The organism is Catenibacterium sp. CAG:290, from assembly GCF_000437715.1.
GTDB lineage: Bacteria > Bacillota_I > Bacilli_A > Erysipelotrichales > Coprobacillaceae > Catenibacterium > Catenibacterium mitsuoka_A.
Window position 1 is genome coordinate 4,136 of the sequence record NZ_FR898816.1, and the last position, 57,671, is coordinate 61,806.

The following is a 57,671-nucleotide window of genomic DNA, read 5'->3' on the forward strand; positions in this document are numbered from 1 at the left end:
TTTTAAAGAATATAAAAAAAAGACTGCTGACATAAGTCAACAGTCTAATGAACTAAAATTATTCAATGATTTCAGTTACGTTACCAGCACCTACAGTACGTCCACCTTCACGGATAGAGAACTTAGTACCGTTTTCGATAGCGATTGGGTGAATTAATTCTACAGTGAATTCTACGTTATCGCCTGGCATAACCATTTCAGTTCCTTCTGGTAATTCAATAACACCAGTGATATCAGTAGTTCTGAAATAGAACTGTGGTCTATAGTTACCGAAGAATGGAGTATGACGTCCACCTTCATCCTTAGTTAATACATAAACATGAGCGTTGAATTTCTTATGTGGATGTACTGAACCAGGTTTAGCTAATACCTGACCTCTTTCGATCTGGTCTCTGTTGATACCTCTTAAAAGAACACCAATGTTATCACCAGCTAGAGCGTAGTCAAGTAACTTTCTGAACATTTCGATACCTGTAGCAACAGTCTTCTGAGTTTCATGGATACCAATGATTTCAAGTTCATCGTTAAGGTTTAATTGACCACGTTCAACTCTACCAGTAGCAACTGTACCACGACCAGTGATTGTGAATACGTCTTCAACTGGCATTAAGAATGGCTTATCAGTTTCACGAGCTGGATCTGGGATATAAGAATCCATAGTGTCTAATAATTCATGGATTGCAGGAGTCCACTGTGGATCACCTTCAAGAGCCTTTAATGCAGAACCACGGATGATTGGAGTGTCATCTCCTGGATAGTCGTATTCAGATAATAAATCACGAACTTCCATTTCTACTAAGTCGATTAATTCTTCGTCATCAACCATATCGCACTTATTTAAGAATACGATGATGTATGGAACACCAACCTGACGAGATAATAAGATATGTTCTCTTGTCTGAGGCATAGGTCCATCAGTTGCAGCTACTACTAAGATAGCACCATCCATCTGAGCAGCACCAGTGATCATGTTCTTGATGTAGTCAGCATGGCCTGGACAGTCAACGTGTGCATAGTGACGATGAGCAGTTTCATATTCAACGTGTGCAGTGTTGATTGTGATACCACGTTCTTTTTCTTCTGGAGCAGCATCGATTGCAGCATAGTCCATAGCTTTAGCCTGACCTTCACTAGCTAATACAGTAGTGATAGCAGCTGTTAAAGTAGTTTTACCATGGTCAACGTGACCGATAGTACCAATATTTACGTGAGTTTTCTCACGGTTAAATTTTTCCTTAGCCATTTAAGGTTATCCTCCTATATAATTCTAAAATTTTACATAACTATTTTAATAGATTTTATTGAGAATTGCAATAAAAATCATAGTTATTCTTATTTTACGCCGTTCTTTTTAATGATTTCTTCCTTGATTGATTTAGGAACAGGTTCATAACGGTCGAACTGCATTGTATAGTTACCACGACCCTGTGTGAATGATCTTAAGTCTGTTGCATAACCGAACATTTCAGCTAGAGGTACAGAAGCTTCAACCATTACAGCATTTCCTCTTTCTTCCTGACCATCGATCATACCACGTCTAGATGAGATATCACCCATAACGCTTCCTAAGTATTCAGAAGGTGCAGTTACTTCTACCTTCATGATTGGTTCAAGGATTACTGGAGCACACTTCTTACCAGCAGCTTTTAATGCCATAGAAGCAGCTACTTTATATGCCATTTCTGATGAATCGACATCATGGTAAGAACCGTCGAATAATGTAGCCTTAACGTCAAGTACTGGGTAACCAGCGATCATACCAGTTTCTAAAGCGTCTTCAAGACCAACTTTTACAGAACCGATATATTCTCTTGGAACTGATCCACCAACAACAGCGTCAACGAATTCAAATCCTTTACCTTCATTAGGTTCGAACTTGATCCAAACGTGACCGTACTGACCACGACCACCAGACTGTTTAATGTATTTACCTTCACATTCAGCAGCCTGAGTAATAGTTTCTCTATAAGCAACCTGAGGAGCACCAACGTTTGCTTCTACATGGAATTCTCTCTTTAATCTGTCAACGATGACATCAAGGTGTAATTCACCCATACCAGCGATGATAGTATCACCAGTTTCAGGGTTTGTAGATGTTCTGAAAGTTGGGTCTTCTTCAGCTAATTTAACTAAAGCTTCACCAAGTTTGTTCTGGTCAGCTTTTGTCTTAGGTTCAATTGCTAATTCGATAACTGGTTCTGGGAATTCCATCTTTTCAAGGATAACGAAATCGTTTTCCGCACAAAGAGTATCACCAGTTGTAGTGTTCTTGAAACCTACTGCAGCAGCGATATCACCAGCATAAACTTCATCAATTTCTTTACGTGTATTAGCGTGCATTAATAAGATACGACCAAGTCTTTCTTTCTTATCTTTTGTTGAGTTCAATACATATGAACCAGCAGTTGCAGTACCAGAGTATACACGGAAGAAAGTTAACTTACCTACGAATGGGTCAGTCATAACTTTGAATGCTAAAGCTGAGAATGGTTCTTCATCAGATGCATGACGGTCAACTTCGTTACCATCAATGTCAACACCCTTGATTGCAGGGATGTCAGTTGGAGCTGGTAAGTAGTCAACAACAGCATCAAGCATTGGCTGAACACCCTTATCTTTGTAAGCAGAACCACAAAGAACTGGGAATAATTCAACAGCGATTGTACCCTTACGGATAGCAGCTTTAACATCTTCGATTGCAGGTTCTTCACCTTCAAGAATCTGCATCATTAAATCATCATCAAATGAAGCAGCAGCTTCTAATAAAGTCTGATGATATTCTTCAGCCTGATCAACATATTCAGCTGGGATTTCTTTTTCGATTACATCGATACCTTCAGCACCATCGAAATAGATAGCTTTCATCTTTAATAAGTCGATAACACCTTCGAATGTATCTTCAGCACCGATAGGTAACTGTAATGCAACAGCATTAGCACCTAATCTTGAATTTAATGAGTTAAGTGACATGATGAAATCAGCACCAGTAGCGTCCATCTTGTTTGAGAAAACAATTCTTGGTACGCCATAAGTAGTAGCCTGTCTCCAAACTGTTTCAGTCTGAGGTTCTACACCTGCTTTAGAGTCAAGTACTGTAACGGCACCATCAAGTACACGTAGTGAACGTTCAACTTCTACAGTGAAGTCTACGTGGCCTGGTGTATCGATGATGTTAATACGATATCCTTTCCAGTGAGCTGTAGTTGCAGCAGAAGTGATAGTGATACCACGTTCTTTTTCCTGAACCATCCAGTCCATCTGAGATCCACCATCATGAGTTTCACCGATTTTATGGATTTTACCTGTATAGTAAAGAACACGTTCAGTAGTAGTTGTTTTACCAGCATCGATGTGAGCCATGATACCGATATTACGTGTTTTTTCTAATGGAAATTCACGAGCCATAATTTTCTCCTTTCAAATACTTTTTCTTTTAATTTATGTAATAAAGATATTACCAACGGAAATGTGCGAAAGCTTTGTTAGCTTCTGCCATTTTATGAGTATCTTCTTTCTTCTTAACAGCAGCACCTGTACCGTTAGAAGCATCGATAATTTCGTTAGCTAAACGATCAACCATTGTATTTTCGTTTCTTAAACGAGAATAGTTAGTTAACCATCTTAAACCTAAAGTCATTCTTCTTTCAGGTGTTACTTCAACTGGTACCTGGTAGTTAGCACCACCAACACGTCTTACCTTTAATTCAAGTACAGGCATGATGTTGTTGATAGCTGCGTCGAATACTTCCATAGCTGGCTTTCCAGTCTTTTCTTCAACTTTTTTGAATGCTTCATATAAGATGTTCTGAGCAACACCTTTTTTACCATCTAACATGATGTTGTTAATAAGCTTAGTGATTGTTTTACTATTGTAAATTGGATCAGGTAAAACATCTCTTTTCGCAATACGTCCTTTTCTAGACATCGGCAAATTCTCCTCTCTCTATTTTATTAATTTAAAAATTTATTTCTTAGGCTTTTTAGCTCCGTATAATGAGCGGCTCTGCATACGATCTTTAACACCAGCACAGTCCATAGTACCACGGATAATATGGTAACGAACCCCTGGTAAGTCCTTAACACGACCACCACGAATTAATACAACAGAGTGTTCCTGAAGGTTATGACCGATACCAGGAATGTAAGCTGTAACTTCTAATCCATTTGATAATCTAACACGGGCATATTTACGTAATGCTGAGTTAGGCTTCTTTGGTGTCATTGTAGCAACACGGGTACAAACACCACGCTTCTGAGGTGAATTATCATTAGTTGGTCTTTTTGCTAATGAGTTGTAACCTCTATTTAAAGCTGGAGACTTACCCTTTTTAGTCTTTTCGCTACGTCCTTTTCTTACTAATTGGTTAATTGTAGGCATGATTTTCTCCTTTCTAATTCTAACACACAATTCCGGGTGTTTCACAAATTTGTTTTTATATATGTGCCCTCGTCGGACACCTTTGTCAGTATATGACAAATAAAAGTCCTAGTCAACAACTTTTTTTATTTTTTTTGTTAACTTTTTTTTATTTTTTTGTCAACCTCAATTGTAAAATGAAACTGGAATTAAGGAATTCTCAATTTTTTTGTATAAAAAAAGTCCATAGAAATCGTATTATATAGTTACCACACTTTATAAGGAGATTTCTATGAACAGCATTAATATATCACAAAAAGCAAAAAATAAACACCTTAATTTTTCTCATTACGAATTCATCATTAATTCGGGCAATTATTTAAGAGACCAGCCATCATCTTTATGATAGATCATCTGTTTAGTCATTCCACCATCTATACAGATATTCTCACCATTTATAAATGATGCCTTTGATGAACATAAAAACAATACCATAGATGAAATATCCCGAGGGTTACCTACTCTTCCTGCTGGCTGCTGATATGCATCAGGACCGGTGTATGTATTACCATGAGTATCAATCCATCCTGGTGAAATAGAATTGACTCTTACCTTTCCTCTTAAACTCATCATTAATGCGTGTGTAAGGGCTGCTATGCCACCTTTTGTGGCAGTATAGCTTTCCGTATTGGCTTGACTCATACGATCTCTAGAAGACGAAATATTGACGATTACAGCATCTTTATTGAAATGTTCTTTAAATAGCTTAGTTAAATAGAATGGAGCAGTGACTCCTACAGATAAAGCATATTGAAATTCCTCATAACTACATTCATCAATACCTTTCATTATAGGCAAAGCATTATTTATGAGATAATCAATATGTCCATACTTTTCAAGTACATAATGACTAAATGCTTCTAATGTTTCTTTGTCTGCAATATCACCAACATAATGATGACCCTCTGCTTTATCTATAACTTCTACTAAAGCCCCTTCTTTTCTAAAATCTTCTGCTATGGCTTGTCCTATACCGTGAGCCCCGCCAGTCACAACAACTACTTTGTCTTTAAACTGCATAATATTTCTCCTTATATATGAAAACACTATGGACATTTGTCCATAGTGTTTCTTATTAATTAAGCATCATGGTGAGCAGAAACAAATTCTTCTGCTTCATCAAACATTGTAGATTCAGGAGTGAAGTTTTCAGCTTCTTCTCTTGATTTTTCAAGTTCAGCCTGCTGAGCAGCTTCTTCTTCCTCTCTCTTAATTGTTTCGTCAGACTTTAAAGGTCCTCTTAAGCCAGTACCTGCTGGTAATAACTTACCGATAATAACGTTTTCTTTTAGACCCTTAAGTGGATCGACTTTACCTCTGATAGCAGCATCAGTAAGAATTCTTGTAGTTTCCTGGAATGATGCAGCTGATAACCAAGAATCAGTTTCTAATGAAGCTTTAGTAATACCAAGTAAGATTGGTCTACCTACAGCTGGATGTTTACCTTCCTTAAGAACCTGTCTGTTTAATTCAGTGAAGTTCTTAACTGAAACATGAGATCCTGGTAATGCTTCTGTATCTCCGCCTTCTACGATCTTCATTCTTCTCATCATCTGCTGAATGATGATTTCGATATGCTTATCAGAAATTTCGATACCCTGTAATCTATATACCTGCTGTACTTCTTTTAAGATGTAGTTTTCTACAGCTTCTGCAGAGGCAACAGATAATAATTCTTTTGGAGAGATAGAACCTTCAGTAATCTTATCACCTGGTTCAACAATATCTCCTTCTTTTACAGCTAACTTAGCACCAATTGGTGTTAAATAAGTCTTAGTTTCAAGATCATTTGCGACAGTTACTTCTGAGCGCTGGTTGTTATGGTCACCCTGAGTTGTAATTGATGAAACATGTCCATTGATTTCAGAAATAATAGACTTAGCCTTTGGAACACGTGCTTCAAACAATTCCTGGATACGAGGAAGACCCTGTGTGATATCGGCGTCACCAGCAACACCACCCATGTGGAATGTACGCATTGTAAGCTGAGTACCTGGTTCACCGATTGACTGTGCAGCCATAATACCGATTGTTTCACCAAGTAATACTTCCTGACCAGTTGCTAAGTTTAGACCATAGCACTTACGACAGATACCGTTCTTAGACTTACATCCGAAGATGTTTCTAATTTCAACAGTCTTGATACCAGCATCAGATACTGCTTTTGCTGATTTTTCAGTCATTAATTCATTTGCATGGACAATGATTTCACCAGTTGCTGGATCAACGATATCCTTTAATGAAGTACGACCAATAAGTCTATCTACTAATGGTACGATGACGTTACCATCAGCTGTATTAATTAATTCAGATACTTTGAATCCCTTATCAGTATGACAATCATCTTCTGTGATAATAACTTCCTGAGCTACATCGACAAGACGTCTTGTTAAATAACCTGAATCGGCAGTCTTTAAGGCTGTATCTGTAGAACCTTTACGAGCACCATGTGTAGAAATGAAGAATTCTGATGCAGTTAAACCTTCACGAAGGGCAGACTTGATAGGAAGTTCGATAGTTTCACCCTTAGGGTTACTCATCAATCCACGCATACCTACAAGCTGAGTGAAGTTAGAGATGTTACCACGGGCACCTGAATCTGACATGATGAAGATTGGGTTATCACGGTCAGATTCGAACTCTTCTTTAACGATACCAGTAACTTTTTCTTTAACGTCATTCCATAATTTGATTACTGCTGTATAACGTTCGTGTTCTGTTAACTTACCTTTGTTGTATAACTTCTTGATGACTTCAAGATGTTCATCAGCATCATCGAATAAGTGATACTTATCCTGAGGAATCTGAATATCGTAAGCTGATACTGTAATACCAGCGATAGTTGAATAATAGAATCCCTGATTCTTTAATCTATCAAGCATGACATGGATTTCATCAACTGGACAGATCTTGAAGTATTCATCGATGATTGCTCCAAGAGTCTTCTTAGTGAACTGCTTGATTAAAGGCTGATTCTTAATATGTTCCTTGATATCTGTACCATAAGGTAAGAAATATTTCATAGGAGTTGCTTTTAAGCTTGCCTTATCTGGATCATTTAAGTATGGGAATTCACCTTCAAAGATCTGGTTGAAGATGATCTTACCTACTGTAGTGACTAAGTACATGTTGTTCTGTTCTTCAGTGAATGTCTTATTCTTTAATGCTGAAGCACGGATTGCCATTCTTGTATGTAAGTTAACAGTCTTATTGTAATAAGCCATTAATACTTCATTTACATCAGCAAATACTGTACCTTCACCAATCTGATCAGCTTTTTCTGTTGTTAAGTAATAGTTACCAAGCACCATGTCCTGTGATGGAGTAACGATAGGTTTACCATCTTTTGGACCAAGGATATTTCTAGAACCAAGCATTAACTGTCTTGCTTCCTGAATTGCTTCTTCACCAAGAGGTGCATGGATGGCCATCTGGTCACCATCGAAGTCGGCATTGAATGCTGGACATGCTAATGGGTGAAGACGGATGGCACGACCTTCTACTAGCTTAGGTTCGAAACCCTGGATACCTAATCTATGTAATGTAGGGGCACGGTTTAATAATACTGGGTGATGTTTGATAACATCTTCAACGATTGGCCAGATCTTATCATCCATCTTATCAATCATACGTTCAGCAGCTTTGATATTAGTTGCTAATTCGTTTCTTACTAATCCAGAGATAACGAATGGCTTAAATAAGTTAACAGCCATTTCTCTTGGGATACCACACTGGTACATCTTTAATGTAGGTCCTACAGCGATAACTGAACGTCCAGAGTAGTCTACACGCTTACCAAGTAAGTTCTGTCTGAAACGTCCCTGTTTACCTTTAAGTGTATGTGAAAGAGATTTTAATGCTCTTCCTCCAGCACCTGTAATAGGCTTAGAACGTCTACCATTATCAATTAAAGCATCAACGGCTTCCTGAAGCATACGCTTTTCATTCTGTACGATGATACTAGGTGTACCTAATTCTAATAATTTCTTTAAACGGTTGTTACGAGTAATAACACGTCTATATAAGTCATTTAAGTCACTTGTCGCAAAACGACCACCGTCTAGCTGAAGCATTGGTCTTAAGTCAGGTGGAATAACTGGAAGAACATCCATGATCATCCATTCTGGCTGGTTATTAGAGCTTCTGAATGCATCAATTGCTTCAAGTCTCTTTAATAACTTCTGTCTCTTCTGACCCTGAGCTTCTTTTAACTGAGCTTCTACATCTTCAAGTTCAGCATCTAAGTCAACCTTCTGTAATAATACTTTGATTGCCTCAGCACCGATTTTAGCCTGGAACTGACCACCGAACTTTTCAACACAGTTACGGTAATCTCTTTCAGATAATACCTGCTTGTATTCAAGTGGTGTAGAACCTTTATCAGTAACAACATAAGATACGAAGTAGATGATTTCTTCTAACTGTTTAGGTGACATATCAAGGATGAGTCCCATACGAGATGGAACTCCCTTTAAATACCAGATATGTGCTACTGGAGTAGCTAATTCGATATGACCCATTCTTTCTCTTCTTACTGAAGAACGAGTGACTTCGACACCACAACGGTCGCAGACAACACCTTTATATCTTACTTTCTTATATTTACCACAAGCACATTCCCAGTCCTTAGTTGGACCAAAGATTCTTTCACAAAATAAACCATCTTTTTCAGGCTTCTGTGAACGATAGTTGATTGTTTCAGGTTTTTTGACTTCGCCATATGACCATTCACGAATCTTCTCAGGAGAGGCTAAACCGATCTGAATTGCTGAAAAATTATTATTCTCTGCCATTATTCTTCCTCCTCACCGCTTTTTCCAAATAATCCTTCGATAATATCTTCGACTGATTCTGGAGCTTCATCATCATCGAAGCTGTCTTCTACGATATCATCTTCACCTTCGGCAACGAATTCTTCGTGAGTGTCAACTTCTTCATCTTCTTTTTCTTCTTTATCATCATTTTCTTCATCTTCTTTTGGCTTCTTAGGCGCATCGAATGAACGAGGGAAACGACGATCTTCATCTTCGATATTACCTACATTGATTTCATTACCTTCATCATCTAATAGACGAATATCTAATGCCAATGCCTGTAATTCTTTCTTTAATACTCTGAATGATTCAGGTAATCCTGGTTCAGGTAACTTCTGTCCCTTAACAATTGCTTCATAAGTCTTAACACGTCCTACAACGTCATCTGACTTAACTGTTAAGATTTCACGTAATGTATATGCTGCACCATAAGCTTCAAGTGCCCATACTTCCATTTCCCCGAATCTCTGACCACCGTTCTGAGCTTTACCACCAAGTGGCTGCTGAGTAACAAGTGAATAAGGACCAACTGATCTTGCATGTAACTTATCATCAACCATGTGACATAACTTGATCATGTACATGATACCAACTGATACTTCGTTATCGAAATATTCACCAGTTTTACCAGAGATCACTCTCTGTTTACCATTTTCTGGCATACCAGCTTCCTTCATGATATTTTCTAAGTCCTTAGAATTGATACCATCAAAGGCTGGAGTAGCGAAATACTGACCACCTAACTGTCTAGCAGCATAACCTAAGTGTAATTCTAATACCTGACCGATATTCATACGAGATGGTACCCCTAATGGGTTAAGCATGATATCAAGTGGTGTACCGTCCTGTAAATGAGGCATATCTTCTGTTGGTAAGATCTTAGAGATGACACCCTTGTTACCGTGTCTACCTGACATCTTATCCCCTTCAGAAATCTTACGCTTCTGAACGATATATACTTTAATAACCTTGTTTACACCTGGCTGTAAATCATCTCTTTCAACTTCTTTATAAGCAAGAGAGTTTGCTGAACCATACTTGTTTTCATTCTTTCTTTCTTTACCTCTACGAGTGAATACTCTGATACGATGTACGATACCAGAACCACCATGAGGTACTCTTAATGAGTTATCTTTAACTTCTCTAGATTTTTCACCAAAGATAGCTAATAATAGTTTTTCTTCTGCAGATAATTCTGCCTGTCCCTTAGGAGTAACTTTACCAACTAAGATATCGCCTTCCTTAACTTCAGCACCAACACGGATAATACCGTTTTCGTCTAAGTTAGAACGAGCATCATCACCTACGTTAGGGATATCTCTAGTAATTTCTTCAGGACCAAGCTTTGTATCACGACATTCAATTGTATATTCCTGAATGTGGATAGAAGTATAGTAGTCTTCTTTTACAAGCTTTTCATTCATGATGACAGCATCTTCGTAGTTATAACCATTCCATGTCATGAAACCTACAAGAACGTTCTGTCCTAATGCTAATTCACCCTGTTCCATAGCTGGTCCATCAGCAAGAACCTGACCCTTAAGAACATGTTCACCAGCCATAACAATTGGACGATGGTTGATACATGTACCAGCGTTAGATACAGTGAACTTTAATAACTTATATGTCTTTTCGCCACTTTCACCTTCAACGATGATCTTCTTAGCGTCAACATATTTAACAGTTCCTTCTTCTTTCGCAACAACTGCAGCACCAGAGTCTCTTGCAGCCTGGAATTCCATACCTGTTCCTACATAAGGTGCATGTGGATTTAATAGAGGTACAGCCTGTCTCTGCATGTTACATCCCATAAGGGCACGAGTCGCATCATCGTTTTCCAAGAATGGGATACATGAAGACGCAACTGATACGATCTGTTTAGGTGAGATATCGATGAAGTCGATTTCTTCTGGCTTAGCCATGATGTTTTCACCTAAATGACGTGAAATAACCTGTTCATCAATGATACGGTCATTTTCATCAGTCTTAACTTTTGCCTGAGCAATAATATAATTCTTTTCTTCATCTGCTGTTAAATAACGAATATCATTTTCATCAATAACGCAGTTATTTACTTTACGATATGGAGTTTCAATAAATCCATATTCATTTACTTTTGCATAAGATGCAAGTGTAGAAATCAACCCGATGTTAGGACCTTCTGGTGTTTCGATTGGACAGATTCTACCATAGTGAGATGGATGGACGTCTCGTACTTCATAACCTGCACGGTCTCTTGATAAACCACCAGGACCTAAGGCAGAAAGACGTCTCTTGTTTGTTAATTCGGCAAGTGGGTTAATCTGGTCCATGAACTGAGATAACTGAGAACTTGCAAAGAATTCTTTGATTGCAGCAGTTAATGGACGAATGTTTGTTAATGACTGTGGAGTCATAGAATCATCTTCAGCTAAAGACATTCTTTCCTTAACTACTCTTTCCATACGTGATAAACCGATACGGAACTGGTTCTGAACTAATTCACCAACAGTTCTAACACGTCTGTTACCTAAATGGTCGATATCATCTAATAAACCAATACGGCTCATTAAAGACACTCTATCTTCAGGTGCTAAGTCCTGAGAATCATAGATATCAACAAGGTTAAGCATATAAGAATATGCAGCAATAAAGTCTGAAATAGTGACAAACTTACTATCTAATGAAAGATCAGTACCGATTACTCTCATCTTGATAGACTTAGATTCATCTGTATATACATCTAATACCTGAATAGTATGATTAGAATGCATATTTTCGTTAGTTTTAATTTCTCTTGTATGTGCACCTGCTTCAAATACTGGCTTTAAGATTTCTAATTTATCTTTAGTAATCTTAGTACCTTCTGTCATTACAACGTTACCATCAACGTCAACAACATCTTCAGCAAGAACACGATCAGCAATACGATCTAATAAGCTTAATTTCTTACGTAGCTTAAAACGACCTGCTTTTGCTAAATCATAACGTTTTGGATCGAAGAAACGCGCAAATAGTAATGAGTTAGCACCATCTAAAGTAGCTGGTTCACCTGGTCTCAATTTACTATAAATTTCCATCAACGCATCATCAGTGTTATGTGTTGGATCCTTTTCAAATGTATTGTAGAGGAACTGATGTTCTCCGAAAACTTCAATAATATCTTCATTTGAAGAAAGTCCTAGAGCACGTAAAAGAATAGTACCTGGAATCTTCTTCTGACGGTCAATACGAACATTTAAAACATCCTTGGCATCATTTTCAAATTCTAACCAAGTACCACGAGATGGGATGACCTGTCCATTGAAGACAGTCTTACCAATCTTGTCTGTTCCATTACCAAAATAAGCTCCTGGAGAACGAACTAACTGTGAAACGATAACACGTTCTGCACCATTAACAACAAATGTACCTGAATCTGTCATTAATGGGAAATCACCCATAAATACTTCACTTGTCTTGATTTCTCCAGTTTTCTTATTTACAAGACGTAAAGTAGCACGCAAAGGAGCTGCATAGATTGCATCTCTTTCTTTACTTTCATCTGCATCATATTTAGGCTCATCAAAACGACAGTCTACAAACTCCAATGATAATGTGTCGTTAAAATTTGTGATAGGATAAATATCCTCAAATACTTCTCTTATACCTTTTTCCTGAAACCACTTAAATGAATCTGTCTGAATTTCGACAAGGTTAGGTAGTTTCAAAGAACCACTAATACGAGAATAATTGCGTCGCTTAATGCGGCTTTCTGCAGTTCTTACATTCTTTTCCAAAATCCGTTCCACTCCTTTTTTAATCTCTATCTGCAAGCTAAAAAGGGTCAAAATGACCTGCTTTTATACATGAGTAGGCATTTTAGTATACTAGCACAAGGGTACTTTTGTGTCAACCCAAAAAGGGAAATTTATACAATTTCCCTATAGTTCATTATTTAATTGATTGAATTATGTAATAGCCTTTATTTCGCTTCAATACTTCCGCATTTCCAAAGACTTCTTCCATGCATTTCTTAGCACTTGGTGCACCCTGTTTCTTTTGTATGACAATCACAAGGCGTCCATTCTTATTTAAGTGTGAATAACTTTCTTTAAGAATAGTAGTCACAACACTCTTGCCAGCACGAATTGGAGGATTAGAGATGATCATATCAAATGTCTTCTCTACATTCTCATATGCATTACTTTCATATACATGCATATCTTCAAGATGATAATCTTCAATTGTGCGTTTAGCAAGTTCCATTGCGCGTCTATTGACGTCAACCATATCAAATGCGATATCTGGATAAACCATCTTTAAGCTGATACTCAAAGCACCATATCCACACCCAACATCCAATACTGATTTTACACCTTCTAGATTAACGGTGTCAAGTAGTGTTCTTGAACCGAAATCTACACTATCCTTAGAGAAAACACCACGATCACTATGAAACTCAATAGAATGTCCTTGATAATCGAAGTGAATAATCGTTGGTCTGCTTTCTATTTCATCATTTGTATAATAGTGTGACATTCTCATTCCTCATAAGAAAAAAGCCCTAAAATAGGGCTTTTATAATTGTGTTTGTATTAAATTACTTTAATTCAACAACAGCACCAGCAGCTTCTAAAGTTTCCTTTAACTTAGCACCTTCTTCAGCTGGTACGTCTTTCTTGATTTCAGATGGAACCTTGTCAACTAAGCCCTTAGCATCAACTAGTCCTAAACCAGTGATTTCTCTAACAGCCTTGATAACTTTAACCTTTGTAGGTCCAACTTCCTTAAGGATTACTGTTACGTTAGCAGCAGGTCCTTCTTCTTCAGCAGCAGCAGCAACTGCAACTGGAGCAGCAGCTGTAACGTCGAACTTTTCTTCGATTGCTTTTACTAATTCGTTTAATTCTAAGATTGTAGCTTCTTCTAAGTAAGCTAAGATTTCATCAGTTGTTAACTTTGCCATTTTAATATTCTCCTTTATTTCGATATTAAGCAGCTGCTTCTGCTTCAGCAGGAGCAGCTTCTTCTGCAGATCCGTCTGCTTCTTTGTCAGCTACAGCCTTAACAGCTCTAGCAACTTTTGATACTGGTGCCTTTAAGCAAGCCAATAACATTGATAACATACCTTCTTTGTTTGGTAACTTTGAAAGTTCCATAACTTCTTCTTTGCTCAATAATTTGCCTTCAACGATTGCAGTCTTGATTACAAGAGCTTCGTGATCCTTAGCAAATTTTGCTAGTACTCTAGCTGGAGCAACAGCGTCATCATGACCAAATGCAATAGCGTTTGGACCAGTTAAGAATTCATCTAATTCCTGTTTACCACAAGCTTCTGTAGCACGAAGAGCTAATTTGTTCTTATAAACTTTAAGTTCTACATTTTCAGCTCTTAAAGCACGACGAAGTTCAGTAACTTCATCAACAGTTAAGCCACGGTATTCAGCAACTACTACTGACTGAGCGTTAGATAACTTATCAGCGATTTCGTCGATGACTGCCTGTTTAGCGACTAATACTTTTTCGTTAGCCATTGTTACACCTCCATAAAAATTTTATTGCAACAATATACGCGTTATATAAAAACCCCTAGATTACCTAGGGGTTTGTCATTTTCATACATGACAATATCCCTCGGTAACAAATTGAGACTTGCGTCAGTTACTGTCTACGGTATATTGATTGCGGCATTAATAATTAAGCAGCAACTTTTACTGCTGGACCCATTGTAGATGAAACTACGCAGTTCTTAACGTAAGTTCCTTTAACTGCAGCAGGTCTGATTCTTAATAATAAAGCATGGATAGCTTCATAGTTTTCAACTAGCTTAGCGCTGTCGAAAGATACACGACCGATTGGAAGATGTACGTTACCATCTTTATCAGTTCTATAATTAACTTTACCGCCCTTAGATTCATTAACTGCTTTAGCAACATCCATAGTTACTGTACCAGTCTTAGGGTTTGGCATTAATCCCTTAGGACCTAAAACACGTCCTAATTTACCAAGCTTAGGCATCTGATCAGGAGTAGCGATCATAACATCGAACTCTAACCAACCTTTAGCGATTTCATCTAAGATTTCCTGGCCACCAACTACGTCAGCACCAGCGTTTTTAGCTTCTTCAGCCTTTGGACCTTCAGCGATAACACAAACTCTCTTTGTTTTACCAGTTCCGTTAGGAAGCACGATAGCTCCACGTAACTGCTGATCTGCATGTCTAGTATCAAGATTTAACTTGAATACAACATCAACACTTGCATCGAATTTAGCAGTAGTAGTCTTCTTAACTAATTCAATTGCTTCTTCGATTGAGTATAGCTTGCCAGCTTCAATCTGCTTAGCAGCTTCTACATATTTCTTTCCTTTTTTTGACATTTTCTTTCCTCCTTAAGTGGTCTTAACGGATAGACCTCCCACTGTAATGACGGAATTCAACTCCATCAGATTGCTAATTAATTAAGCGTCTAAGCCTTCTACTTTGACACCCATGTTACGTGCTGTTCCAGCAACGATTTTCATTGCTGCTTCTAAATCATTAGCGTTAAGGTCAGGCATTTTGTATTCTGCGATTTCCTTTAACTTGTCAGCACTTAGAGTAGCAACAGTCTGCTTTGAATCACTTGCAGCTTTCTTGATACCACAAGCCTTCTTGATCATTTCAGCAGCTGGAGCTGTCTTTAATACGAACTCAAAGCTCTTGTCTTCATAAACAGTCAAAACTACTGGTACAGTTTCACCATGACGATCTTTAGTCTGATCGTTGAATGCTGTACAGAATTTTGGCATCTGAATTCCTGCACCTGCTAGAGCTGGTCCTGGTTTAGCACCACCTGCTGGGAACTGGATCTTCATAATTCTTACTACTTTTTTACCATTATTTGCCACGGTACACACCTCCATTAAAATATTGTCCGTGCTGTGGTTCGTTTGGGCCGAAGCCCTCCCACGCATTTGACGCCATGCGTCGATTACCAATTATACATAATACAAAGCAAAAATCAATGCTTTTTTAATTTTTTTTGACTTTTTTTACTCAATTGATTTTAAAGACTCTACCATATTCACTTGATCAAGAATATGACGCATCGCAAGATTGATAATAATCGTAAAGCCCACTGTCATACCAAACGCAATTAAATAGATATAAAGCGGCATTGTACGAATAAATAACATATTATCCATTTCTACCGTTAATACAACAAATCGATGAAGGAAATAACCAAAGAACATACCAAGTGATGCCCCAATCAAAGATAGAATGATATTCTCTCTAAAGATATAGTCACAATATTCTTTACGGCGGAATCCTAATACCTTGATTGTTGCGATTTCACCTTTACGTTCACCAATGTTGATATTCGTTAAATTATAAAGAACAATAAAACAAAGTAAGGCAGCACATCCTGATAAGATGGCAACAATAATATTCAATGAAGACATTCTTTGCTGGAATTCATCAAGTGTAGCAGTAAGTCGTTCCATACTACCAATATCATGATGATCAAGATAGTTCTTCAAGGCGTTGATATTTGATTTGTTTGTATTCATATCTACATAAAGTATAGAAGCAGATGATTTCATACCAGTCAGATTTTCATAGAAAGTCTTACTCATATAAACTTGATGATTGACATAGTGTTCTACGATATCTGCCACCTTGACTGTATATTTACTATTATTAAGAGAGAAAGTAAGAGTTTCTCCTTTTTTCACATTCAGCTTTTCCGCAAGCTTCTGTGAGATAACAACACCCTCATCATTTAAGATAATCTTCTTTTTTGTTTTATAATCCTTAAAGTGAATAAAATTCTTAATTTCATCCGCATTGTCATACACAATCATCGTACTATAATAATCTTCACTATTGCCTAGTACTGTAATGTTTTGACGCATAGCACTCGTTAAGTTATGAATACCTTCTAGACGCTTGATCTTATTTTCAATCTTTTTTGTATCTTCTACATTAGTATTAAGTTTAATAAGTGCATCATATTTATATACTTCTACATATTGTGAAGGAATGATTTTAGAACAGCTGTTTTTAACACCAAATCCCAGCATGATTAAGGCTGTACATCCCGCAATACCAATGACAGACATCCAGAAACGTTTCTTATAACGGAATAAGTTTCTCATAGTCACCTTCTGATTGAAATTCAATCGTTTCCATATAAAAGGTATACGTTCCATGAGTATTCTCTTACCCGCCTTAGGTGCTTTAGGACGCATCAAGACAGATGGTGTAGAAACAAGTTCCTGTAAACAGACACTTAATGTCGCAAGTAGTGTAACACCAACAGAAATAAGTATAGTTACAAGTGAAATGGACCATTTCTGTACTAGTACTGCTGATTGATTAATGCCATACATTAAATATGTGAATAAGAAATAGATAATACGAGGGAATGCCTGATTACCTACTAATATACCTAAGATACAGGCAAAGAATGTTGCTAGAAAAGCATAGACAATATATTGCATTATAATATCCTTTTTACTATATCCGAGTGCACGAAGTGTTCCACAATAGCCTCTTTGTTCTTCTATCATACGTGTCATAGTTGTAAGAGAGACTAATGCAGCTACTAAGAAAAAGATGAGTGGGAATACTTGGGCAATAGATGCAATGGCCTGCTTATAGGATTCATAAGTCGCAATACCGACATTTTCACTTTTAGTAAGTGAATATAGAGTACCTTTGGGAATCTGACTTAATTGTGATTCTGCTTGTTCTATTTGTGCCTTTGCTTGATCTAGCTGTTCTTTTGCTGAGTTGAGCTGCAGCTTCGCATTATTCTCAGTGACTTCAAGTTTACTTTGCTGGATATTAAGTTCTGCTTCTGCTTCATCTAATTGTGATTGGGCTTTTTCTAATTGTATACGTCCTTCTAGTAATTGTCCTACACCTTGAAGTTTCTGATTAAACTGACCCAAACTTTCATTCATCTCAGTCAATATCTTTGTATAAGCATCCTCTGCTGATTCTTTATCCTTGATACTACCTAGAGTATCTTTAATAGAGTTCTGAAGTGTTTTGATTTCCTGATCTATTTTCTTAGTTTCATTATAAGCCTGCTGTGAGGCTTGAGTAACCTGTGATGCTTTCTTTAAATAGACCTTCTTTTGTTCATAGAATTGAATACGTGCTTGAGCTAACTTCACCTTTCCTTCAGATATCTGTGAGTTAAAGGAATCTAGATTGCGCTTGTATTCCTGATAACCTTCTTCATATTGTTTCTTTGCATCATCTAACTGTGATTGCATGTCTCCTGTTAGTTGATCATATTGATCACTTATTTCTTCAGATAATGTACTCTTGATACGTGTATTTACTGTTTCAATCATGTCATCATAATCAGAACTAAATAAATCATAATTCTGGGCACCTTCTACATCGACAAGTAAAGAAGTATATAGATGATCATTGTTTCTTAACTGAGCCACCTTGCTATTTAAACCAAGTTCTCTTGCCCCATCATTTAATACTTCCACAAATCCACTATTGGTTCCATCACCTAGTGTATTAGTTCCTCTGTCTACATTACTGATATATCGTGGATCATTCACAATACCTACAATCTTATATGTCTTTATACCATTATCATTAGAAAGTTCAATTGTATGACCAATCTTGTAATTGTATTTACCTAAATTGACATCAATGATACATTCATCTTCTTTTTTAGGATAACGTCCTTTTACTATTTCAGGACGATCCAGCATATTTTGATCATAGTGATCCTGTGAATAAACAGTGACACCTGATTTACCATCCTTATGTGAAAATAATGCATCAAACTGATAACATGGGACAACCTTCTTCACACCCTTAAGGCTTCTTACCTTTGCGACATCTTCATCAGAAAAGCCAAGTGTCGCAATATAAGTGAGATCGGCATAATTATGATTATTGAGATATGTATCTACACTAGAAGCCATTGTATAAGGGGTATTTCTTAGTCCTGAAAAGACTGCAGCACCTAAGAATATAATCATGAAGATGGAAAAGAAACGTCCTTTAGACTGACTGATGTTCTTAAAGACAGTTTTCCAATAGAATTTCTTTTTTACCATTCAATATTATCGATGGATTCAGGATGTTCATTATATTCCTGTCTTTCCACTTTTCCATTCTTAAGATGTATAACTTGATCAGCCATTGGGGCAAGGGCTGAGTTATGTGTAATAACGATTACAGTCATTCCATAGTTATCACACATACTTCTTAATAAACCAAGAATTGATTTACCTGTTTGATAATCAAGTGCACCTGTTGGTTCATCACATAATAATAGTTTAGGATTCTTTGCGATAGCACGGGCTATGGCTACACGCTGTTGTTCTCCACCTGATAACTGTGCTGGGAAGTTATCTTTACGTTCTCCAAGACCAACACGTTCTAGAATATCTACTGAATTGAGTGGATCCTTAGAAATCTGAGAAGCAAGTTCTACATTTTCTAATGCTGTTAAGTTCTGTACAAGATTATAAAACTGGAATACAAAGCCAATATCATCTCTTCTATAATCTGTTAATTGTTTATCATCATAAGTCGCAATATTATGCCCATCTACAACAATAGTGCCACTTGTAGGTGTATCCATGCCGCCAAGCATATTTAATATAGTTGTTTTACCAGCTCCAGAGGCACCTACAATAACTGTGAATTCACCTTTATTTACTTTAAAATTCACACCATTATTTGCATAAATAGTGACATCTCCCATTGTATAGCTTTTCACAACATTCTTTAGTTCAATAAATGCATCCATACATTTAACCTCCTATTATTATTGTAAGTGATACCATTTTTATCTTCAAGCACAAAAAAAGACATGCATAAGCACGTCTATTCTTCGATCTTCTTAAGCTGAATTAATTCCAAATCAATAGGAGTAAGGTTACCTAAGAAATCAACAAGTACTGTTGCTGTTTCTTTTTCTTTATCGATAGATTCTACTTTACCACTCTTAGCTGCAAATGGTCCAGCAAGAACTTCTACATAGTCACCTACACCAAAATCAATTTCTACAGCTGTAGTCTGTACACCCATTGACTTTAAGATTGGATCTAATTCTCTCTTATTTACTGGGAAAGGTTTAGCCCCTCCACCAGATGATCCGATGAATCCTGTAACACCTGGTGTATTACGAACAATATACCAAGCTTCATCAGTCATGATCATTTCTACAAGAACATAACCAGGGAACATATTTACTGTCTTGTTCACTTTCTTACCGTTCTTGATTTCTGTTTCAACATGTTCTGGAATCACAATATTGAAAAGGATATTCTGAAGTCCCATTGATTCAACACGTTTTTCAAGATTTTCTTTTACTTTATTTTCATGACCTGAATATGTATTAACAACATACCACTGTCTTCCTTCATTATTGGAATCATGAGTTTCTTCAGTATTTTCTACTTTAGTTTCTAATTCTTCTGCCATATTAACTTAACCCCAATGTCTTTAAAATTAATGCAATTAATGCATCTGCGCCATAGAAATAAACACCTAGAATTACTGTAAATGCAAGTACTACAAATGCATCACGAGCTAATTCTTTCTTTGTTAACCAATGAACATTTTTAATTTCCTGACGAATACCTTTTAGAGAAAACCATTCTTTAAATTTTAATGGATTCTTATCTTCTTGTTCTTCTAAACGTCTTTGACGTTCTAATTTCTTTGCTTTTCTAAGCTCCTTGCGTTCCTGCTTAAGCTTTTCTTTTCTAGCCTTATCATCCATGGATGCAGCCTCCTTATTTCGATTCTCTATGTATCGTATGCTTACCGCATTTCTTGCAGTACTTACGTAATTCTAAACGTTTTACATTTGTTCTGTTATTCTTATAAACTGAATAATTACGTGATAAGCATTCCGTGCATACTAAGATTACCTTTTCTCTCATCTTATCACTCCTTAACCTAAATTAATTTATCATAAATACACAATATCGTCAATTGATAATTAAGAACTCCCCTAATGGATGTGCTCTTAATTTAGTCATTACACGATAAACACTGTTATAAACACACTTTATTGAAATATTAAGCATCAGTGCCACCTCTTTTTCAGGATATCCTAATAAAACAAGATGAAAGATCTTTTGATCTCTTTCTGATGTCTCATTCTGGATAATCGCATAAATAAGTTCCCAGATTTTTTCTAGATTCTGTGCTTTTTGTGGAGAGTAATCCACTTTTTGATCTGCAATCAATTCACCATAAGTGCGTGAATCTTCATAGTTCACAATCTTATCTAGAGAAACAGATTTCTTTTCATAACGAGTAAAGAAAGTATATTGTTTCTTGAGTAATGATTGCATCTTTTTAATAATACAGCTTTTCGCATATACATCAAATGTAGTATCCAAGTCATCACGATAGCTCCAGAATACTTTATCGAAGGTAATCAATCCTACCTGCAACAAGTCCTGTGCTTCTAGAGACATAGATGAGATATACTTCATCTTTCTCATCACTGCTTTGACTAAAGCATCATAATAACTATAAAGATATTGTAATGCGACAGGATCATTAGATCTTGCTAAATAAATCAGTTCCTTTAATGTACGATCATCCATAGATCATCCTCCTCTTAGAGAGGATGACGTGAGTTATATACCTGATAAAGTAATACGGCAGTCGCTACAGAGGCATTGAGTGAATTGACATGACCTACCATTGGTAGAATGACATTCATATCACAATGTTCTTTTACTAAACGAGAAATACCAAATCCTTCTGATCCAATCACAAGAACGAGTGGCATATTGTAATCTACAGCACGGTAATCTGTAGAGTTATCTAATTCACAACCTACTACCCAGAATCCTTCTTTCTTTAAAGAATCTAAAGTACGAGATAAGTTTGTTACCTGAGCCACAGGAACATGGTCAATAGCGCCAGTTGATACCTTTGCGACTGTCGCATTTAAACCAACAGAACGCTTCTTACCAATAATAACACCATCTACACCAATTGCATCACATGTACGAATAATAGCCCCTAGGTTGTGAGGATCTTCCATACCATCAAGCATTAATAAGAGTGGCTGTTTTCCTTCTGGAATGTTACGTACAATATCTTCTAAAGGTGTATAGTCATAACCATCAATTAAAGCCATTACACCTTGATGGTTTACATTCCCTACAAGTTTAATAAAGCCATTTTTATCCGTCATCCTCATTTTTATATTATTCTTGCGACACAACTTCACAATATCATCATTCTTTGACTGGTTCTGAATCATAACTTCATAAATCTGTCTAGGTCCTGTTAATAGTTCTTTGACGGTGTTTTTACCATAAATCCATTCTTTCACTTTGTCACTTCCTCTTCTTCCACATATTTCTTAAATAATTCAAATATTTCATCTAATCTTTCTGTCTGCTTAGTGAGATAAAGATGTCCAACCATTGATTCAAAACCAGAAGACTGGTTATGAACAACAACTGATTTATTCTTAACTGAATGTCCTTTGCAGTTACGTCCACGCTTAAATAAACGCACTTCTTCTTCTGTGAAGAAATTTCGAGAAAGGGCATATTTCATAAAACCTGCATGGGCATAAGCACTGACATACTTGATAGAAGCTCTCTGTAATTCATGAGGCTTCATAATTCCCTTCTCTGTGAGTAAATATTCACGGACATATACTTCAAAGACTGCATCACCTAAATAAGCAACAGCGAGCGCATTCATTAACTCTGGACGCATTAGAGAATGCCTCTTTCAGTTAATTCTTTTCTAACACGGTCTGCTTCATCAAAGTTCTTTTCTTTCTTATAAGCATTCCATTGTTCATATAAAGTGATATCTTCTTCAGATAATTTAGTACCTTCAAATAAGAAGCCTAAAACGTCACCCATCTTGACAAGAGTTGCATATTCAGTCGCAATGACATCATTGTCTTTTTCTCTCACACGCATCACCTGATTCAATACTTTTACCTGATCTAATACTTGTGTTAATGCGAGAGATGTATTTAAATCATCTTCTAATGCATTGACCATAGCATCCACAGTTTCCTTCTTATAATCATGAGCAGGAACATGGTTCACCTGTAAATATAAAGACGCATTCTTAGTCGCATTTTCTACTTTAGATACTTCTTTACGTACACCTGCAATAACATCATCAGTCATATTTAATGGATTACGATAGTGAGTAGATAACATCAACCATTTGAATACATTGCATCCAAATTCTACAATTAAATCTTTAGCCCATAATACATTGCCTAAAGACTTAGACATCTTCTCACCATCGATATTGATCATCTGGTTATGCATCCAATAGTTGGCGATAGGATGTCCATTATAAGCCATAGATTGAGCAATTTCATTTTCATGATGAGGGAACTTTAAATCCTGTCCTCCACCATGGATATCAATCTTACCATCCTTGAATAGCTTATTAATCATGACAACACACTCAGTATGCCATCCTGGTCTACCTTTTGACCAAGGTGTATCAAACTGAATACCTTCATCTGTCTTTTTCCACAATGCGAAGTCAGTTGTACTTTCTTTCTTTTTGTCATCAACAGAAAGAGTACGATCACTTGCCCCCGCAATTAAATCTTCTACCTTAATACCTGATAACATACCATATTCTTTAACCTTAGTAACACGGAAATAAACATCTCCATCTACTTCATAAGCATAACCCTTATCAATTAATGCCTGGATGAAATCAATGATTTCAGGCATAGTTTCAGTGACTCTTGGTTTATATGTAGGATCTTCAATATTTAATACTGCTCTGACATCTTCATATGCTTTGATATATTTATCAGTTAATTCTTTTTCTGTAATACCTTCTGCTTTAGCAGCTTTGATGATCTTATCATCTACATCTGTATAGTTAGATACAAAAGTCACATCATTACCTAGATATTCAAAAGTACGTCTTAATACATCAAATACGATCATTGGGCGTGTATTTCCAATATGAGCATGGTTATAAACTGTAGGACCACAAATATAGATAGAAACTTTACCTTCTTCAATTGGCTTAAATTCTTCTTTTTTGTTTGTTAATGTGTTAAATAGTCTCATAACATCCTCCTCAAATAAAAAAAGCTCATGATAAAGACGATCCACCTTACCATAGCTTTTCACTCTTAACGCAAGTCAAACGTTCTTTCTTTCAAAAAGACTCAGATGGGTGCATCCTAGAACCTCCCACTAGATGCTTTCACCACTTCATCCTCGCTGTAAGCTTCTTGTTCTATTCATTCTCATCTATAATTTACTTCACTATATCAAATTATCGTCTATTCTTCAAGACAAACGCCGTTCTTATTTCTTTGTATCACTTAATTTTTTTGATAACTTATCTAAACCTTTAGATGTAAGAGACAAACCTTTTGCTCCAAAGTCCTTTAAATCATTCATACCATCCTTGAATTCTTCTGTTTCAGTCACTTTTTTAATGCCATCTTTGGCCTTTTGAAATGTTTCTGATTCAGAAACAGTATGTGCTGCTTCTTTTGCACGATCAACACATTTATTAATATTCTCTTCACTTAATATTTCTTCAGTATTCTCTTTAACTCTTTGAATACCCTTTTGTACTTCTTCACTTTCAGTAAACTCTTTGACTTTATCTAACAAACTCATAATATCATCTCCTAAGCAAAAAGATGGAGGAAACTCCCCCCCCATCTTTGTATTAACCAAGTAATGAACCAAATACTCTTAAATATTCATCAGCTGAACGATCCCAGTCTAATTTTTCAGTCATAGCACGATAAATTAAACCATTCCATTGATCTTTATCATCATAGTAGATATGTAATGCATACTCGATAGTGTCCATCATTTCATGAGCATTATAATTAGCAAAACTGAATCCAGTACCAGTACCATCAAATTCATTGAATGGCTGAACACTGTCTTTTAATCCACCAGTTTCTCTAACGATAGGAATTGTACCATAACGTAAAGACATCATCTGAGATAATCCGCATGGTTCAAATAACGAAGGCATTAAGAACATATCACAGCCTGCATAAATACGACAAGATAAACCAAAATCATATTTTAACTGTAATGAAATCTTTGGATTACCAAAACCAGCAATTTCTTCCAATGGTTCTTCATATTTCTTATCACCAGCGCCAAGAATTAATAGCTGAACCTTTCTCTGCAGGATTTCTTCCATACGATTAAGGATCAAGTCTAAACCCTTCTGCCATGTTAATCTAGTTACAATACCAATAAGTGCAACATCAGGATCTTGTGGTAATCCTACCTCAGCCTGTAATGCAAGCTTATCCTTCACCTTTTCAGTATAAACGCTATTAGCGTTGAAATGGTAAGGAATATTTGGATCTGTTTCTGGATTATTTGTATCATAATCGATACCATTCAAAATACCATAAAGATCATCTTTACGCATAGCAAGGATACTCTGTAATCCTTCACCATAAGCATCTGTTAGAATCTCCTTGGCATAGGTTGGAGATACAGTTGTAATTGCATCTGAATAAAGAATAGCTGCTTTCATCATGTTCATGCAATCATCATTACGTACATTACCATTATAATATAAGTAGTTATCTAAACCGAATAGATCATTCAATAAGAATGGATCACATTTACCCTGATAAGCGATATTATGGATTGTGAATGTAATCTTCACATTACCATAGAAATCATAATAGCAATATCTTTCTTTATATAGAGGCGCAATCATAGCAGTCTGCCAGTCATGTAATGATAAGATATCTGGCATGATATTTAAACGAGATAAGCATTCAAGAACTGCAAAGTCATAGAATGCGAATCTTTCATAATCATCATCATAACCATATAAACCAGGTCTTCTGAAATATTGTTCATTATCCACAAAGAAATAAGTCACACCATCATATACTGCCTTAAAGACACCACAATAGCATCTTCTCCATCCTACCCATAAATAGAAATTAGTCACATATTCTAAAGTTTCTGGAAACTTGATATCCTGATACTTAGGAAGAATGACATAACATTCATGACCTTTCTTCACAAGTTCTTTTGGTAAAGAACCGATAACGTCAGCGAGCCCTCCAGATTTAATATAAGGAAGTGCTTCACCAGCAGCAAAAACGATTCTCATTAGACAATGTCACCTTCTTTGACATACAATGGATCACTTACATCGCCAATAAGTTCTTTAACATGTTTTACCTTAGCATCTTTATCCATAATAACATTTTCAAGATGAGCACCTGCTTCTACTGAAGAACCACTAAATAGAATAGAGTTCTTAACAACAGCGCCTTTACCAATCTTAACATTACGTCCTAAGATACTATTTTCTACAACTCCATCTACAAATACACCATTCGCAATATAAGAGCTCTTTACTTCAGCATCCTTTAGATACTTTGAAGGTGGTGTATCGTTAGTATTTGTGAAAATTGGCCAGTTAGACTTGAATGCCTGAGTTGATACATCGATATCAAGGAATTCAAGAGATGTCTTGAAGTAAGCTGCATATGAATCAATGCATTTTGCGAATCCTTTATATTCATAAGCGTTGATCTTCATTTCATCTTTTAAATAATTTAAAGTATCTCTTAAATCATAGAATACAGATACTTTCTGTGCTTTATAAAGCATCTTGATTAATGCTTTTCTATTAATTACATAAGTTTCAAGTGAGATTGAACGATCCTTGCGATTACCTTTATTTAATTCAAAATCAACAACCTGCTTGTCCTTAATCTTTAAGAAATCAGAACCGATAAATGTTTCATTCGCATTCTTAATTTTCTTATATACGACAGTCACATCACAACCAGATTTTTCATGTGCTTCTACAACATCAGAGAAATCCATAGTAGTAATGATATGTGCTGGAGAAATAACAACATAATCTTCAGTTGATTTTTCTAAGAATGCAATATTTTCTAACATATTGTTGATGTCATGGTTGTACATGTTACTGTTTGCATATTTTTCATCATATAATAATGAAATACCACCTCTTTTAGAGTTAAAGTTCCATGCATTACCAGAACCAATATGTTTCAATAATGATCTTGGTTTTTCTTTTACTAAAATACCAACTTTATCAATACGAGAGTTTGAAAAGTTAGATAATACGAAGTCAATAACACCATAACGACCCAAGAAGCTAACTGAAGCAACTGGACGTCTTTCTGTTAATCCTTTCAAAGATACATTACTATGTAAATTGATTAATCCTACTACATTTGCCATTTGCTCTTCACTCCTTATCTGCCATTGTCACTTACTAAAGCGACCTCTTTTGCTTCATCATTCACAACTGTTCCAGCTTTAATTACAACGCCTTCATCAATAATTGCTTTCTTGACAACAGCGCCTTCTTCAATAAGAACACCAGGCATTAATACTGAATCAATAACCTTAGCATCTTCACCTACGTTAACATTATTGAATAAAACAGATCCTTCAACTTCACCATTAACAACACATCCCTGTGTAACTAATGAATTCTTTACACTTGCATCTTTACCAATTAACTGTGGTTTACCAAGTGTATCTTCTGAGTAGATCTTCCAATCTTTCTTGATGTTATAAAGATCAAGTTCTTTATCATCAAGAAGGTCCATATTTGCCTGCCATAAGCTTTCAACAGTTCCTACATCTTTCCAATAGCCATCAAAAGTCCAAGCATATAACTTCTTCTTATCTGCAAGCATAGCAGGAATAATATTCATACCAAAGTCATGCTTACTGTTTTCATCTGCTGCATCCGCAATTAAGTATTTACGTAATTCTTTATAACTGAAGATATAAATACCCATTGAAGCCAATGTAGATTTTGGTTTTTCTGGTTTTTCTTCGAATTCATAAATATAGCCTTTATCATCTGTATTCATGATACCAAAACGGCTTGCTTCTTTTAAAGAAACATTTAATACAGCAACAGTTAAATCTGCACCTTTTTCTTTATGCACATTCAACATTTCTTCATAATCCATCTTATAAATGTGGTCACCAGATAAAATCAATACATATTCTGGATCATACTGATCTAAGAAGCTAATATTCTGATAAATTGCATCAGCAGTACCTGCATACCAAGTAGCACCTACTTCTCCTCTTTCACGTGCTGGTAGAATTGCAGCAAGTGAGTTATTACCATCAAGACCCCATTTAGTACCTGAACCAACATAAGTTCCTAATAGTACTGATTCATACTGTGTTAAAACACCTACTACATCAATACCTGAATTGGCACAGTTACTTAGTGGGAAGTCGATAATACGATATTTACCACCAAAGTAGACAGCAGGTTTAGCAACTTTCGCAGTTAATTCTTTTAATCTTGTTCCACGGCCACCGGCTAGGATCATAGCAACGATTTCTTTACCCATTTCTCTATCTCCTCCTAAAAAATGTAATCGCTTTCTTTTCGATAAATCTATTCTACCACAATTGGTACAATTATGATAGTTATAAGATTCAATTTCATTAAATTCTTACATTTATTATACTACACATCTATTACATTTTAAATATAAAAAAAGTCAGACTTACGCGTAAGTTTGACTTAATAGTTCTGTTTGAGATATTTTCTGACAGAAGAAATAAAATGAAGTGAACCTGTAATAACAATCTGATCATGTTTAAGTAATGCGACTTTAATAGCTTCCGCAAAATGTGGGACTACAGTTACAGTACTAAAGCTACGATAACTAGCTAAATCAGATGCACGTTCATCATTGAATGAAGTGAGATAAATTGGATAACCTGCTTCATCAATCAGTTCAATCATTTCATCCACATCTTTATCCTTCAAACCTGAAAAGATAAAGACTGTATCTTCAGTATGGACATACTGCACTGTACTTAGTAACGCTTTAATACCATCCGTATTATGCGCACCATCAAGAATAACTTGATGTCCCGCTACAGTCATCATTTCAAAACGACCATACCACACAGCACTTTCTATCGCCTTTTCAGTTGTTTCTGAATCTAAAGTAATAAGCTTATTCGCAATAGTAAGAGCTAAACGCGCATTCGCAATCTGATAGATTCCCTGATTCTTTAAAGTAAAGGCCATATCACGATAACGGAAATGGAATGGATAACGTGATACCTGATATTCAGGTACAACAACCATTGTCGCACCCATTGCATCACATTGTTCCTGTAATCTTGCGAGTACTGTTCCTTCTACTTCACTTGTAATAAAGTATTGTCCTTCTTTAATGATTCCCATCTTTTCATTGATGACATCATAAAGACTAGGGCCAATCTGATCTAAGTGGTCATTCCCAATATTAGTGATTGCACTAATAATTGGCTGAATGACATTTGTCTTATCATTAGCACCACCAATACCACATTCAATAATGCGATAATCTAAGTCATGAGTAGAGAAATAATCTAACATGATTAAAACATCAATTTCAAACATAGATAGATTCTTTTCTTCAATGACTGATTCATATTTATTAATGAGTGCAAGTAAATCTTCATCGCTAATAGGATGATCATCAATACGAATACGATCATTATGCTTAATCATATAAGGAGAAGTAAATGTTCCTACATGATATCCGTGCGCATTTAAAATACTTCTTAGATAGTTCACTGTAGAACCTTTTCCATTTGTACCTGCAATATGAATCATATTCTTCTGTTTTGTATTAATGCCTAATTCTTCTAGGATTCTTCCAAATGATTCAATTGTATTCTTATGTCTCTTAGATTCAATATATGCGATTGCTTTATCTATATTTCTAAACATTAATCAATCCTCCAATCTATTGGTTCTATCCCTTGACTAACAAGAAATTCATTAGTACGAGAAAATGGCTTAGAGCCAAAGAAACCACGATGAGCACTCAAAGGAGATGGATGCGCACTTGTAATGACACAATGTTTATTTGTATCAATCATACTGGCTTTGTTTTCTGCCTGACGTCCCCATAAAATAAACACAACAGGCTTTTCACGTTTATTCATCTCTTCAATAATATGATCAGTAAAGATTTCCCAGCCTTTACCTTTATGAGAATTTGCACGTCCTTCCTGTACTGTTAAGACAGTATTTAAAAGAAGAACCCCCTGCTTTGCCCAGGCTGTCAAATCACCATGATTTGGTATATCAATACCTACATCATTATGAGCTTCTTTATAAATATTCACAAGTGAAGGTGGTATGCGTACGCCTTTATTCACACTAAAAGCTAAACCATTGGCTTGATGTAATTCATGATAGGGATCCTGACCTATAATAACAACCTTTATATCTTCATAATCACAGAAGTTAAATGCATGCAATATATGATTATGAGGAGGAAATATTGTCTTAGAAGCATATTCTGCTTCTACAAATTCATGTAATGCTTGATAGTAAGGCTGTTTGGCTTCATTTTCAATAATAGATTTAAATGTCTTCATGAAAAATAAACTTCTTAATTAATTCCGCAACTACACCTTCATTATTATCTGCATGCGTTGTGTAGTCACATGCTTTTTTAACATCTTCAACCGCATTACCTGCAGCAACAGCTAAACCTGCCTTTTTAAGCATTGCCATATCATTATAGTTATCTCCAACCGCAATAGTTTCTTCTATCTTGATACCTAATTGATCTGCAAGATGCTGGAGTCCTACTCCTTTATCTACGCCTTCTTTATTGAATTCCATATAACGGTTAGAAGAATAGCTTACTGAACATCCTTTAGTAATATCTGTCATTTTTGGTTCTAAACTCATTAAATAAGGCACATCCACATTCTGATATAAAATCTTTGCGATAGTGGCATCCTTTAAGAAATCAACACTGTTTTCTTCTGGATAAACTACTTCAAGCTTTTGGTGCTTGAGTCTTTCTGCTTCAGACTCACTTAAGTTATATATATAAAGTGTATCATTTGTATAAACATGTATGCAGACATCCTGTTTTAAACCAAATTCAAAGATTTCCTTCATCTTATCAAATCCTAAGCCATTGAATTCAATAATACGATTATCTTTATTCTCAGTTAAAGCAGCACCGTTGAAGCTTAAAACATATTCTCCTTCCATATCTTTTAAACCTAACTGTGTAAGTTCAGGTAAGATCTGCATATAACCTCTTCCTGTTGCTGGTACAAACTTCACCCCACGTTCCTTCACTGCTTTTTGAATCCAATAAATATTACTTTCTGGTACAACATGGTCATCATTTAATAAAGTTTCATCTAAATCACTTGCAATTAATTTATATTCCATCTCTTATGCCTCCTTTAATACAAATGTTTCTATTACTTCTTTCACTGCACCTTCATCAAAATTCTTTTCACAGACATAATCACTGATTTCTTTAATATCATCAGCAGCACAGCTCACACAGGCTCCTAGTCCTGCTTCCTTAATCATTGACACATCATTATAATTATCGCCAATCGCAATTGTATCATTAATATCAATATTCAAATAATCTGCAAGCCACTTTAAACCTACACCCTTATTAATACCAATCGCATTACATTCTAGATAACGATTAGAAGAGAAAGTGAGTTCTACTTGATCTCCAATATCCTGATACATCTCATCACGTAATTCCTTCAAATAATTCATATCTCTCTTTACTAAAAGAATCTTAGCGATAGATTCATTTTTTAAGAATTCAGTCTCATGATCATAGATCACCTTCATTGGCGTTTTCTGTTCAATCTTTCTATTTACTTCAAATTCATCTGGATTATAGATATAACAGCAGTCTAATGTGAAAACGAGCATGCAAAGATTTTCTTTACATCCATAATCAAAACATTTCTTTAATAATTCATAATCAAGACCCTGGAAATGAAGAATCTTAAAGTCTTTATTCTCTACTACAAGACCCCCATTAAAACAAATAGAATATTCACCAGACATATCATATGTACCTATTTCTTTAAGAATATCCCCAATCATTCTATGAGATCGTCCCGTTGCGACTACAAAACGCAAGCCATGCTTTTTAGCCTCACGTATTGCCTTCTGATTAAATACAGGGACATGCTGTCCTATAAGAAGTGTTTCATCTAAATCCGATAACATCATTTTATACATAGTCATTCTCCTCCATATAAATAAGACATAAAGATTGGTACTCTATTTCTCCAGCAGGCTTCACTATGTACATCATATTCAAAGACACGATACATATAGTCAATTCCTTTTTGTCTTATTAAATATTCTATTTCATTATTAGACCATAAATAATCCTGACTCAAAGAGTCATCGTAATAACCTTCTTTACCGCCTACATCAAAATAAAAACGTTCAAGACCACTTAAGTCACTTGTCTTCACTAAATCAATAAATTCCTTTTGATAGAGCCAATAAGCAGTTGAAACTGCAGCGCCTTTATGAAATACATCTGGATGCTTCATACAGGCATAAGCAGTGATAACTCCACCAGAAGAGCTCCCTATCATAGCCGTATCATCTTTTAATGTACGATAACGACCATCTATATATGGTTTTAGATCATGAATCAACCATTCACAGTACTCTTCTCCAGTTCCTTTAATGAGCTCATGAGACCCATCACGCATCAAGACCCCACTCTCAACATCCCAGGGACCATATTCACTTGCACGACCATATTCACTAAAGACACAGGGAATAGCTACTACAATAACCTTTAAACCACTTTTCTTTAAATAATCTTCCATACCCCAGCTGACACCAATATAAGCCTGATCATCAAAAAAGGCATTCTGACCATCATTCATATAAAGAACAGGATATCTCTCTTCACTTTGGTAATAATCATCAGGAAGATATACAATTATATTTTTATCTCTACATTTATTATAAATCTTCTGAAACATACAATCTCCTTACAAAAACAAATAAGCACATGCTTATTTATTTTCCGGTAGAATAATCACTTCTTCACCATTTTTAGAAAATATATAATGACTACGTGCATAACGTACTACATAATCACTATCATTTAAACTATCTACTTCTTTTGCGAGTTTTGCTTTTTCTTTCTTTAATTCATTCTCTTGTACAACAAGTTTCTGATAAGTGGCCTTCTGAGCCTGAATATGCTGTACTTTTGCATATAAAGTATAAATAAGAAATACAGAAATTATGATAAAGACAATTCCATATATATTACCCATTTTTCTTTTCTTTTTAGCCATTCGAGTCAACTCCTTAACTAATCGAATTATACCATTATTCTAGCATTAAAAAAAGAACCTTACAAAAGGCTCTTAGTAAATAGTTTCTTCTTCTACTTTTTCTTCTTTAATAATTTCATAAAGAGAAGATGCTTCATCCTTTAATACATGGTCTTTAAGCATCAATACTTTCACTGTTAAGATAGTACGTCCAAAGCTGACTTCTATTTCATCACCAATTTTCACTTTAGTGGCAGGTTTAGCAACTTTACCATTTACTTTAACACGTGATGCTTCACTTATTTCTTTAGATAATGTTCTTCTCTTAATAATACGTGATAACTTTAAAAATTTATCTAATCTCATTATTTATCCTCTTCAAATAATCCATTCGCAAATATAAAATCAATATCTTCTTTCTTAAAGAAGTCATACTGTTCTTTTTCTTTAATTGTCCAGGCACCTATTTTAATATGTCTACTTTTTAAATCTACTATTTCTTCATGTGTCAAATAAGAATAACGACTATGAATACCATCTAAATGATGATCAATCACCTGCTGTTTACACTTCTTATAACCTCTTAGTACGATTAAAGCATAATAAGAATCAGGCATTAAAGCACGCATATTTAATAATCTTTCTAGACTTGTAGAAGAAAAATAAATACGATCTGTCATATGATGCTTCATAATCACATCTCTTAGTTTTTCTTCAAGACCACTAGATACAGTATCCTTGATTTCTATATTCAATAATTTATCGGTAGAATCAAGTAATGTCAAGAGAGAATCAAGCGTAGGAATCTGTTCTGTGATATCCATCTTGTTATTATAATTATATTGACGTGCTTCTTGAAATGTCATATTTCTTAAAACACCTTTACCATTACTTGTACGATTGATCTTATCATCATGTAGTAACAGAAGTTCGCCATCTATTGTCATCTGTACATCTGTTTCTATCCCTTCAAATGAAGAATTGACTGCTTTTTCAAACGCAGACATTGTGTTTTCTGGAAATAAATCACTATACCCTCTATGTGCTAATCTTTTCATTATAATCACCCTTTCTAACAAAAAAAGCCAGCGTTCAGGTCACTGGCATGAGGCAGTTGAAGAGAATCGGCAGGTGCTAATGTTCTCTTCCTATTTCATTATAACATCTTTCTGTAATAAAGATAGCCATAAAAAGTAATTCTATCTAAAAAGGATTTCCGAGGAAATCCTTCACTTTGGCCATTCTTTACTACATAAACGGTTAGAAATGATCATTCCAACAACAAGTACGAGGAACGAGAAATCAATTCCTTTAGGGAATAAAACGTTTAATATCAATGCGAAAAGAATGCTTAATAATGTAATATTGAGTGCTTTAGAAGAAATTTTTCTCTCTTTATATATCTTATACTGCATCTTGATCTGCAGGAATGCCAGAACAAGCGCAACAACAGCCACTAAACTATCGATATAGAAATTGATTAAATACTTCTGATTGATTAGCTCTTTGACAAACATAAGAGCAATATAGGAAGTCATGGTCCCTACCATCATAGAAACCATGAGCTTTTCTCTATCTTGTTGAAACTTCATTAGCGTTTGATTTCTAAGCTATGAGTAGATGTTTCCTGAATATGTGAATCAAATAATGCCTTCATTAATGAGATTGCATAGTAAGTATCCTTGATACCAGCAGTTTCATATGATGAATGCATTGCAAGCTGAGGTAAACCGATATCTACAGCATTCATAGAAGCCTGAGCCATAGCGATATTACCTAAAGTACTTCCTCCAGCCTTATCTGAACGGTTAGCGAAATACTGTAGAGGTACATCTGCGCCAGATGCAAGAGACTTTACAACTGCCATTGACACGCCATCACTTGTATATTTCTGACCAGCATGTGACTTAACAACAACACCTTCGTTCATATAAGTGCAGTTAGTTACATCAGTATGTTCTGGATGGTTTGGATGTACAGCATGTGCATTATCTGCAGAAAGCATGAAGCTTGATGCAAGTGCACGATGGTAATCTTCTTCAGTCTTACCTAAAGCATTGTTGATACGAATTAATGTATCTCTCAATAATGTAGAATCAGCACCCTGCTTAGTTCCTGAACCTACTTCTTCGTTATCGAAGCAAGCCATGATATCGATAGATTCATCGTTATAACCAGCAAGTAATGCCTTTAATGAAGCGAAACCACACTGTAAGTCATCTAAGTGACCTGAAGAAATGAATTCTTCATTAGCACCCCAGATAGATGGAGCCATACGGTTATAAAGATATAAGTCATGTCCTAAGATGTCTTCTTTCTTTACACCTAATTCATCCGCAATAATCTGTTTGAAGTCTTTCTGACGATCATCACCACCACTTAATAATGGAAGCATATCTACCTGTAAGTTATACTTGAATCCATCATTAGCCGCACGGTTCATATGAATAGCTACATTAGGAATCATTAATAAATCACGATCAATGTTTAATAACTTAGTAACGATGCTGTTACCTTCAGATACTAATACACGACCAGCAATTGATAGAGGACGATCTAACCAAGTAGCACATAACATTCCTCCATATCCTTCAGTATTCAACTGAGTATACTTATTCTTCACTTCGATTTCAGCATTTTCTTTAACCTTGAAAGTTGGTGAATCTGTATGTGAAGTCACAATGTTGAAACTGTAGTTGTCTAACTTTGTACCTACTTTGAAAGCTAAGATACTTGTATTATTTCTTGTTACATAATACTTACCACCTGGTACGATATCCCAATGTTCACTTTCTAATAATTCTTTAAATCCATCAGCATTTAAGATCTGACGATAGTTTTCTACTGCATGGAAAGCAGTAGGACTTTTTGATAAGAATTCTAATAATTCTTTTGAAGTTTCCTTAAACATTTATATTATCTCCTTAATTTATATAAAAATATCCTTCTGGCCCTGCCAAAAGGATATTTTATATCATTTATCTTTTTCCTTCACGGCGTTCTTTTTCTGCAAGTTTAGGCATGATTAATCCTAAAGCACAAAGAACTACAGGGGCAATTACGTTTAATGCGAATGTGAATGGATCTTTGTCATACATACCAAGTACACAGCAAGCTGCAGTTACGATAAAGCACCAGATACCGAAGAACTTAGCAACAGCCTGATTCTTAACGAAACGATAATCTGCTGGGAACTTGTCCATAGCCTGACGTAAAGCAACATAAGCAGCAAATACCCATAAGTAACGCATTGGCATACATACTGAGTTAAGCTTATTTAACTGTTTTAATACGGCAGCTGCACCAGGAACGAATGACTGAATTAAGATGATTGAACCAGAAAGTACAACAACTAACTTAATACCGTTGATATATGCACCATACTTATTCTTCTTAAATAAAGCAGATGGGATATATTCTCTAGTTTCTTCGTTGTCTAATAACATTCTAAGTGGAGCATCAATACTTAATACTAAAGTAGAGAACTGACCAACCATGTTACATAATGCGTAGATAACGAGTAATGTATCACCCATGTGATAGTATTGACCTAATTTCTGGAATGACCAATAAGCACCATTAGCAACATAGCTTTCGAATGCCTGTTCAGAAGCATTGATCATCTTAGGATCGAACATCATACCCATTGCGAATGTACCTAAGATAGCACATACACAAACCATGATAGCAAGTGCAATCATACCTTTAGGGAATCCCTTTTCAGGGTTTTCTACCTTGTTTACATATGGTGAAATCTTTTCACATCCACCAACTGCGAATACTAAGATAGATAATGATGTGAAGTACTGTACATTGAACTGTGGCACGACGTTTTTAAAACTAAAGTCCATATGTACATAGCCACCATTAGGGTTGATAGCTGGTGCTGCGAACATCATTAAGATATAAAGGATTGACATAACAAACATTGATGTTCCTGCTAATGTAGCAAGTTTCTTTAGTGGGTTTAATCCACGGCTTGCGATATAGCAGAATAATAAGAATACAGCAAGTGTAGCAAGCTGAACATAGATAGTTGGTAGGCTATCATAAACTGTATGGTTTCTGAAGATTACCCAGCTAAGAGCCTTTAATCCACCAGTACCTTTACTTGCGATATAAGTGATGTGACAAGCCCAATAAGTGAACCCTGCATAGTATGCAAGTTTAGGACCCATTGTTTCCTTGATCCATGAGCTGACACCCCCACCGGCATTTTTAAATGCTGAACCAAGTTCACCAACCATAAGGGCATATGGTACGAAGTATAGTGCGAACATTAAAATCCAGCTGAATATAACCTGGATACCGTTGAAGTAAACGAAACCGTTAAGTACGTTACCAAAACTCCAAACAGTAGAAAATGCCATGAAAGCCAGGGTATACCATTTCATTTTTGAGTTTTCCATACTCTCCTCCTTAAATATTTTTTGTTTAAAAATAAAAACAATCTTTTTATGCCTCAATAAGTATACCAAATTTTTCACAAAAATACCATACTTTTATATGTACAAAACACAAAATTAGATAAAATTATGGCGATATTTACGACAAAATAGTGAAATATTGTTTCAAATAACTGTTTCAATTAAGTATGCAATAATAAATTATTCTTATTGTTTTAATTTATCAACATTTTCATGCAATAAAAAAGCTATTCGTTGAGTTCTCAACAAATAGCTAAATTTATTAAGCGTTGATAGCACGAGTGATAGCTGGAACAACCTGTTTCTTACGAGAAATAACGCCTGGTAAGTTCGCTTCATGTTCAACTAACTGTACATTGAAGGCATTTTCTACATATTCAGGATGGCTGCCTGCAACAAATACTTCACTTGTTGCATTGATGACATCAGTTAATAATAGAACTGCTGTATCAAATCCATTTTCAACACATAGATTTTCCATATATTCAAGCATTTCAGCCTTAAGTGGTGCAAATCCATCGATATCCATAGTATTAACCTGAGCAATACCAACTTTTGCATCACCAATATTGAATGCCTTGTAATCCTGGTTATAGATTTCTTCAATTGATTTACCTACTAATGAAGTACCAGCCTTAAACATTGCAAGACCAAATTCTTCAGCATCTACACCAGCAATTTTAGCTAATTCTAACGCAATTTCTTTATCAGTCTTTGTGCAAGTTGGAGATCTGAATAGTAATGTATCAGAAATAATAGCTCCTAACATTAAACCAGCTACATTCTTAGGAATTTCTACACCCTGTTCCTTATACATTTTCGCAATAATTGTACAAGTACAGCCAAGTGGTTCAGCTCTGAACTGTAATGGACCTACAGTCTGGAAATCAGCCACTCTGTGGTGATCTACTACTTCTAAGATTTCTGCTTCTTCAATACCTTCTACAGCCTGTCCTCTTTCGTTATGGTCAACAAGAATCATCTTCTTATGATCACCAGTAATAACCTGGAAACGAGAGATAGTACCTACTACCTGATCATTTAAGTCGATAACAGGATATGAATGATATCTAGTTTCACTCATTACTTCTTTTAAGTAATCTACAGTATCATCTGTAGAGAAGCATGTTAAATCACCCTTCTGCATAACATATTCAACAGGTACTGCCTGAATGATCTGCTGAGAAGTCTTGAATGTAGTGAAAGCAGTAGTTACTACACTGACACCTGCATTCTTACATTCTTCAAGAACTGATTCTTCTAAGTGTAATGAGTTAGTAAGAATGATTAAATCAACCTTCTTTTTCAACATTTCACGAATACCTTCAGTTCTGTCACCACCAGTGATGATAACATCATGTTCATTAACATGATCAATAACTTCCTGAGAGTTCATACCAGTGATATGAAGACTACCCTTGATAGTACGTAATTCTGGGTTTAAATAAACGATCTTAGCATCTAATGTATCTACGACGTTTTCAATTGGAGTATGTGCATTCTTTAAGATATCTTTATCCCAATCTTCCATGTAACCTTCAATAATGTTTGTAGAAGATAATAAACCTAAAAGATGAGAATGATCATCTAATACTGGAGCGCTCTTTAAGTTCATCTGGCACATTAATGACCAAGCAGTTCTTAAAGTTAATTCTTTAGAGAATAGAGTTACCTGATCGTAATCAAGATCTTCTACTTTCTGTTTAACTGACTTTAATAACTGTGGTGTATGTGCATTAAATCTCTTTAATACATACTCAGTTTCACGGCTTACTTCACCAAGTCTTACTGGTACTGCCTGTCCGTACTTATGAGTTGCATTTAATAAATATGAATAACTGATGGCCGCACAAATTGAATCTGTATCCGGATTCTTATGACCACTTACGTAAACTAAATCCATGTTTTTCCTCCTATGCTTTCTTTAAATAACGATAAATTGTTGGTTCAGAAACATCTAACTTATCTGCAACTAGGGCAATTGCACCTTTTACTTTAAATGTTCCTTTGTCCTGTAAGTATTTAACAACTCTGATCTTTTCTTCTACTTTTAATCTTTCTGCATGAACATAAGATGGAACTCCCATATACTGCATACATTCATTGATGTATTTTTCTACCATCTCATCAAGTGGAGAAGATAAGATTTCGATTGGGCTATCATATTTGAATTCTACATTTGTATTATCTTTAATGCCAAGAATTCTTCTCATCGCAGTTTCAATATATTCAAAATCTGTGACGTTAACGTTAATACAAAGCATACCAACAGGATAAACATTTCCTGGTTCCTTGATCCAGTATGTTGCAGATTTTAACAGTTTACCATCAGGACCTGCTGTTTTGTAGTTCATGACATAGTCACTTTTTTCATACTGTTTTGTTTCTAAATAATGAACAGATAAATTTGAAAGCTTAGCACCAATTTCTCTGCCAGAAATCTCACCATTTGCGATAGCAACAACTTCCTGTTCAGGAGATGTGAGATCGTGTAAAGCTATTTCAACATTATCCCCTAACGCAACACCTAGGAATGGGACAAGGGCTGCATATGGTTCTAATAATTTATGCATTATACTGCCTCCTTTACAACAGAGTATTTTATCATAATAAAAAATGTCAGTAAATTATTATTATCATAAAACAGAAATTTTTTATTATGCAGAAAAACACAGGAATCAAAAGATTCTGATTCCTGTGTTTAATAATAATGCATAAGTTGCAATAAAATTCAATACAAAACTAACGATTCCTGTAATCAGACATGCCTTTGCCTTATTAGGAGTCGTTCTTCTTTTCATGAAGAAGAAGATAACACCCATAAAAGGGAATAAGAATGAAATGATACATAATCCAACAGAGGCACGATCTTCTTCATAATAAGGACTTGTATAGCCATTACTAGAAGCATAATCTTCCATGTTTGTGTAGTCTGTTCTGTTTTCTAATCTCACAGGTTCTCCACAATTAGGACAGAACTTTGCATCTTCCTCTAATTCTTTACCACATCGTGTACAATACATTTATTCACCACTTAATTTTTCATCAATAGCTTTAGCTGCTTTTTTACCAGCACCCATAGCAAGAATTACAGTAGCAGCACCAGTTACAACGTCACCACCAGCCCATACGCCTTCTTTAGATGTATGGTTAGTTTCTTCTTCAACAATGATACCACCCCACTTCTGGCAATCAAGACCAGGAGTAGTCTGTCTAATTAATGGGTTTGGAGACTGACCGATTGCGATAACAACTGTACCACAATCAATAGTAAAGTTAGTACCTTCTTTTGCAATTGGTCTTCTTCTACCAGATGCATCTGGTTCTCCTAATTCCATTTCTACACATTCAAGAGCTTTAACTGAACCATTGTCACCATGAACAGCAACTGGATTAGTTAATAACTTGAAGATAATACCTTCTTCCTTAGCATGATGTACTTCTTCAGCACGTGCAGGAATTTCAGCATCACTACGACGATATACGATATATACGTTCTTAGCACCAAGTCTCTTAGCAGTTCTTGCAGCATCCATAGCTACGTTACCAGCACCTACAACACATACTGTATCAGCTACTTTTACTGGAGTAGGATGTTTAGGGAATTCATAACCCTTCATTAAGTTAACACGAGTTAAGAATTCGTTTGCAGCATAAACACCATCAAGGTTTTCACCTGGAATACCCTGGAAACGAGGTAAACCAGCACCAGCACCTACGAATACAGCATCATAACCACTTTCCTGTAACTCATCAATTGTGATAGAACGACCAACTACAACGTTTGTTTCAAACTTAACACCTAAGTCTGCAACACCATCAATTTCAGCCTGTACTAAATCTTTTGGCAAACGGAATTCTGGGATACCATAAGATAATACACCACCAGTTTTATGTAATGCTTCAAATACTGTTACATCATAACCACGTTTAGCAAGTTCACCGGCACAAGAAATACCTGAAGGTCCTGAACCTACAATAGCAACTTTCTTGCCGTTCTTTTCAATCTTAGTTTCAGTTGGTTTACCATGATCTCTATGGTAATCAGCAACGAATCTTTCAAGTCTACCAATGGCAACTGATTCGCCCTTGATACCTCTAATACATTTACCTTCACACTGGTTTTCCTGTGGACATACACGACCACAGATTGCAGGCAAAGCATTTTCTGTAGTGATGATTTCATAAGCTTTTTCAAAATCACCATTCACTACTTCCTGAATAAAATGAGGGATAGGTACATTTACTGGACATCCATCCACACAGCGAGGCTTTTTACAGTTTAGGCAACGAGCTGCTTCTTCCTGAGCCATTTCTTTAGTATATCCTAAAGCAACTTCTTTAAAGTTAGTTGCACGAATTTCAGGTTCCTGAGAAGGCATTTCTACCTTTTTATTTGACATATTAGGCATATTATTTAACCCCCTTCATTAAGTTACACATACGGTCTGCATTGCTGTCAACAAGATGTTCTTCTTCCTTGAACATTCTCTGTCTTGCCATTAATTCATCAAAGTCAACATTTAAACCATCAAAGTCTGGTCCATCAACACAGGCAAATTTGATCTTACCATCAACAGTAACACGGCAGCATCCGCACATACCTGTACCATCAATCATGATTGGGTTAAGTGAAACCATTGTCTTAATATCTCTAGGCTTAGTTACTCCAACAACTGCCTTCATCATTACAACTGGTCCAATTGCAATAACTTCATCATACTTTTCACCCTTATCAAGTAAATCAGTTAAAACATCAGTAACAAAACCTTTTGTACCTACAGAGCCATCATTAGTTGCGATATATACATTATCACAAAATTCTTTAAAACGATCTGCCCATAATACATACTGTTCTTCACGTCCACCAATGATTACATCAACCTTAGTACCAAGTCCTGCTAGTTTTCTTAACTGTGGGAATAATGGTGCACTACCCACACCTCCAGCTACACCGATTACGTGATCCTTCTTTTCAAGATGAGTAGGGACACCAAGAGGACCTACGAAGTCAGTGATATAGTCTCCTTCTTCTAACTTAGCAAGCTGTTTAGTAGAGTAACCTACAATCTGATAAATTATTGTGATTGTTTCCTTTTCTCTATCATAATCAGCAATTGTAAGAGGGATTCTTTCTCCATCTTCTCCTACACGTAAAATAATAAACTGCCCTGGTTCACATTTTCTTGCAACCATTGGCGCATGTACTTCCATTAGCTGTACAACGTCATTAAGTACTTCTTTTTTTACAATCTTATACATATTCTCAATCCTTTCTGAATCTTATTTAATATTATCACATATTAGGTTTCTATTCAATGTCGCTTCATAGTAAATTAATGCGCTACCATGTGGTATTTTCAAGAATTGAGAGATTGTTGACAGATATAATTATTTGTGGTTTAGTTGTATGAAACAAGGAGAATATTTATGAGTAGAAGAGTTATATTTTTTGATATTGATGGTACATTATCTACAGAAACAGACTTTACTGTTCCTGAAAGCACAAAGAAAGCAATTAAACTAGCTCAGGATAATGGACATATCCTGATGGTGAATACAGGACGTACTATTTGTATTATAGAAGATGTAATTAAAGAATTAGGATTAGATGGTTATATCTGTGGTTGTGGGACTAATATCTACTATCATGGTAAAGAAATCTATCATGCTAAACTTCCTTCAGAATTAAAGAAAGGAATTGTGAATAAAGCGGTAGAATTAGATATTGATGCCGTATTAGAAGGTCCTGAATCTATTTATTTCCCTGAAACAATCAAGACAAAGACAGTTCAAGAAATCAAAGAACGTTATAGTGATATTAAAGTAAATGTTCCTGTATATTATAAAGATGATGAACCTAATTTTGATAAGTTCACTGCATGGTATACACCAGAAGATGATATTGAATCATTTAAGGATGCATTTAAAGATGATTTAGAATATATCCAGCGTGCTGAAGACTTCATTGAAGTAGTTCCTAAAGATTGTTCTAAAGCAACAGGTATTCAAACATTTATTGATCTCATTGGTGCTTCTATTGATGATTGTATTTCTATTGGTGATTCTACCAATGATCTACCAATGTTGACTTATACTAAGGAATCAGTGGCTATGGGCAATTCTAATCCTGATCTATTTGATTATGTAACGTATATTACAACTGATATTGAAGATAATGGTATTTATAACGCATTAAAACATTTTAACGTCATCTAATCAAAAAGCAGCCCATTTTATTTAGGCTGCTTTTTGAAATGATACGATTCTTTCTCCATGGAATGAGACTTGTCCCTTTTGTCCTTCTAGATATTCATGAGGTTTTGTTACTTTGAGTACAATTTCTTTACCGAGTTCTGATTCAAATATGATCTTATCTTCAAGGACTTCTTTTACAATCACATCTTCAGTGATGTAGTATCTTGTTAGGAACAAATATAAGAACAACAATAATAGAAAAATAAAAAGCACAAGATTCACCTCTTTCTTATACAATTATTGTAACAGAAAAGATGTGTAATACTTGTGATTTTTTTGACTTTAGAACAATTTTTTAATGAATGGGATTTTCAATACAATATATAGAATCAGTACGCCGCTCATATTCAGAATGATATCATCTATATCTGCTGATCCAACCTTCCAAATATATTGAATAACTTCTACTCCTATAATCATAAATAAGAAAAAAAGGAAATAAGGTAGAAATGAACGCATTGGTTTGAATAGAACATATATAAAATAACCAAAAGGCATGAACAACATGACATTCCCAATCATATTCAGAATAATATTCTTAATAGGTAATGTATGTCTTTCATAAGCTGTGTAATAAAGAAGTATTGTCTTTAATGGACTGATATTCACACTACTGAATGCTTTGACATGTCTTAATGCTGGGTTAAGGAACAGTTGATAAGTAAGATTTATAAGGTAGATGATGAATGCGATACTATGAAGTATAGTAAACATTCTTCTTTTATTTTTGACTACATTTCTTGCATCATAGGCATAACCTACTAAACCAATCATTTGAATAATAACAAGCACAAACGTCTGTGTAATAGAAAACTTGATTGTATAAGAAATGATATCTATTAATTGAATAATGAAAGCGACAGCTGCAGTAAGTAAGAATAAAAAACGTTTATGTTTCATGACAGTGTCCTCCGACAGACCATTGTAGTCATTTTATTATAATGAGTCAACAACCGTTATTATTTAACATAATTTAACACAAAAAAGAGGAGAGCCGTAAGGCTTTCCTCTAAATGGTTTTAAGAATTATTTCTTAGCGAATGGAGATTCGTAATCGTAGATTGTTTCTAGGATAGCTTCCATATCTTTAACCATAGGCATTCTTGGGTTAGCAGGAGTACACTGGTCTTCGTATGCGTTCATAGCGATTCTATGTACTGATTCTTCCCAATCAGCTTTGCTGATGTTCTGTGACTTAACGTTTACAGCACCACCAACTTTTACCCATAACTTTTCAACAGCCTGTGCGAACATTTCAACACCTTCTGCATCAGTCTTTGGATGTAAGCCGATTAATTCTGCTAATTCTCTATATTTCTTATCTGCCTTATAGTCTTCGATCTTTGGCCAGATGTTTAACTTAGTTGGAACTGTACCATTGTATCTGATTACATGTGGTAATAACATACCGTTAGTACGTCCATGAGGAATATGCCATTCTCCACCGATCTTATGAGCTAATGAGTGGTTCATTCCTAAGAATGCGTTAGCGAATGCCATACCTGCGATTGATGCAGCGTTATGCATCTTAATTCTAGCATCAGGATCACCTTCAAGTACTGACTTTTCAAGGTTTTCGAATACTAACTTAACAGCCTGTTTAGCCCAACCATCAGTGAAGTCAGAAGCTAAGATTGAAACATATGCTTCAATAGCATGAGTTAATACGTCGATACCAGTATCAGCAGCGATTCTTGGTGGCATAGACATAGCGAATTCAGGGTCAACAATTGCGATTGTTGGAGTTAAAGCGTAGTCAGTTAATGGATATTTCTTGTTTTCCTTAGTATCAGTGATAACTGCGAATGGAGTTACTTCTGAACCTGTACCTGAAGTAGTTGGGATACATACTAACTTAGCTTTCTTACCAAGTTCTGGGAACTTGAATGCTCTCTTTCTGATATCCATGAATTTCTGCTTGATGTCATCGAAGTTAACTTCTGGATGTTCATACATTAACCACATAACTTTAGCAGCATCCATTGAAGATCCACCACCGATAGCGATGATTGTATCAGGCTGGAAGCTCTTCATGATTTCAAGACCCTTAAGAGTCATATCTAAAGATGGATCTGGTTCAACGTCGATGAATAAGTCAACGTCTACTTTGTTACGTCTTCTTCTGATAACATCTTCGATCTTTCCTACATAACCAAGGTCATACATACCTCTGTCTGTAACGATCATTGCTTTCTTCATTTCCTTCATATCTCTAAGATATCTGATTGAATTTCTTTCGAAATAAATCTTTGGAGGAAGTTTAACCCATTGCATATTGTTGTTACGTCTCCCTATTCTCTTAATATTTAGTAAGTTAATAGCACTTACGTTGTTTGATACTGAGTTATGACCATAAGAACCACAACCAAGTGTTAATGAAGGTAAGAATGCATTGTATACTGAACCGATACCACCGAATGTAGATGGAGCGTTTTCAATAATACGGATAGCTTTGATTCTCTTACCAAATGCTTTAGAAATTTCATGATTAGTAGTATGGATTGCAGCTGAATGTCCTAAACCGTTGAATTCAACAGTCTGAGCAGCCTTTTCAATACCATCTTCAGTAGAGTTTGCTTTGATCATACCTAATACTGGAGAAAGCTTTTCTCTAGTCATTGGTTCGTTAGGACCGATTTCCTTAACTTCGCAAACTAAGATCTGAACATCATCAGGTACTTTGAAACCAGCCTGTTCAGCGATCCAAGTAGCGTTCTTACCTGGAACGATGCTGTTTAATCGAGCTTCATTTACGTTTTCACTGTATGCTGTTGCACCGAACATGAACTGTTCAAGTTTCTTCTTTTCTTCAGCATTACAGAAATGTACATGATAACGACCAAGTTCTTTCTTGAATTCATCATAGATTTCGTGATCTACAACAACTACCTGTTCAGATGCACAAATCATACCGTTATCGAATGATTTTGATAAATAAATATCATTTGCTGCCATTTTGATTTTACAAGACTTTTCTACGTATGCAGGAACGTTACCAGCACCTACACCTAAAGCAGGTTTACCACAAGAGTAAGCAGCCTTAACCATTGCGTTACCACCAGTAGCTAAGATAGTAGCAACACCTGGATGATTCATTAATGCACTAGTTGCATACATAGTTTTCATTGGTAACCACTGGATTACGTTCTTAGGAGCACCAGCTTTTACTGCAGCATCTAACATTACCTTAGCAGCCATAACTGAACAGTCATGAGCACCTGGGTGGAATGAGAAGATGATTGGGTTTCTAGTCTTCATAGCGATTAAAGACTTAAAGATAACTGTAGAAGTTGGGTTTGTTACTGGAACGATACCACAAACAACACCAACTGGTTCAGCGATTTCAGTGATACCAGTAAGTGGATCTTCATTAATAATACCTACAGTCTTTGTATGACGCATGTTGTTAGTAACATATTCACAAGCGAATAAGTTCTTAACAGCTTTGTCTTCAAATACACCACGGCCAGTTTCTTTTACTGCAGCTTCTGCAAGAACACCGTGCTTATCAAGACCAGCAACTGACATCTTTGCTACGATGTAGTCAACAGTTTCCTGGTCAAAACCTTCGAATTCGTCTAATGCTGTTAATGCGTTATTAACTAACTCATCAATGCAAGCATCAGTCTTTTCTTCTGTCCATTCTTCAACTTTCTTTTCGACTTTCTTATCAGCCATTTTTATATCCTCCATTGACCAAAATATTTCTTTTTCATATTTTGTAAGTTCACTATACATGATTTCTTGTGAAAAAACAAGCATACTTTTGTGAAAATTTACACAATTTATAAAATGCATTTACTGTAAACGTTTGAAGTTTAGGGATATCCGATTAGGTATTTTTCTGCTTAGTTTTTATCAAAAATTTAAATTATAATTATTTTTTATAGTGATAGAATACTCTCAAAATTGTGAACGTTTTCTTTTAAAGTCTTTCACTAAACGTATCTACAGTCTTTAATATCTCTCTTGCAATATTCATCTTATCCTTGAATAAGGCACTCATGCTACCAACTGACTTAAAAGGATCCTGTAACAAGACCTTCCTATCTTCAATGAAACCATTCTTCACAATATAATCTACAATCAATTCTACAAAGTGAATCTGTCTAGAATTCAAGCTTTGATCATCTAAGAAACGTGAGAACTCAGCCATAGCAGCTTCTCTATCTAATCCTACAATCTTTCTAATTAATCTTGTGATAGGTGTATCACCAAAGTGTATTCGGTAATCGTCTTTACTTCCTAAGTCTATCCATAATAAGTTTTCTAGATGTTTCATTTCATATAATAAGGTTCTTATACAAAATAACTAGTACTTTTATGTTAACATTTCTCTATATTATGTGTATTTATACCGTCAATAAATGTTTTCTTTATCTTACTTATACCATAAAACAAAACAACCCTTTCGGGTTGTCCTATGACTTCTTGCTCACGTCATATTAAAAATTATAGTAAGAATACAATCCTATCAATCCTAGAACTAATATGATCAACAAAATTGAAAGAATTATTTTTTTTGAATCCATGCTAATCTCTCATTCTTATAGTTTCTTTAATGTTTCTTCTACATCATCTAGAATCTGACTGAACTTAGTTAAAGCTCTAGATACTGGTTCTGGTGTACTAAAATCTACACCTGCATGCTTTAATTCATCTAATGGATAAGCACTACCACCCATTGATAAGAATTCTAAGTATTTCTTTACAGCACCTTCTTCATTATTAAGAATTGCTTCACTTAAAGCAACTGCTGCACAATAACTTGTTGCATACTTATATACATAGAATGGTCTATAGAAATGAGGAATTCTAGCCCATTCATACTGTACTTCATCATCAATGACTAGATCCTCACCAAAATAATCTTTGATCAAGTTCTTATATAATGTATTCATGCTTGCTGCAGTGATGGCTTCTCCTCTTTCAGCCATGGCATGTGCATCTCTTTCAAATTCTGCAAACATTGTCTGACGATATACAGTGCCCTTGAAACCTTCTAGATAATGGTTTAATAAAGCCAAACGTTCTTTAGGTTCAGTTGTCTTCTGTAATAACTGTTCTATAAGTAAGTTTTCATTGACTGTAGAAGCGACTTCAGCCACAAAGAGTGTATAGTCTGCATTCTGTGGTGTCTGTGTATGGTTAGAAAGCCATGTATGCTGTGAATGACCCATTTCATGGGCAATTGTACTGACACTATCTAATGTGCCTGTAAAGCTTGTTAGAATGTATGGATTAGAGTCATAAGTACCACTAGAGAAAGCACCACCACGTTTACCATTATTAGGATAAACATCAATCCATCTATCTTTATAAGCCTGTTTTACTCTATTGACATAGTCTTCACCAAGTGGTGTGACTGCATCTAATACCATCTGCTGTGCTTCTTCATAAGTATATGACTTAGAAGAACCTGCAATTAATGGTGTATAGACATCATAATAGTGGAGTTCATCTAAACCAAGCATCTGTTTTCTTAAACGTACATAACGATACATTTCAGGCATGAACTTTCTTACTGTATCGACTAAACTATCATACACTACACCTGGTACATGTTCATAAGCCATGCTCATTGCGCGTGAAGACTCATAATATCTCACCTGTGCTTCTGCCACTGCTTCTTTAATACATGCATTATATGTAGAGGCAAAGGTATTAATATGCTGCTTAAATCCTTTATAGAAAGATTTAAAGGCATTTAATCTAAGTGTACGGTCTTCACTCATCTGTAAAAGAATATAGTTAGACTGGTTGAGTTCATGGACTTCTCCATTTGAATCAGTCACTGATTCAAATGTCATATCAGCATCCTGTAAGCTTTCAGAAATCTTACTAGGAGCCCCTAATGTTTCTGTAAAGGCGGCAAGAAGTGCTTCTTCTTTTGCGCTTAATACATGAGGTTTCTGATCTAATAACTTCTGCATATTGAATGCATAAGGCTTTAAGTCTTCTGAATGTACAATTGATTCTAAAACATCTTCATCAAGTGATAGGATTTCTGGTTCAGCAAAGCTGATTGCTGTTGCGTAAGCTGTATAGACTTGATACGCTTTTGCTTCCATTGCCTGTGCGTCACTATCTCTTGTATCTTCACAATTTCTAAGTGATGCATAACAATAGAAATCAGATAACTTTCTACCTAAATGTGTATCAAAATCAAAGAATTCTCTGATTGTTTTCGCATTATTGAGTTTACCCTGATATTCAGGTAGTTTCTTAATCATTTCATTAAGTTCAGGTAATGCGTTATTCCATTCTTCATCATTTTTAAAAAGTGTTGAGAGGTCCCACATATATTGTGGATCCATATCTTTACGTTCTTTCATTGTTTCTGCCATAATACTGCTCCTTTCAATGAGTTAGTTATAGTATACCACTAATTGTATTTAATACATAAAAAAAGATGATTTCAAAGGAATCATCTCTTAAATAATTAGTCGTTTAAAGCTTCGATCATAGCTACGTATGATTCAACCTGTAATGATGCTCCACCAACTAAAGCACCATCGATGTTTGGCTGTTCAAGTAAAGCTTTTAATGTAGCAGGCTTTACAGATCCTCCGTACTGAATTCTTACTTTTTCAGCAACGTCCTGACCATAAAGTTCAGCAACTACACCTCTAATGTAACCACAAACGTCTTCTGCGATTTCATTAGTTGCAGTCTTACCAGTTCCGATAGCCCAGATTGGTTCATAAGCGATAACTACTCTTTCAGCAGCTTCAGCTGTAACATCCTTGAATGCAGCAACAACCTGAGTCTTAACTACATCATGAGTCTTTCCAGCTTCATATTCTTCTAAAGATTCACCAACACAAACGATTGGAGTCATACCGTTGTTTAATACCTGAAGCATCTTTAAGTTAACAGTTTCATCAGTTTCACCGAAGTACTGTCTTCTTTCAGAATGTCCTAAGATAACCCATTCAACACCGATTTCTTTTAACATTCCAACGCTTACTTCACCAGTATAAGCACCACTGTCTTTGAAATGGCAGTTTTCAGCAGCAACGATTAAGTTCTTTGCGCCTTCTTTAGCAGTTGCTAAATCTAAGAAAGGAGTAGCAATACCCCAATCAGCTTTATCAGTTACTTTACCATCAACAGCAGCAACAAATTCCTTTGTTTCTGCGATGCCATGGTTCATTTTCCAGTTTCCTACAATAATTGGTTTTCTCATTTTAAATTATATCTCCTCGAAAAATTATTTATCGTTGATAGCAGCGATACCTGGTAATACTTTACCTTCCATATATTCTAATGATGCTCCTCCACCAGTAGAAATATGAGATACCTTATCAGCGAATCCTAACTGCTTAACAGCAGCTGCAGAGTCACCACCACCGATGATAGTGTTAGCACCCTTAAGGTTAGCTAACATGCTACATACAGCTTTAGTACCTTCTGCGAACTTAGGCATTTCGAATACACCCATAGGGCCATTCCAGATAACTGTCTTAGCACCTTCAAGTTCTTTAGCGAATAATTCAACAGTCTTAGGACCAATATCAAGACCCATGTATCCTTCAGGTACATCTTCACCAACAACCTTGATATCTCCATCTTCACCAAACTTACTGCTTACTACAGAGTCGATTGGAAGGATTAACTTATCTCCACCCTTTTCGATGAATGACTTAGCTAAGTCTACCTTATCTTCTTCAACTAATGAAGAACCAACTGTATGTCCCTGAGCTTTAGCGAAAGTATAGCACATACCACCACCGATAATGATCTTATCAGCAATGTTTAATAAGTTTTCAATTACACCGATCTTAGAAGATACTTTAGAACCACCTAAGATAGCTACTAAAGGTCTTTCTGGATCAGATACAGCCTTACCAATATAAGCGATTTCCTTTTCTACTAAGAAACCTGCAGCTGCTGGTAAATGAGCAGCGATTCCTACAGTTGAAGCATGAGCTCTATGAACTGAACCGAATGCATCTTCTACGAATACATCACCAAGTGATGCCCAGTAAGCACCTAATTCAGGATCGTTCTTAGTTTCACCAGCTTCATAACGAGTGTTCTGAACTAAGATAACCTGTCCGTTTTCAGCGTTCTTAACTGCTTCTTCAAGTTCAGCACCGCGAGTAGCGTTTACGAACTTAACATCTCTTCCTAATAATTCAGCAAGTTTAGGAGCAACAACAGCCATATCGTTCTTAGCTTTGTCTTCTTCCTTCTTGATCTTACCTAAGTGAGAGAAAAGTACAACAGCCTTTGGGTTGTGATCTAATAAGTAGTTGATTGTCGGTAATGCAGCAACAACTCTGTTATCGTCTGTAATTTCTCCTGTGTCTTTGTCTCTTGGTACATTGAAATCTACACGTACAAGAACTGTCTTGCCTGCGACATCAATATCTCTAATTGTTAATTTATCCATTAATTATCATCCTCCTACGACGAATTATAGCACAATTAAATATTTATATACAATCAAAAATACTATTCTTACCAATTATCTGTTTACAGATGAAGCAATTTTGTGATATGTCCATCTTTTTCCTCTAATGGCAACGCTTAACGTCATAATATTTTCAGGTAAAGCCATACCACACCATCCAGCATCACCGATATGCTGAATATCTACACCACATCTTTTATTCACAATTGCAGTTTCTCTGACTGTTTCAGTATCTGCACCTTCCTGGCTTGTACCGATTGCAGATAATGCTAAAGCATTATGTGCATGAATATATTCACATGCTTTAGTCACTGTTGCTTCAGATAATCCTGGTACTGTATTTACAGCTGGCATTAAGATCACATCAGCACCTGCATCAATGAATTCCTTAATAGCTTCTAAATCTACAACTGGTTCATTAACACCTGCACCATGCATCTTACCGGCAATAATTAAGCCCTTGAAATATTTCTTAGCTTCCTTAATTGCAGCTGCAATAGAATGATTAGACACACCAACACCTGGGTTACCTGTTAAACAGATGAAGTTGAATCCTAATTCCTGTGCTTTTTTAAATGTTTCTGCAGTTGCCTGTCTACCAGATGCAATTGTCTGTCTTTCTTCAAGCATATCAGCATCTAAGTCTACTGGTTCAAGGTTACATCCTACTGGTCTACCAATTAATTCCTGTAACTTCTTAACTGGTTCATCACATTCTGGTAAACCATTGATCACTGGATTATTGCAATCAAATACGTTTAAAAGAACCATATCACTACCAAAAGAAACAGCGAGTTCCGCATTCGTTAAGTCTCCTAATAATGGTGGAATAGCCACTACTGTTTCAGTCATGACAGTTCTTCCTTCACATGCAAGAATAGACTGTTTTAATTCTTCCCCATTCATTGCAAGCATTTCACTTGTTGTACAATTCAATAATCTTTTCATATTTTATTCCTCCGTAATTGCTTACATTATACTACATCTAAACGGAGAATTCTTCTATATAATATTTAATTTTTGTAGGGCTTTGAAAATGCCATCTTGATTATTGGTACTTGTTACGTCTTTTGCGATATTTTTAATATCATCAGGCGCATTTCCCATCGCAATACCCATTCCTACACTCTCTAACATCTCTTTATCATTATAGTTATCACCAAAAGCGACAATATCCTGTTTATTAATAGAATAATAATCACATAGATGATTAATAGCATCTGCTTTAGTGACTCCTTCATTCATGATTTCTATTAAGATATCTGAAGAGCAAGCAATAGAACAATGAGGAAATCTATCTTTTAAGCTTTTTTCTATCTCTTTTGTATAAAGAGGATTACACATACATAATAGCTTATGTATTTTTCTAGAAGGATCTAAAGAAGAAAGTGTACCTTTCTGTGCTTCAGCTTTTACTATACGTTCTTCTCTTAATACACGAGGATCATCTTTATCCTCTACTAACCAATCATGTAATGCATAAATATTAATAGTACAATCAAACTTCTTTTCTTTAATAAAAGTAATGACTTCTTCTGTCTGTTTAAAGTTCATCCCGTTTTCATACAATACCTGTCCCTTTTCATCTAAGATGAGTCCTCCACTAAAACAGATCATTGGACAAACAATATCATTTTCTTTCAGTATTGGATATATACCTTCTGGACTTCTTGCAGAGACAGGTAAGAAAGGAATATCTAAAGATTTAATAGCGTCTCTTGTTTTAGGACTCATATGATGGTCATCTGTAAGTAATGTGCCATCAATATCACTTAATATACATTGATACATATTGTTACCTCCAAAAAAATGAGCATCACAATCAGTGATGCTCATATAATTAAATTTATAAGTTGATAGGATTATTGAATTAAATCTAATATCTTATTAACGTTGTTTCTACCATTTCTAATTCCAAGCCCAATGATCACAGATATGATCACACAAAGTACCATACCAACAATACCTACGATTCTTGTTATGAGAGATGTAGGTCCAAATAAAATGAACGCAAGGAATAATGAGGAAAAAATGATTGAACACTTTAGCCATCTCTTTAAGTTGTTAAGCATCTTAGTTTGATATTTTACTTCTTCTACATAATGTAATTTAAGCTCTTTATTCATGATAGAACGCTCCTTTGTATTAGTATTTTAATCCAGGGTTGAAGAATCCAATAACAACACCTACGAAAGCAACAACTACAAGTAATAACATTACTTTGATAGGAGACATTTTCTTCTTAGCTAATAGATACCAGCAAAGAATAACGAATGCTGCTGTTAAGAATCCAGGATATACACCATCTAATGTTTTCTGTAATTCTAAGAAAGGCTTAGTTGCACCAGCTGCAGTCATTGTGAATGAAGTTTTAATACTTACCCAAGTAGCTGCAACAGCACCAATAACGATACCACCAAGCATTGTGATAGATTCTCTTAGTGCTTCACCCTGAGGACCTACTAAGAAGTCTACGGCTTTACCACCAAGTTCATAACCTTTGAAGTATAAGAACTTCATTCCAAAGTATGCGAATAAGTTCCATACGATGATATAGAAGATAGCACCAAGAGGAGATCCTCCAGTACTCATACCTAAAGCGATACCTAATAAGATAGGAATAACAGTACCTACTACTAATGAGTCACCAATACCAGCGATTGGACCCATTAAACCAGCACGTAAACCATTAATTGTTTCATCATCTACGTCCTGAGCACCGTTTGCACGTGCTTCTTCAAGACCAGCAGTAACACCAACGATAACAGTACCTAACTGAGGTTCAGTGTTAAAGAAAGCTGTATATGTTTTTAAAGCTTTTGCCTGATCTTCTTTTTTGTCATATAACTCTTCGATAATTGGTAACATTGATGTTAAATAACCAAAAGTCTGCATATGTTCCTGTGAGAAACATGTAAGGTTACCATAGTACCAATGATGGAATGATTTTGATAGAGTTTTCTTTGAAATCTTCTTTTCCATTTTAGATATCCTCCTCGTCATCATCATCTAAATCATCTGCAGCAACAACAGCTGGTTTTGATAAAGAAAGCATTTTGATTTTGTAATTGATTAAAGCGAATAATGCAGCAACTAATGTTGCAGATACTAAGTTAATGCCAAGTGAAGCAGCTAAAGTGAAGCCAAAGAAGAATGGGATGAAATCTACTGCTTTAGTTACAATCTGTTTTAATAAGATAGCAATTCCGACACATGGTAATAATGAACCAACAGTGAATAATGTCTTCATAGCAAGACCATCCATTGGTAAGTAAGTCTTGATTAAGTCAACCATTGGTGCACCCATTTTACACATGATTAATGTTGGAATGAATGAACAAATGATATGTGAGATCCAAGGAAGTACCCAGTCAACTGTGTATAATTTCTTGAAATCACCTTTTTCAACTGCAGTCCAGCCAATATGCTGCCATGCTAAGTTGATAGTAGCTGTTCCATAGAATAATACTGTACCTAATGTACCAACCATTGAACCGAATGAAGTAGCAAGACCCTGAGCTTCTCTTGAAGCAGGATTTAAACCATAAGAATGAACCGCAATCATTGCTAGTGGGATACCAATGTAGCTGACAGCACGAACGTCTGCAGATACTGTTCCACCAGGAGTAACTAATGCGATATAAACTAACTGCATAGCGATACCAACAAGAATACCTGTCTTTAAATCGCCTAAGATAAAACCACAAATTAAACCACCAACTAAAGGTCTACCTAAAGTGTAGTTACCAATAGAAGTACCACCTAAACCTGGCATACTTGATAAACAAGCAAATAGGCCAAGTAGGGCAGCTTGAAACCAACTAATTTCCATAATTTTTTTCTCCCTTAAATATAATATTTGTTAATAACCGAATTTACCTTTGAAATCATCCCATGTACCGATTGAAACATCTGGTAGTAAGGCAAATTTGATTTTATAACCTGCTTTAGAAATTCTTTCGAATGCATCTGCTTCTTCCTGAGTAATAGACTGGTTATTACCAAGCTTTACAGCGCCTTCACGGTCATTACAAGGACCAACAATAACTGTATCAATACCACACTTGAATCCCTGATCTACTAGAATTGTAGCCATATCAACAGGGTTCTTAGTGATTAAGAAATACTGAGTATCAGAGTCTAATACCTTCTGAGATTTCTTAGCGAAAGCATCAAGTGTCCAGACAAATGTCTTTTTACCACTTGCAGCTTTATAAGCAGCCTTTAATACGCTGTTACCTGCTGCTTTATCATTAACTGCTACTAAACCATCACAAGGATATTCTCTAGCCCAGCGAGTACAAGTCTGACCATGAATCATACGGTCATCAATACGAATAAATGAAACTGACATATTTATTTTCCTCCTTAAATATCGTCTTCTTCGTCATCATCTGATGCGAGTTTAAATTCTTTTAATGCTTCATGTGCTTCACCAAGTACTGCCTGAGGAAGCATTTCCTTATCCATGTTATCCTTCATTAATACTGTAGTTAATGCAAGTGGAAGGTTCATACCACCAAGGACAACTGTATTATCTGTTAAACCTTTTTCATTGATTACATTGAGTGCAGTAGTTAATGGTGATCCACCAATTAAATCACCAAGAAGAATGATTTCATCTTCTCCAGTAATAGGACTTACTGCTTCCTTAAATACTTCAGCGAATTCATCAGCAGTTTTACCATTCTCTAATCCAACTGCAATGACTTCTTTCTTTTCTCCAGCTAACATGCTAAGTGCATTGGCTAATCCCTTTGCAAACTCACCATGGCTTACAAGTACTACATATTTCATTTCTTTTCTCCTCCTGTGACTACATTCTAGCATTCAAACGCTTTCATTCCATCTGTCTAAAGTCATATCTTTAATATGACATTTGTCATATAAAAAAAGAGTGGATAAACCACTCTAATCATTGAGATATTTGTTTACTTCTTTTTGTAATTCTATTAAAGAAAGATCAAAGTCATCACTTGAATGAACAATCTTAGCAATGCCGTTATCAATCATTGTCATTGCTGAATCATATTTCTTAAACTTCTCTCTATTACGGGCAACAAGAAGTGCTTGATTCAATAAAGACATACTCATCTGACTATCTCCTGATTCTTCATCTAACATATCAATAATAGTCTGAGATTGTGCGACCTTCTTTAAAGGTGAAATACCTTGAGAATAGTGTGTTAAAGACTGCTGAGTCTTCGTATCATTACATAGTTCTTTCAGTAAATCCCAGGCTTGTGATTTATGATAAGATT

General features: G+C 35.6%; 57 protein-coding genes and 1 other annotated feature (1 of these 58 cut by a window edge). Of the genes, 1 reads left to right on the forward strand and 56 read right to left on the reverse strand.

Translation table 11 applies throughout. The features are described 5' to 3' along the window. Positions 1-58 precede the first annotated feature (58 nt). The 41 genes from tuf to QVO42_RS06025 form a co-directional block, all read right to left on the reverse strand. Complete coding sequence (gene tuf, locus QVO42_RS05825) at positions 59-1,243, reverse strand: elongation factor Tu (protein WP_006505718.1); 1,185 nt, start codon at positions 1,241-1,243, stop codon at positions 59-61. A gap of 89 nt (positions 1,244-1,332) precedes the next feature. Beyond that, positions 1,333-3,405 (reverse strand): elongation factor G, encoded by a 2,073-nt coding sequence (gene fusA / locus QVO42_RS05830; RefSeq protein WP_022425215.1) that lies wholly within the window; start codon positions 3,403-3,405, stop codon positions 1,333-1,335. Positions 3,406-3,454: 49 nt separating this feature from the next. After that, complete coding sequence (gene rpsG, locus QVO42_RS05835) at positions 3,455-3,925, reverse strand: 30S ribosomal protein S7 (protein ID WP_006505720.1); 471 nt, start codon at positions 3,923-3,925, stop codon at positions 3,455-3,457. A gap of 39 nt (positions 3,926-3,964) precedes the next feature. After that, positions 3,965-4,378, reverse strand: coding sequence for a 30S ribosomal protein S12 (gene rpsL, locus QVO42_RS05840; protein ID WP_022425216.1), 414 nt, complete (start codon positions 4,376-4,378; stop codon positions 3,965-3,967). Positions 4,379-4,732: 354 nt separating this feature from the next. Beyond that, a complete protein-coding gene (locus tag QVO42_RS05845; protein WP_022425217.1) occupies positions 4,733-5,437 on the reverse strand; it encodes an SDR family oxidoreductase in 705 nt (234 codons plus the stop codon). 59 nt (positions 5,438-5,496) lie between these two features. Further along, positions 5,497-9,210 carry a DNA-directed RNA polymerase subunit beta' gene (gene rpoC / locus QVO42_RS05850; protein ID WP_022425218.1) on the reverse strand — a complete coding sequence of 1,238 codons (3,714 nt, stop codon included), beginning with the start codon at positions 9,208-9,210 and terminating at the stop codon, positions 5,497-5,499. Then, complete coding sequence (rpoB, locus tag QVO42_RS05855; RefSeq protein ID WP_022425219.1) at positions 9,210-12,989, reverse strand: DNA-directed RNA polymerase subunit beta; 3,780 nt, start codon at positions 12,987-12,989, stop codon at positions 9,210-9,212. The genes rpoC and rpoB overlap by 1 nt, the downstream gene beginning before the upstream one ends. Before the next feature lie 154 nt (positions 12,990-13,143). Beyond that, on the reverse strand, positions 13,144-13,731 hold the full coding sequence (locus tag QVO42_RS05860) for a class I SAM-dependent methyltransferase (RefSeq protein ID WP_022425220.1): 588 nt from the start codon (positions 13,729-13,731) through the stop codon (positions 13,144-13,146). A 61-nt stretch (positions 13,732-13,792) separates the two neighbouring features. Continuing rightward, positions 13,793-14,158 (reverse strand): 50S ribosomal protein L7/L12, encoded by a 366-nt coding sequence (rplL, locus tag QVO42_RS05865; RefSeq protein ID WP_006505726.1) that lies wholly within the window; start codon positions 14,156-14,158, stop codon positions 13,793-13,795. Positions 14,159-14,183: 25 nt separating this feature from the next. Further along, positions 14,184-14,726, reverse strand: a complete 543-nt coding sequence (gene rplJ / locus QVO42_RS05870; RefSeq protein WP_022425221.1) for a 50S ribosomal protein L10 — start codon at positions 14,724-14,726, stop codon at positions 14,184-14,186. A 37-nt stretch (positions 14,727-14,763) separates the two neighbouring features. After that, positions 14,764-14,884 (reverse strand) — a sequence feature (ribosomal protein L10 leader region). A gap of 5 nt (positions 14,885-14,889) precedes the next feature. Next, the gene (gene rplA / locus QVO42_RS05875; protein WP_022425222.1) at positions 14,890-15,570 is read right to left on the reverse strand and encodes a 50S ribosomal protein L1; all 681 of its coding nucleotides are present in this window, start codon (positions 15,568-15,570) and stop codon (positions 14,890-14,892) included. An 81-nt stretch (positions 15,571-15,651) separates the two neighbouring features. Next, positions 15,652-16,095: a 50S ribosomal protein L11 gene (gene rplK, locus QVO42_RS05880; protein WP_217747232.1), complete on the reverse strand. Its 444-nt coding sequence runs from the start codon at positions 16,093-16,095 to the stop codon at positions 15,652-15,654. Between the two features lie 129 nt (positions 16,096-16,224). Next, a complete protein-coding gene (locus tag QVO42_RS05885) occupies positions 16,225-19,269 on the reverse strand; it encodes an FtsX-like permease family protein (protein ID WP_022425224.1) in 3,045 nt (1,014 codons plus the stop codon). After that, a complete protein-coding gene (locus QVO42_RS05890) occupies positions 19,263-19,967 on the reverse strand; it encodes an ABC transporter ATP-binding protein (protein ID WP_022425225.1) in 705 nt (234 codons plus the stop codon). Before QVO42_RS05890 ends, QVO42_RS05885 begins: the two co-directional genes overlap by 7 nt. Positions 19,968-20,044: 77 nt before the next feature. Continuing rightward, positions 20,045-20,644, reverse strand: a complete 600-nt coding sequence (gene nusG, locus QVO42_RS05895; RefSeq protein ID WP_022425226.1) for a transcription termination/antitermination protein NusG — start codon at positions 20,642-20,644, stop codon at positions 20,045-20,047. 1 nt (position 20,645) lies between these two features. Further along, positions 20,646-20,945, reverse strand: a complete 300-nt coding sequence (gene secE, locus QVO42_RS05900) for a preprotein translocase subunit SecE (RefSeq protein WP_022425227.1) — start codon at positions 20,943-20,945, stop codon at positions 20,646-20,648. Between the two features lie 13 nt (positions 20,946-20,958). Then, a complete protein-coding gene (rpmG, locus tag QVO42_RS05905; protein ID WP_006505734.1) occupies positions 20,959-21,108 on the reverse strand; it encodes a 50S ribosomal protein L33 in 150 nt (49 codons plus the stop codon). 48 nt (positions 21,109-21,156) lie between these two features. Then, positions 21,157-21,783 (reverse strand): sigma-70 family RNA polymerase sigma factor, encoded by a 627-nt coding sequence (locus QVO42_RS05910; protein ID WP_022425228.1) that lies wholly within the window; start codon positions 21,781-21,783, stop codon positions 21,157-21,159. Positions 21,784-21,797: 14 nt separating this feature from the next. Continuing rightward, positions 21,798-22,523 (reverse strand): 23S rRNA (guanosine(2251)-2'-O)-methyltransferase RlmB, encoded by a 726-nt coding sequence (rlmB, locus tag QVO42_RS05915; protein WP_022425229.1) that lies wholly within the window; start codon positions 22,521-22,523, stop codon positions 21,798-21,800. Beyond that, entirely contained in the window at positions 22,520-22,918 is a 399-nt protein-coding gene (locus tag QVO42_RS05920) for a Mini-ribonuclease 3 (RefSeq protein WP_022425230.1), read from the reverse strand. Before QVO42_RS05920 ends, rlmB begins: the two co-directional genes overlap by 4 nt. Next, on the reverse strand, positions 22,918-24,261 hold the full coding sequence (gene cysS, locus QVO42_RS05925; RefSeq protein WP_022425231.1) for a cysteine--tRNA ligase: 1,344 nt from the start codon (positions 24,259-24,261) through the stop codon (positions 22,918-22,920). The genes QVO42_RS05920 and cysS overlap by 1 nt, the downstream gene beginning before the upstream one ends. Before the next feature lie 243 nt (positions 24,262-24,504). Next, complete coding sequence (locus tag QVO42_RS05930; RefSeq protein WP_022425232.1) at positions 24,505-24,825, reverse strand: hypothetical protein; 321 nt, start codon at positions 24,823-24,825, stop codon at positions 24,505-24,507. A 52-nt stretch (positions 24,826-24,877) separates the two neighbouring features. Continuing rightward, positions 24,878-26,308, reverse strand: coding sequence for a glycogen synthase GlgA (gene glgA / locus QVO42_RS05935; protein WP_022425233.1), 1,431 nt, complete (start codon positions 26,306-26,308; stop codon positions 24,878-24,880). Then, entirely contained in the window at positions 26,308-27,417 is a 1,110-nt protein-coding gene (gene glgD / locus QVO42_RS05940) for a glucose-1-phosphate adenylyltransferase subunit GlgD (protein ID WP_022425234.1), read from the reverse strand. The genes glgA and glgD overlap by 1 nt, the downstream gene beginning before the upstream one ends. A gap of 14 nt (positions 27,418-27,431) precedes the next feature. Next, entirely contained in the window at positions 27,432-28,559 is a 1,128-nt protein-coding gene (locus QVO42_RS05945; RefSeq protein WP_022425235.1) for a glucose-1-phosphate adenylyltransferase, read from the reverse strand. A 176-nt stretch (positions 28,560-28,735) separates the two neighbouring features. Then, positions 28,736-29,941 carry a bifunctional folylpolyglutamate synthase/dihydrofolate synthase gene (locus QVO42_RS05950; protein WP_022425236.1) on the reverse strand — a complete coding sequence of 402 codons (1,206 nt, stop codon included), beginning with the start codon at positions 29,939-29,941 and terminating at the stop codon, positions 28,736-28,738. After that, positions 29,941-30,597: a uracil-DNA glycosylase gene (locus tag QVO42_RS05955; RefSeq protein WP_022425237.1), complete on the reverse strand. Its 657-nt coding sequence runs from the start codon at positions 30,595-30,597 to the stop codon at positions 29,941-29,943. The genes QVO42_RS05950 and QVO42_RS05955 overlap by 1 nt, the downstream gene beginning before the upstream one ends. Then, positions 30,584-31,414 carry a Cof-type HAD-IIB family hydrolase gene (locus QVO42_RS05960; protein WP_022425238.1) on the reverse strand — a complete coding sequence of 277 codons (831 nt, stop codon included), beginning with the start codon at positions 31,412-31,414 and terminating at the stop codon, positions 30,584-30,586. The genes QVO42_RS05955 and QVO42_RS05960 overlap by 14 nt, the downstream gene beginning before the upstream one ends. A 3-nt stretch (positions 31,415-31,417) precedes the next feature. Then, on the reverse strand, positions 31,418-32,239 hold the full coding sequence (locus tag QVO42_RS05965) for a Cof-type HAD-IIB family hydrolase (RefSeq protein WP_022425239.1): 822 nt from the start codon (positions 32,237-32,239) through the stop codon (positions 31,418-31,420). Positions 32,240-32,241: 2 nt separating this feature from the next. Further along, on the reverse strand, positions 32,242-33,006 hold the full coding sequence (locus QVO42_RS05970) for an alpha/beta hydrolase (RefSeq protein WP_022425240.1): 765 nt from the start codon (positions 33,004-33,006) through the stop codon (positions 32,242-32,244). A 33-nt stretch (positions 33,007-33,039) separates the two neighbouring features. Further along, positions 33,040-33,327: a septum formation initiator family protein gene (locus QVO42_RS05975; RefSeq protein WP_022425241.1), complete on the reverse strand. Its 288-nt coding sequence runs from the start codon at positions 33,325-33,327 to the stop codon at positions 33,040-33,042. 72 nt (positions 33,328-33,399) lie between these two features. After that, entirely contained in the window at positions 33,400-33,672 is a 273-nt protein-coding gene (locus QVO42_RS05980) for an RNA-binding S4 domain-containing protein (protein WP_006505749.1), read from the reverse strand. Continuing rightward, on the reverse strand, positions 33,672-34,364 hold the full coding sequence (locus QVO42_RS05985; protein WP_022425242.1) for a glycerophosphodiester phosphodiesterase family protein: 693 nt from the start codon (positions 34,362-34,364) through the stop codon (positions 33,672-33,674). Before QVO42_RS05985 ends, QVO42_RS05980 begins: the two co-directional genes overlap by 1 nt. Before the next feature lie 171 nt (positions 34,365-34,535). Further along, complete coding sequence (locus QVO42_RS05990; RefSeq protein ID WP_022425243.1) at positions 34,536-34,898, reverse strand: hypothetical protein; 363 nt, start codon at positions 34,896-34,898, stop codon at positions 34,536-34,538. Continuing rightward, positions 34,898-36,217: a M18 family aminopeptidase gene (locus QVO42_RS05995; protein WP_022425244.1), complete on the reverse strand. Its 1,320-nt coding sequence runs from the start codon at positions 36,215-36,217 to the stop codon at positions 34,898-34,900. Before QVO42_RS05995 ends, QVO42_RS05990 begins: the two co-directional genes overlap by 1 nt. Positions 36,218-36,284: 67 nt before the next feature. Then, on the reverse strand, positions 36,285-37,715 hold the full coding sequence (locus QVO42_RS06000; RefSeq protein ID WP_022425245.1) for an APC family permease: 1,431 nt from the start codon (positions 37,713-37,715) through the stop codon (positions 36,285-36,287). Positions 37,716-37,995: 280 nt separating this feature from the next. Next, a complete protein-coding gene (locus tag QVO42_RS06005) occupies positions 37,996-39,636 on the reverse strand; it encodes a putative manganese-dependent inorganic diphosphatase (protein WP_022425246.1) in 1,641 nt (546 codons plus the stop codon). A gap of 10 nt (positions 39,637-39,646) precedes the next feature. Next, the gene (locus QVO42_RS06010) at positions 39,647-40,306 is read right to left on the reverse strand and encodes a helix-turn-helix transcriptional regulator (RefSeq protein ID WP_022425247.1); all 660 of its coding nucleotides are present in this window, start codon (positions 40,304-40,306) and stop codon (positions 39,647-39,649) included. Between the two features lie 105 nt (positions 40,307-40,411). Beyond that, entirely contained in the window at positions 40,412-40,756 is a 345-nt protein-coding gene (locus QVO42_RS06015; RefSeq protein WP_022425248.1) for a zinc-ribbon domain-containing protein, read from the reverse strand. Beyond that, positions 40,757-42,145, reverse strand: coding sequence for an NADPH-dependent glutamate synthase (gene gltA / locus QVO42_RS06020; RefSeq protein ID WP_022425249.1), 1,389 nt, complete (start codon positions 42,143-42,145; stop codon positions 40,757-40,759). 1 nt (position 42,146) lies between these two features. Then, positions 42,147-42,995 (reverse strand): sulfide/dihydroorotate dehydrogenase-like FAD/NAD-binding protein, encoded by an 849-nt coding sequence (locus QVO42_RS06025; RefSeq protein WP_022425250.1) that lies wholly within the window; start codon positions 42,993-42,995, stop codon positions 42,147-42,149. Between the two features lie 168 nt (positions 42,996-43,163). Here QVO42_RS06025 and QVO42_RS06030 point away from each other — a divergent pair, with 168 nt between their 5' ends. Further along, positions 43,164-43,952, forward strand: coding sequence for a Cof-type HAD-IIB family hydrolase (locus tag QVO42_RS06030; protein ID WP_022425251.1), 789 nt, complete (start codon positions 43,164-43,166; stop codon positions 43,950-43,952). A 21-nt stretch (positions 43,953-43,973) separates the two neighbouring features. On the opposite strand, the gene QVO42_RS06035 is transcribed toward QVO42_RS06030, so the two are convergent. From QVO42_RS06035 to QVO42_RS06105, 15 genes are all read right to left on the reverse strand, one after another. Beyond that, positions 43,974-44,204, reverse strand: coding sequence for a hypothetical protein (locus QVO42_RS06035; RefSeq protein WP_022425252.1), 231 nt, complete (start codon positions 44,202-44,204; stop codon positions 43,974-43,976). Between the two features lie 69 nt (positions 44,205-44,273). Next, positions 44,274-44,891, reverse strand: coding sequence for a VanZ family protein (locus QVO42_RS06040; RefSeq protein ID WP_022425253.1), 618 nt, complete (start codon positions 44,889-44,891; stop codon positions 44,274-44,276). 126 nt (positions 44,892-45,017) lie between these two features. After that, positions 45,018-47,669, reverse strand: a complete 2,652-nt coding sequence (adhE, locus tag QVO42_RS06045; protein ID WP_022425254.1) for a bifunctional acetaldehyde-CoA/alcohol dehydrogenase — start codon at positions 47,667-47,669, stop codon at positions 45,018-45,020. 247 nt (positions 47,670-47,916) lie between these two features. After that, complete coding sequence (locus QVO42_RS06050) at positions 47,917-48,273, reverse strand: type I restriction-modification enzyme R subunit C-terminal domain-containing protein (RefSeq protein WP_022425255.1); 357 nt, start codon at positions 48,271-48,273, stop codon at positions 47,917-47,919. Between the two features lie 265 nt (positions 48,274-48,538). Next, positions 48,539-50,338: an oligoendopeptidase F gene (gene pepF / locus QVO42_RS06055; RefSeq protein WP_022425256.1), complete on the reverse strand. Its 1,800-nt coding sequence runs from the start codon at positions 50,336-50,338 to the stop codon at positions 48,539-48,541. Between the two features lie 95 nt (positions 50,339-50,433). Further along, positions 50,434-51,180: a triose-phosphate isomerase gene (tpiA, locus tag QVO42_RS06060; protein ID WP_022425257.1), complete on the reverse strand. Its 747-nt coding sequence runs from the start codon at positions 51,178-51,180 to the stop codon at positions 50,434-50,436. A gap of 24 nt (positions 51,181-51,204) precedes the next feature. After that, a complete protein-coding gene (locus QVO42_RS06065) occupies positions 51,205-52,389 on the reverse strand; it encodes a phosphoglycerate kinase (protein WP_022425258.1) in 1,185 nt (394 codons plus the stop codon). Between the two features lie 75 nt (positions 52,390-52,464). Then, on the reverse strand, positions 52,465-53,358 hold the full coding sequence (locus QVO42_RS06070; RefSeq protein ID WP_022425259.1) for a DUF7916 family protein: 894 nt from the start codon (positions 53,356-53,358) through the stop codon (positions 52,465-52,467). A 54-nt stretch (positions 53,359-53,412) separates the two neighbouring features. After that, on the reverse strand, positions 53,413-54,201 hold the full coding sequence (locus tag QVO42_RS06075) for a Cof-type HAD-IIB family hydrolase (protein ID WP_022425260.1): 789 nt from the start codon (positions 54,199-54,201) through the stop codon (positions 53,413-53,415). Positions 54,202-54,272: 71 nt separating this feature from the next. Next, on the reverse strand, positions 54,273-54,536 hold the full coding sequence (locus tag QVO42_RS06080; protein WP_022425261.1) for a hypothetical protein: 264 nt from the start codon (positions 54,534-54,536) through the stop codon (positions 54,273-54,275). 19 nt (positions 54,537-54,555) lie between these two features. After that, positions 54,556-55,392, reverse strand: coding sequence for a PTS system mannose/fructose/sorbose family transporter subunit IID (locus tag QVO42_RS06085; protein ID WP_022425262.1), 837 nt, complete (start codon positions 55,390-55,392; stop codon positions 54,556-54,558). Between the two features lies 1 nt (position 55,393). Then, positions 55,394-56,242, reverse strand: coding sequence for a PTS mannose/fructose/sorbose/N-acetylgalactosamine transporter subunit IIC (locus QVO42_RS06090; protein WP_022425263.1), 849 nt, complete (start codon positions 56,240-56,242; stop codon positions 55,394-55,396). Positions 56,243-56,272: 30 nt separating this feature from the next. Next, on the reverse strand, positions 56,273-56,764 hold the full coding sequence (locus QVO42_RS06095; RefSeq protein ID WP_022425264.1) for a PTS sugar transporter subunit IIB: 492 nt from the start codon (positions 56,762-56,764) through the stop codon (positions 56,273-56,275). A 14-nt stretch (positions 56,765-56,778) separates the two neighbouring features. After that, the gene (locus QVO42_RS06100; RefSeq protein WP_022425265.1) at positions 56,779-57,207 is read right to left on the reverse strand and encodes a PTS sugar transporter subunit IIA; all 429 of its coding nucleotides are present in this window, start codon (positions 57,205-57,207) and stop codon (positions 56,779-56,781) included. A 114-nt stretch (positions 57,208-57,321) separates the two neighbouring features. Continuing rightward, positions 57,322-57,671, reverse strand: the 3' portion of a protein-coding gene (locus QVO42_RS06105) for an extracellular solute-binding protein (protein WP_022425266.1). It continues 928 nt past the right edge of the window; only the last 350 of its 1,278 coding nucleotides appear in the window; the start codon falls outside the window, past its right edge; it ends in the stop codon at positions 57,322-57,324.

Bases quoted from the DNA above. Each gene is read 5' to 3' on its own strand.
- tuf (WP_006505718.1), bottom strand. From the start codon at position 1,243: ATGGCTAAGGAAAAATTTAACCGTGAGAAAACTCACGTAAATATTGGT.
- fusA (WP_022425215.1), bottom strand. From the start codon at position 3,405: ATGGCTCGTGAATTTCCATTAGAAAAAACACGTAATATCGGTATCATG.
- rpsG (WP_006505720.1), bottom strand. From the start codon at position 3,925: ATGTCTAGAAAAGGACGTATTGCGAAAAGAGATGTTTTACCTGATCCA.
- rpsL (WP_022425216.1), bottom strand. From the start codon at position 4,378: ATGCCTACAATTAACCAATTAGTAAGAAAAGGACGTAGCGAAAAGACT.
- QVO42_RS05845 (WP_022425217.1), bottom strand. From the start codon at position 5,437: ATGCAGTTTAAAGACAAAGTAGTTGTTGTGACTGGCGGGGCTCACGGT.
- rpoC (WP_022425218.1), bottom strand. From the start codon at position 9,210: ATGGCAGAGAATAATAATTTTTCAGCAATTCAGATCGGTTTAGCCTCT.
- QVO42_RS05860 (WP_022425220.1), bottom strand. From the start codon at position 13,731: ATGTCACACTATTATACAAATGATGAAATAGAAAGCAGACCAACGATT.
- rplL (WP_006505726.1), bottom strand. From the start codon at position 14,158: ATGGCAAAGTTAACAACTGATGAAATCTTAGCTTACTTAGAAGAAGCT.
- rplJ (WP_022425221.1), bottom strand. From the start codon at position 14,726: ATGGCTAACGAAAAAGTATTAGTCGCTAAACAGGCAGTCATCGACGAA.
- rplA (WP_022425222.1), bottom strand. From the start codon at position 15,570: ATGTCAAAAAAAGGAAAGAAATATGTAGAAGCTGCTAAGCAGATTGAA.
- rplK (WP_217747232.1), bottom strand. From the start codon at position 16,095: ATGGAGGTGTGTACCGTGGCAAATAATGGTAAAAAAGTAGTAAGAATT.
- QVO42_RS05885 (WP_022425224.1), bottom strand. From the start codon at position 19,269: ATGGTAAAAAAGAAATTCTATTGGAAAACTGTCTTTAAGAACATCAGT.
- QVO42_RS05890 (WP_022425225.1), bottom strand. From the start codon at position 19,967: ATGGATGCATTTATTGAACTAAAGAATGTTGTGAAAAGCTATACAATG.
- nusG (WP_022425226.1), bottom strand. From the start codon at position 20,644: ATGGCAGAAGAATTAGAAACTAAAGTAGAAAATACTGAAGAAACTCAT.
- secE (WP_022425227.1), bottom strand. From the start codon at position 20,945: ATGGATGATAAGGCTAGAAAAGAAAAGCTTAAGCAGGAACGCAAGGAG.
- rpmG (WP_006505734.1), bottom strand. From the start codon at position 21,108: ATGAGAGAAAAGGTAATCTTAGTATGCACGGAATGCTTATCACGTAAT.
- QVO42_RS05910 (WP_022425228.1), bottom strand. From the start codon at position 21,783: ATGGATGATCGTACATTAAAGGAACTGATTTATTTAGCAAGATCTAAT.
- QVO42_RS05920 (WP_022425230.1), bottom strand. From the start codon at position 22,918: ATGCGTCCAGAGTTAATGAATGCGCTCGCTGTTGCTTATTTAGGTGAT.
- cysS (WP_022425231.1), bottom strand. From the start codon at position 24,261: ATGAGACTATTTAACACATTAACAAACAAAAAAGAAGAATTTAAGCCA.
- QVO42_RS05930 (WP_022425232.1), bottom strand. From the start codon at position 24,825: ATGAGTTTGTTAGATAAAGTCAAAGAGTTTACTGAAAGTGAAGAAGTA.
- glgA (WP_022425233.1), bottom strand. From the start codon at position 26,308: ATGAGAATCGTTTTTGCTGCTGGTGAAGCACTTCCTTATATTAAATCT.
- glgD (WP_022425234.1), bottom strand. From the start codon at position 27,417: ATGGCAAATGTAGTAGGATTAATCAATTTACATAGTAATGTATCTTTG.
- QVO42_RS05945 (WP_022425235.1), bottom strand. From the start codon at position 28,559: ATGGGTAAAGAAATCGTTGCTATGATCCTAGCCGGTGGCCGTGGAACA.
- QVO42_RS05950 (WP_022425236.1), bottom strand. From the start codon at position 29,941: ATGTTTAGAAATATAGATAAAGCAATCGCATATATTGAATCTAAGAGA.
- QVO42_RS05955 (WP_022425237.1), bottom strand. From the start codon at position 30,597: ATGAAGACATTTAAATCTATTATTGAAAATGAAGCCAAACAGCCTTAC.
- QVO42_RS05960 (WP_022425238.1), bottom strand. From the start codon at position 31,414: ATGGAATATAAATTAATTGCAAGTGATTTAGATGAAACTTTATTAAAT.
- QVO42_RS05965 (WP_022425239.1), bottom strand. From the start codon at position 32,239: ATGTATAAAATGATGTTATCGGATTTAGATGAAACACTTCTTATAGGA.
- QVO42_RS05970 (WP_022425240.1), bottom strand. From the start codon at position 33,006: ATGTTTCAGAAGATTTATAATAAATGTAGAGATAAAAATATAATTGTA.
- QVO42_RS05975 (WP_022425241.1), bottom strand. From the start codon at position 33,327: ATGGCTAAAAAGAAAAGAAAAATGGGTAATATATATGGAATTGTCTTT.
- QVO42_RS05980 (WP_006505749.1), bottom strand. From the start codon at position 33,672: ATGAGATTAGATAAATTTTTAAAGTTATCACGTATTATTAAGAGAAGA.
- QVO42_RS05985 (WP_022425242.1), bottom strand. From the start codon at position 34,364: ATGAAAAGATTAGCACATAGAGGGTATAGTGATTTATTTCCAGAAAAC.
- QVO42_RS05990 (WP_022425243.1), bottom strand. From the start codon at position 34,898: ATGAAGTTTCAACAAGATAGAGAAAAGCTCATGGTTTCTATGATGGTA.
- QVO42_RS05995 (WP_022425244.1), bottom strand. From the start codon at position 36,217: ATGTTTAAGGAAACTTCAAAAGAATTATTAGAATTCTTATCAAAAAGT.
- QVO42_RS06000 (WP_022425245.1), bottom strand. From the start codon at position 37,715: ATGGAAAACTCAAAAATGAAATGGTATACCCTGGCTTTCATGGCATTT.
- QVO42_RS06005 (WP_022425246.1), bottom strand. From the start codon at position 39,636: ATGGATTTAGTTTACGTAAGTGGTCATAAGAATCCGGATACAGATTCA.
- QVO42_RS06010 (WP_022425247.1), bottom strand. From the start codon at position 40,306: ATGCATAAATTATTAGAACCATATGCAGCCCTTGTCCCATTCCTAGGT.
- QVO42_RS06015 (WP_022425248.1), bottom strand. From the start codon at position 40,756: ATGTATTGTACACGATGTGGTAAAGAATTAGAGGAAGATGCAAAGTTC.
- gltA (WP_022425249.1), bottom strand. From the start codon at position 42,145: ATGCCTAATATGTCAAATAAAAAGGTAGAAATGCCTTCTCAGGAACCT.
- QVO42_RS06025 (WP_022425250.1), bottom strand. From the start codon at position 42,995: ATGTATAAGATTGTAAAAAAAGAAGTACTTAATGACGTTGTACAGCTA.
- QVO42_RS06030 (WP_022425251.1), top strand. From the start codon at position 43,164: ATGAGTAGAAGAGTTATATTTTTTGATATTGATGGTACATTATCTACA.
- QVO42_RS06040 (WP_022425253.1), bottom strand. From the start codon at position 44,891: ATGAAACATAAACGTTTTTTATTCTTACTTACTGCAGCTGTCGCTTTC.
- adhE (WP_022425254.1), bottom strand. From the start codon at position 47,669: ATGGCTGATAAGAAAGTCGAAAAGAAAGTTGAAGAATGGACAGAAGAA.
- QVO42_RS06050 (WP_022425255.1), bottom strand. From the start codon at position 48,273: ATGAAACATCTAGAAAACTTATTATGGATAGACTTAGGAAGTAAAGAC.
- pepF (WP_022425256.1), bottom strand. From the start codon at position 50,338: ATGGCAGAAACAATGAAAGAACGTAAAGATATGGATCCACAATATATG.
- tpiA (WP_022425257.1), bottom strand. From the start codon at position 51,180: ATGAGAAAACCAATTATTGTAGGAAACTGGAAAATGAACCATGGCATC.
- QVO42_RS06065 (WP_022425258.1), bottom strand. From the start codon at position 52,389: ATGGATAAATTAACAATTAGAGATATTGATGTCGCAGGCAAGACAGTT.
- QVO42_RS06070 (WP_022425259.1), bottom strand. From the start codon at position 53,358: ATGAAAAGATTATTGAATTGTACAACAAGTGAAATGCTTGCAATGAAT.
- QVO42_RS06075 (WP_022425260.1), bottom strand. From the start codon at position 54,201: ATGTATCAATGTATATTAAGTGATATTGATGGCACATTACTTACAGAT.
- QVO42_RS06080 (WP_022425261.1), bottom strand. From the start codon at position 54,536: ATGAATAAAGAGCTTAAATTACATTATGTAGAAGAAGTAAAATATCAA.
- QVO42_RS06085 (WP_022425262.1), bottom strand. From the start codon at position 55,392: ATGGAAAAGAAGATTTCAAAGAAAACTCTATCAAAATCATTCCATCAT.
- QVO42_RS06090 (WP_022425263.1), bottom strand. From the start codon at position 56,242: ATGGAAATTAGTTGGTTTCAAGCTGCCCTACTTGGCCTATTTGCTTGT.
- QVO42_RS06095 (WP_022425264.1), bottom strand. From the start codon at position 56,764: ATGTCAGTTTCATTTATTCGTATTGATGACCGTATGATTCATGGTCAG.
- QVO42_RS06100 (WP_022425265.1), bottom strand. From the start codon at position 57,207: ATGAAATATGTAGTACTTGTAAGCCATGGTGAGTTTGCAAAGGGATTA.